The following is a 47,497-nucleotide window of genomic DNA, read 5'->3' as shown; positions in this document are numbered from 1 at the left end:
GCATCAGGGCGCCGAGGGCGAACATCAGGGCCAGGGACAGGAAGAGAAGGACGAAGTGTCCGGCCACGCCGGCGCCGGCGAGCATCCCGCCGCCCTTTCCTGCCCTGGTGGCTGACTGCTTGGCTTCGGCCTTGGCCAACTCCACTTCCTGGCGCATCAGGGTGGACAGGTCCCGGGTCACATCGCCAAGGAGCTCGCCAAGGGAGGCGTTATCGGCCTTTTGATGCGCCTCACTCGGCGCCGGCTCAGGAATCTGACTACTCATCACAACCCGCCAGTCTGGCCATCCGCCCTGCGGTCCCGGGTGAGCGGGTCCCCAGCCATGGGATCGTCCGCCAGGTCGCGGTCGCGGAGGGGATCGTCGGCAACCCGATTGCCCGACCATGGTTCTTCCACCAGCTGCGGGCTGTCCAGGGCGCTGGCAGGACGCACGGGTTCGGCATAACCGCTGCCGGGAGCGCCGCCGTCGTACCCTGCCGTGGTGGTGGCGGGGCCGGGGAGCTGGACCGGAGGGGGCGGGACGGTGCCGCCCGCAGGGGCGTACGACTCGCTGTACTGGTCACCGTACTGGGTGCCGGAGTACTGCCCGGAAAGGCCGGCGCTGGGGCGTGTTGTCGACGAGGCTTCCGGGGCGCCTGCGGTCAGGCCACGGGTGAGGCGGCCGGCCAGGACGCCGGCACCGGCTGCCAGCAGCAGGAAGGTTCCGGGGCGGTTCCGGGCAAAGCGCTGGACTTCGGTCAGAAGGTCCCCAGGTTCCTTGTTCTCAAGCCAGGTGGCCATGGAGGAGGTGCGCTCAGCGGCCTGCCGGATAAGGTCGCTGGCCACGCCCTGCTGGTCCGGGGCGTCAGCCATGCTCTGCAACTGGCCGGAGATGGTGCGGATCCCCTCGGCCGCCTTCTGCTGCTGCGTGCCGGCCTGGCTGCTCAGGCCTGTCTTGGCCTGGTGCAGCAGGTCCTGCGCGCTGTTCTTCGCTTCGGCAGCCACATTGGCAGCCTCACTCTTGGCCGTCTGGGCCACGCCCTGGGCGGAATCCTTTGCCGTGCGGGCTACGTCCGCTGCTTCTTCCTTTGCTGCGTCCTTGCGGGACGCGCTTGACGTGTCACCGGTCTGTGGTGCCCCGGCCGACGGAGTGGCGGCGGCTGGAAAGGTGGCGGCAGTCCGCTCGCCCGGTACTCCCGTTGAGGCCGGGGGAGCCGTGTAGGCGGGATCCTCGGGCCATTGGTTCTCTGTCATCTTCGCTCTCTCTTTCCAAGAAGGCCGGTTGTTGATCAAGAACCAGCAATACTGGCCGTAAAATAATAAGCATGATTACTAATAAAAGGTAAGTACCCTTGCTAAACGAGTTATAACGGTTCCAGGAAACGTCAGCCGGAATGGCGCAGGCCTGCCCGGACATCGAAGTGGAAAGTGGTGGGTAGTTTGGAAACAGCTCCATGGGTTTGGGTGGTAGTGGCCATTGTTGTGCTGGTCCTGATTGTGTTGCTGCTGGCAACCGGACGGCGCCGGAAGGCGATGCAGCAAAAACGCGATGAAGCCCACCGGGAAAAAGCGGCCGAAATCCGCCATGAGGCACAGAATATGGAACTTGATGCCCGGGAACGCGAGGCAAAGGCAGCGCGTGCCCGTGCTGATGCGGAGCAGGCGCAGGTGAATGCCGCACGGCTGAAGCAGGAGGCCGATGCGACGGCCCGGGAAGCCCAGTCACTTCGCGCCGATGTGGCGGACCATACCCGCAAAGCGGATGAAGTGGACCCCGACGTCGGGCGGGATGCTGCCGCGCGGGGGATGGGTTCCCAAGGCGACGCACGTTCTGAGCGGAAAGAGGGTACGCATGCGGACCGCGACCGGACGGACGCTGCCCGCGAGGAAGCAGCGCGCCGGGACGGCGACAACCCGCGGACCGGTATCTAGCCTGGCGACGGCTCCCGTTGGGAGGCCCCCGGGAGGCAACCCGGATCAGGGTTTGCGCGGTTTGAGGACGGGGGAAGGGGTTAGTCCCTTCCCCTTTCCCATGCCCTCCAGGACTTCCTTGACGGCGTCGACCGATGAAGTTCGCGCTTCCCATCCCAGGATGCGGCGTGCCCGGCTGGTGTCCATGACCGGTGCCCCGGCTGCCATGTCCACCCAGCCTGAATCGGTGGGCACGAGCCGCAGCCACCAGGCCAGGCCCACCATCTTGTGGAGCAGTCCCATGGGGATCGGAAGGATCCTGCGCGCACCAACGATGCGCCCCAGTTCCTGGGGTGTGAGGACGGGTTCGGCGGCGATGTTGAATGCCCCGCTGGCCCGCTGGTCGATGACCCGCCAGTATGCCTCCGCCACATCGTCCGCGTGGACCGCCTGGAAGATGAGGTTGTCAGGTGCAGGCAGCAGCGGAACCCGGGGCCGGGCCGGCAGGAGCCGTGGGTATACGGGACCCAGGAAATACCTGCCGACTTCGCTGCCCGCGTCCCGCTGGAAGATCAGGCCCGGCCGGAGCCTCGCCACGGAGATGCCCGGCTCGGCCGCGGCGAAGTCATCCAGCAGTTTCTCCTGTTCGGCTTTGTGCCGGCTGTAATGCGAGCCCGGCATGCCCTCCGCCGGCCATGATTCATCCGTGCGCCTGTCCTTGGGTGCTTTGCTGTAGGCGCCGACGGAGGATGCGCAGACAACCTGTTTGACGCCTGCTGCCTTGGCCGCCGCCAAAACGTTCCTGGTGCCTGTGACATTGGTGCGGTAGAGCTGCTCAAGGTCCCGGTTGGGTTGGATTTGCCATGCCAGGTGGACCACGGCGTCCACCCCGCGCAGCGCTGCCTCCAGCAGTGGCTTGTCCTGCTCCAGGCCGACATCCAAAGCGTGCCACGAAACACCCGAATACGGCTCCCGGGTGGTGTCCGGGAGCCGCCTGCTCATTCCAACCACCTCCAGGCTTCCCGGGTTTTTTGACAGCTGGCCCTGCAAATTCCGCAGCAGTGCTGTCCCTGCGTTTCCACTGGCTCCGGTGATGGCGATGCGCATGAAAAAGGCTCCTCGGCGGGGGTGTGCTGATTCCGCTTATGTGTTGAGCCTATAGCGGGAAGGATTGTTTTATAAGCAACCTTATGATTTCCTACTTCTAAGTCTTGCCGCAGGCTTTCGGAACCAGACTGAGGGAACCAACGACAATGCCCGAATACTTCGCCGCGCTTGCCGTGGATGATACGCCAGTCCACCGGGAACAACCAGAACTCCCGCATCGAAACCCCTCAACCGCCGCCTCCGGACGCCTCCGGGAAACGTTTGAAAACGACCTGGTCCTCAGCTACCTGGACCTCGCGGAAGCCCTTGCCGGCCGGTTCGAGGCACGCGGGCGCGAACGGGCCGACCTGAACCAAGTGGCCTACCTCGGCCTGGTCAAGGCGGCCCGCGGTTTTGACCAGTCCAAGGGTGAAAGTTTCCCCGCCTACGCCGCCCCTACCATTACCGGTGAGCTGAAGAGGTACCTGCGGGACCGCACCTGGGTTGTCCGCCCACCACGGCACATCCAGGACCTCCGGACCAGGCTGTTCCGCGCCGAGCCGGAACTGACTCAGGCACTGGGAAGGAACCCCAGCGTGGAGGAACTGGCCGGAGAGCTGGGGACGGATCCGGCGGAAGTCCAGGAAGCCATCTCGGCATCCAGCAGCATGCACCCGGATTCCCTCGACGCCGTCAACCCCAACTCGGACGCGCCGCCCATCGGAGACGTGCTGGCCTGCCCGGAAACACCACTGGAGCGGCTGGAGGACCTGGCCTGCCTGCGTGAAGCGATGCAGGACCTGGACGCCGCGGACCGGGAGCTTTTATACCGCCGCTATTTCTGCGAGGAGACCCAGGTGCAGTTGGGGAAACGGCTCGGCATGTCCCAAATGCAGGTTTCGCGGCGGCTGGCCCGCGTCCTGGTGGAACTCCAGCGACGGCTTGAAAACAGCTCCCTTCCCGGCGGCACTGCCCAGGACGGCGGTACCCGCACAGCCAGCGGAAGCGCCGCGACAGGCCGGGCAGGCGGCGGCGCAGGATCATTGCGCAGCGTCCGCAGCGGCAGGGGTTCCGGCCTGGCGGCCAACGCCCACCGGATGAGTGCCAAGGCAAGGCCCGTTTAGTCCCTGAAAGCCAGTACGCCCGCCACGGAAACCATCTCCGCGGCAGTGCGGAAGGAGCAGTAGTAACCCCAGAATTTCCTATCTTGCCTGTTCAGCGGCTCGGATCTTTCCGGTCCGAAAGCCGAGAAAAGCCCGCGTCCCTGTTTAGGAGCAGTAGGAGGAGGGAACAGGTTGGATATGGGAAGCTCCGAAACGTCCAAGTTCCGCGCTGTCCTGTTCGACCGGGACGGAACCCTTGTGGTCGATGTGCCCTACAACGGGGACCCAGCACTGGTCCGGCCGATGCCGGGCGCCAAAACCGTGCTGGACAGCCTCCGGGCCGAGGGTATCGCCACCGGTGTCATCAGCAACCAGTCCGGCATCGCGCGGGGCCTGATCACCGAAGCTGATGTGGCGGGCGTGAATGCCAGGGTGGAAGAACTGCTGGGGCCCTTCGACGTGTGGGAAGTGTGCCCGCACTCGGAGCAGGACGGCTGCACCTGCCGGAAGCCGCAGCCCGGGATGATCCACAGCGCCTGCCGGAAGCTGGGCATCGCCGAATCCGAGGCAGCACTCATTGGCGACATCGGGGCCGATGTGCGTGCCGCGGAGGCCGCTGGAGCAACAGGCGTGCTGGTTCCCACCCCGGTGACCCGGGCTGAGGAGGTGGCAGCGGCGCGGCTGGTCGCCCCTGACTTGGCGGGCGCCGTCGGCCTGCTGCAGGCGGCGCCTTGATGGGCCGCGTGCTGGTGGCACGCCTGGACAGCATGGGTGATGTCCTCCTGGCCGGGCCTGCGGTCCGGGCGGTGGCCCACGGCCGGATTCCTGACGGCAGCGGCGCCAACCACGTTGTGATGCTGTGCGGCCGGCAGGGGGAGGCCGCCGCCGCGCTGCTGCCCGGCGCCGCGGAGGTCTACAGCTGGGACAGCCCGTGGATCATGAACCCCGCGCCAAAGATGACCGGTCCCCACGCGGACCGGCTCATCGATTTCGTCCGCAATTCAAGGATCACCGAAGCGGTCATCCTCACTTCCTTCCACCAGTCCCCGCTGCCGCTGGCCCTGCTGCTGAGGCTGGCCGGCGTGGAGCGGATCACCGGGGCGTCCACTGACTACGCCGGTTCGCTGCTGGATGTCCGGCTCAAACCCGGGGAGGATTTCCCGGAGGACCAGCCTGAGGCCGAGCGGGCGCTGGGGATCGCGGAGGCGGCCGGGTTCCGGCTGCCGGCCGGTGACGACGGCAAGCTCCGCTTGGCGTCCATCCCCGATGTTCGGGACCTGGTGGGAACCGAACCTTACGTGGTGGTCCATCCAGGGGCTGCCGTACCGGCCAGGGCGTGGCCGCCGCTGCACCACGCAGCGGCCGTCGAACTCCTGCAAGGCGCGGGTCACCGTGTGGTGGTCACGGGTGGTCCCAACGAGACCTCCCTGACCGCCACGGTGGCCGGTCCCTCGGCGCTGGACCTCGGCGGCCGTACCGACCTTTCCACCCTGGCGGGGGTCATGGCGGGGGCCGACGCGGTCGTCACGGGGAACACGGGCCCCGCCCACCTCGCAGCGGCAGTGGGCACTCCGGTGGCGTGCCTGTTTTCGCCCGTGGTTCCCGCCATCCGTTGGGCGCCATACGGGGTGCCGCTGGAACTCCTGGGTGACCAAAACGCCGCCTGCCGGATGACCCGCGCCCGCGTCTGCCCGGTCCCGGGCCATCCCTGCCTCGACTCCGTCTCACCCGAGGAGGTGGTTGCTGCCGTCGAACGGCTGATCGGCGGAGTTAGCTCCTTCAGCACCCATGTCAGCACCCGTAGAAAGGCCCGTAACAGATGAAAATCCTGCTCTGGCATGTCCACGGTTCCTGGACGGACGCGTTTGTCCGCGGACGTCATGAGTACCTGCTTCCTGTCCTGCCGGAAGGTGGTGCCTGGGGACTTGGCCGTGCCGGCAGGGACTGGCCGCCTTCAGTGCGCGAGGTGGACCTGGCAACGCTCGACGCCGGCGCCGTTGACGCCGTGGTGCTTCAACGCCCCGAAGAAATCGCGGAAGTGGCCCGGTTGCTGGGGCGGACCCCGGGCCGCGACCTGCCGGCGGTGTACGTGGAGCACAACACCCCCAAGGGCAACTTCCCGAATACCTGCCATCCGCTCGCTGACCAGGACAGTATCCCGGTGGTCCACGTGACCCATTTCAACAGGCTGGCCTGGGACAACGGCTCCGCCCCCGTCACCGTCATTGAGCACGGAATCCCGGATCCCGGACACCTTTACACCGGGGAGCTGGCCGAGCTGGGGGTGGTGGTCAACGAGCCGGTGCGGCGCGGCCGGGTGACCGGGACGGATTTGCTGCCGGCCTTTGCCTCGGTGGCACCCCTCCAGGTGTTCGGCATGAAGACGGACGGGCTCGCTGCCGCCACCGGGATAGACGCCTCCAAGCTGACGGCCCGCGGCGACCTGAAGACGCAGGAACTGCACCGGGAACTGGCCCGGTGCCGCGTCTACGTGCACCCCATGCGCTGGACGTCGCTGGGCCTGTCCCTCCTGGAAGCCATGCACCTGGGGATGCCGGTGGTGGCCCTGGCCACCACCGAAGCGCCGCGGGCGGTGCCGCCGGAAGCCGGCGCCGTGTCCGCCGACATTGACGAGCTGCTCCGCTGTGCGCAGCGGCTGGTCGCCAACCCGGATGAAGCCCGACGGCGGGGCACAGCCGCCCGTGAGGCGGCACTGGAACGCTACAACCTGGGCACGTTCCAGGACCGCTGGGATGAACTGCTGGCGGACCTGCGGAGCCAGCCCCGGCACTCCGTCAATGAGCACCCGGACGAGCGGATCCTTGTCCCGGCGCTAGAGAGGAAGACCCCATGAAAATCGCCATGATTTCTGAGCACGCCAGTCCGCTGGCAGCCCTGGGCGGAGTGGACGCGGGCGGACAGAACGTCCACGTTGCCGCGCTGTCCGAGGCGCTCGCCGAGCGGGGCCACCACGTCACCGTCTATACCCGCAGGGATGCAACGGAGCTTCCCGCCAGGGTCCGGGTGGGGCGCCGGCTTGAGGTTGTCCATGTCGATGCCGGACCCGCCCGGCACGTTCCCAAGGATGAGCTGCTGCCCTATATGGGGGAGCTCGCTGACGGGGTGGCCCGGGACTGGGGCCAGCGGCCGCCGGACGTGGTGCACGGGCACTTCTGGATGTCGGGCCTCGCCGCGCTTGACGCTGCGCGCCGGCCCGACGCCGGATACCGCGTCCCGGTGATCCAGACCTTCCACGCCCTCGGCACGGTGAAACGCCGGCACCAGGGCGCAGAGGACACCAGCCCCGCCGAACGCCGCTGGCTCGAGCCCGGGGTGGGGCGCTCTGCGGACCGGATCATTGCCACCTGCTCCGACGAGGTCTTCGAGCTCAAGGCCATGGGTATCACCACGGGCAAGATCTCCATCGCCCCCTGCGGCGTGGACCTGGGCTTCTTCTCCGCTGAGGGACCCGCGGCCGCCCGGAAGCGCCGCTACCGGATCCTCTCGGTGGGGCGGCTGGTGCCGCGCAAGGGTGTCGACCTGGTGATCCGCGCCCTGCCGCACCTGCGCGCCGCGGGATTCGACGACGTCGAGCTCCTCATTGTGGGCGGCGGCGGCGACTCCGGGGTGCTGCACGCGGACCCGGAGGTGCGCCGGCTGCTGGCCCTGGCTGCCGAACTGGGCGTCGAGGACCAGGTGTCGCTGCAGGGGCAGGTGACCCGCGCCGAAATGCCCGGGATCTTCCGCAGCGCTGATGCCGTGGTATGCGCGCCCTGGTACGAGCCGTTCGGCATCGTCCCGTTGGAGGCGATGGCCTGCGGCGTTCCGGTGGTGGCGGCTGCCGTAGGCGGCCTGCGGGACACCGTGGTGGACCACGCCACCGGCCTGCACGTGCCCGCACGGGACCCGGAAGCAATCGCCTCAGCGCTCGCGCTGCTGCTCGGAAACCCGGACCTGCGCACCGAACTCGGCAACGCCGGCCAGGTGCGTGCCCGCACCAGGTACTCGTGGGAACGGGTGGCCGCCGAAACGGAGAAGGCCTACCAGCTCGCCGTGGCGGAGACCCCGGCCGGCGCCATACCCATGGAAGGAGCAGCGCTGTGACTGCTGAATGGTCCCTGAGGGAAGCCGACCTGACAGCGCTGGCCACCGCGCCGGCGCTGCCCGCAGTGCTGCCGGGAGCGGCCTTTGTCGACCCGGACAGTGCCGACGCCGTCCGCAGCCACCTGGACAACGTGGTTCCGGCGCTCGATTCGCTCCGCAGCCAGTCCGGCAGGCTCGCCGCCTGGGGAGTGGAGCTCGCCCAGCGGCTGCTGCGCGGCCAGCGGTTACTCGCAGCCGGCAACGGCGGGTCCGCCGCCGAGGCGCAGCACCTCACCGCCGAACTGGTGGGCAGGTTCGACGGCGAACGCGTCCCGTTCTCCGCCATCTCCCTGCACGCTGAATCCTCCGCGGTCACGGCCATCGCCAACGACTACGGCTATGACGAGGTGTTCGCCCGCCAGGTCCGGGCGCATGCCCGTTCCGGCGATGTGCTGATGCTGCTGTCCACCAGCGGCAAGAGCCCCAACCTGCTGCGCGCCGCGGAGGCGGCAGCACGGCTCAACGTGACCACCTGGGCGCTGACCGGAACAGGACCCAACCCGCTGGCCGACGCCTGCGACGAGGCCGTGATGATCGACGCCCTCAACGCCAATGCGCAGGAAGGGCACCTGATCGCGCTGCACGCCGTGTGCCGGGCCTTCGACCTCGAGGTGGCCCGCCGCAGTCCCACGGTGGGAGGTGGCCGGCCATGAGGATCGTGGTGGTGGGGGACGTCATGCTGGACGTTGACCTCTCAGGTGAGGCGACCCGCCTCAGCCCCGACGCACCGGTTCCCGTGGTGGATGTCTCGGGCATCCGCCGTCGTGCCGGGGGTGCCGGGCTGGTGGCCCGGATGCTGGCCGAGGACGGCTGGCCCGTCACCCTGGTGACGGTCCTTGGCGACGACGACGCCGGGCGGCAGCTGAAGGAGCACCTCGCCGGAGTGCGGCTCGTGGCGGGCCCGAGCGGCTACCCCTCGCCGGTGAAAACCCGGGTGCGGGCAGGCTCGCACCCCCTGGTGCGCTTCGACCAGGGGTGCGAAAAGACCCCCGCACCCGACGTCAACCCCGCCATGCTCAGCGCCGTTGAACAGGCGGGCGTGATCATCGTCGCCGACTACGGGAGGGGAGTGGCCGCCAATCCCCGGCTCCGCGAACTCCTTACCCGGCTGGCCCCGAACGTGCCCGTCATCTGGGATCCCCATCCTTCCGGTCCGGACCCGGTGCCCGGTGTGGCCGTGGCCACGCCCAACCTGTCCGAAGCGGTCAGGGCCGCCCAGGCCCTGGCGCACAAAGGCCCGCAGCCCGCCAAGGACAATGCGGCAGCCGGCGGTGAAGAGGACGGGTCCGGGGACCAGGCCGCAACGGCCGGCCGCATCCTGCTGCACCACTGGCAGAGCAACGCGGTGCTGGTCACCCGGGGCGAGCAGGGCGCCGTCCTGCTGCGCCGCGATGGCCAGGACCCGCTCCCCGTGCCTGCTCCCCGGGTGGAAGCGGGTGATCCGTGCGGGGCGGGGGACCGGCTGGCAGCGGGCCTGGCCGTGCACCTGCTGGCCGGAAGGACCCTGAAGGAGGCTGCCGGCCTGGCGGTGCACGACGCTGCCGATTTCCTCGCTGCCGGAGGAGTAGCGGCTCTTCCGGACCGCGCCACCGGTCCTGCCGCGCCGGAGGAGGAAACAGGCGTGGCCGCGTCGGACCCGCCGGCACGGTCCCTCAAAGCGAAGCGCCGCCCCACCGAACCGCTGCTGCTGGCCAGGACGGTCCGGCAGAACGGCGGGACCGTGGTGGCCACCGGCGGCTGCTTCGACCTGCTGCACGCAGGCCACGTCCGTTCCCTCGCCGCGGCACGCGAGCTGGGGGACTGCCTTATCGTCTGCCTGAACTCGGATGACTCGGTACGCCGGCTCAAGGGCCCGGAACGTCCCATCATCGGCCAGCACGACAGGTCCGAGCTGCTGCTCGCCATGGAGTGCGTGGACGCCGTGCTGGTCTTCGACGAGGACACCCCGGAGGCCGCCCTGGAGCGGCTGCGCCCGGACATCTGGGTCAAGGGCGGCGACTACAAGGGCGCCCGGCTCCCGGAATCAGACCTGGTGGAAAGCTGGGGCGGCCGCTGCCTCACGGTTCCCTACCACCCGGCGCGTTCAACCACGGGACTCGCCAACGCGCTCGCCAAGGTGGGCTGACCGGCCCTGGCAGCGCAGCACGACATCGTATTTCCCATTGAAAGGAACACCATGACCGCAGAATCGCATGCACCCGGCCGCGTCCTCGTTACCGGAGGGGCCTCCGGACTGGGCGCCGCCGTCGTCGAGGCCGTCCTCAACGCGGGTGGCACCCCGGTGGTGCTGGACCGCGACATCAGCAACGTCTCCGGCGTGAAGGCCTTCGAAGTGGACGTCGCCGACCGCCTGGCGGTGGAGGCCGCGGTGCGCGAAGCCGCCGAGACGGTGGGCGGGCTGGACGCGGTGGTCACTGCAGCCGGGATCGACCGCTGCGGCAAGCTGGCCGACGTCGAAGCCACGGAATGGGAAAAGGTCATCGGGGTGAACCTGATGGGCACCGTGTCCGTGGTCCGGGCCGCGCTGCCGTACCTCAAGTCCACCCATGGCCGGGTGGTCACGGTCGCCTCCACGCTTGGCAAGCGCGCTGTAGCTGACGCAACGGCCTACTGCGCCTCCAAGTTCGGCGTGGTGGGCTTCAGCCACGCGCTCGCCGCGGAGACCGGCGGGGAAATCGGCGTCACCACCATGATCCCGGGCGGGATGAAGACCCGCTTCTTCGACGACCGCACCGAACAGTACAAGCCGCAGGACGATTCGCGGCTCAACGATCCGGCGAACGTGGCCCAGGCCATCCTGTTCGCGCTGTCCCAGCCGAAGGGCTGCGAAGTCCGCGAGATGCTGGTCTGCCACGAGGAGGAGGGCTCCTGGCCCTAAGCCCCCAGACCGGCCCTGCATGAACCGACGGGAGGAACCCCATGCCTACAACAGCCACCGAAACCACCATCAGCCAGGACACCGCCAGCGGATCCGGCATCACCATCCGGAATCCGCGCACCGGTGACATCCTGTGGACGGTGCCCGAAGCCGGACCAGGTGCAGTGGACCATGCCGTGGAAGTGGCACGCAGCGCCACCGGCGAATGGGCAGCCACGGCACCGGCAGAACGGGGAGCGGCGCTGCGCGCCGCTGCCCGGGCGCTCGACGCCGCAGCGCAGGAACTGGCCGGTCTCAACGCCAGCGAAACAGGCCGCCCGGTGGAGGAAGCGCTCGCCGGGATCGCGGCAGGCGTTTCCACCCTGGAGCAGTACGCCGAACTCGGCCCGGTGCACCGTGGCCACAGCCTCCGCGGAAACCGGCTCGCCTCCGATTACACGGTGGCTGAACCACGGGGCGTGGCGGTCCTGCTGACGCCCTGGAATGATCCGGTGGCGGTGGCCTGTGGCCTTATCGGCGCAGCCCTGGTCACCGGCAACACCGTGATCCACAAGCCCAGCGAGCGGTGCCCGCGCCTGGGCGAGGCGCTCGGCGAGGTCCTGGCGCCGGCCTTCCCGCCCGGGGTGTTCCTCACGGTCAACGGCGGCGCGGAGGTGGGCGCCCTGTTGTCGCAGGCAGAGGTGGATGTGCTGGCGCACGTGGGCTCCAGCGCCTCGGGCGCCCGGATCGCCCGGGCCGGGGCGCTGACCGGCGCCCACGTGATTAGGGAGAACGGCGGCAACGATCCACTGCTCGTGGACAGCGATGTGGATCCCGCCTGGGCCGCCGGCCAGGCGGCCATCGGCGCCTTCAGCAACAGCGGGCAGATCTGCACAGCGGTGGAACGGATCTACGTCCACAAGGCCATCGCGGAGGAGTTTTGCGCCGCCCTGCAGGCAGAGGCCGCGCAGCGCAACAGCAACGGCACCGTGGCGCCGCTGGTGGACCTGCGTATGCGCGACGAGGTCCACGCCCAGGTTGCCGAGGCCCTGGAACAGGGTGCCCGGGCAGTTGAAGGCGGGACCCTGCCGGACGGGCCGGGGTCCTTCTACCCGGCCACGGTGCTGCTGGACTGCACAGAGGGAATGCAGGTGATGACAGAGGAGACATTCGGCCCGGTTGCCCCGGTGCAGGTGGTGGAGACGTTCGACGACGGCCTGCGCCTGGCATGCAGCGGCAGGTATGGCCTCGCCGCCACAGTCCTGAGCGGCAATATCGCGCACATCCAGCAGGCGGTGGCTGCCCTGCCGGTGGGAACCGTCAAGGTCAATAAGGTGTTCGGCGGCGCCCCGGGTGGTGCCGCACAGCCACGCGGCGAAAGCGGGCACGGGTTCGGTTACGGACCGGAGCTGCTGGACGAGTTCAGCCAGGTGAAGGTGGTGCACATTGCTGCCCCGCCCGCTAGGACCCCAGGAAAGGACCAGCCATGAGCACGTCTCCAGAAGCCGTGGACCTCTCCAGCCAGCGGGCGCTGTCCGAGTGGCTGCCCGGGCGCCTGGCGGCGGAGGAACCCCGCATCCTGGTGGTTGGCGACCTCATGCTGGACGGCTGGTGGAGCGGCACCATTGAGCGGCTTTGCCGCGAGGCGCCCGCCCCGGTGGTGGACATCCAGATCCGGGAGTCCGTTCCCGGCGGCGCAGCCAACACCGCCATGAACCTGGCCGCCCTGGGTGCCCGGGTTTCCGTGGCCGGGATCATCGGCACCGACGACGCCGGCGTGGACCTGCGCAACCAGCTGGTGGCGGCCGGCATCGACGTCCGGCACCTGCACACCCATCCGGACATGGTGACCACCACCAAGACCAGGATCAGCAGCGGCGGGCAGGTGATGCTGCGCCTGGACGACTCAGCCAGGACTGTGCCGGCCGACGCCCTGGCCGCGCTGGCCGCCTCGGTGCGCGCCGCCGTCGAACGCCAGGATGCCGTCCTGGTTTGCGACTACGGGAACGGCGTCCTTGCCGGGCCGGTGCAGGCGGGACTGGTGGAGACGCTGGGGGCCCGGGAGGGCACGGTGCGGCGGCCGCTGGTGGTGGTCGACTCGCACGATCCCCGCCCCTGGGCCCCGCTGCGGCCGGACCTGGTCACACCGAACGCGCAGGAAACGGCGCGGCTCCTGGACGTGCGGCTGCCCGACGGGCAGGAACGCGTGGACGCCGTGGGCGCGCAGGCGGAAGCGCTGCTCGCTGCCACCGGCGCCCGGGCGGTGGTGGTCACCCTGGACCGCGACGGCACGGTGCTGTTAACCTCCGACGGCGTCCGGCACCGCACATGGGCGCGGCCGGCGGCCGAGAAGCAGGCCTCCGGTGCCGGCGACACATTCGTTGCGGCACTCACGCTGGGCCGCTCGGCCGGGCTGCCCCTGACGGCAAGCCTGGACCTGGCGCAGTCCGCAGCCGATGTGGTGGTGCACCAGGCGGGCACGTCGGTCTGCAGCACGGAACAGCTGAGCCGCTACCTGCGAGCCTTCGCGGACACCGCACTGGGCGCCGACGAACTGGAACGGCAGCTCGGGGTGCACCGGGCCCAGGGCCAGCGGATCGTGCTGACCAACGGCTGCTTCGACGTGCTGCACAGCGGGCACACCCGCTACCTCAACCAGGCCAAGCAGCTGGGCGACATCCTGGTAGTGGCCCTCAACAGCGACTCCTCCGTCCGCCGGCTCAAGGGCGCGGGCCGGCCCATCAACGCCGTGGGTGACCGGGCCGCCGTGGTGGCTGCGCTCAGCTGCGTGGACTACGTGACCGTCTTCGACACGCCCACCGCCGAGCCGCTCATCCGGCAACTCCGCCCGGAGGTCTACGCCAAGGGCGGTGACTACACCCCGGAGATGCTGGCGGAGACCCCTGCGGTGGAGGAGTACGGAGGCCGGGTGGCCATCCTGGACTACGTGGCGGAACGCTCCACCACCGCCGTGGTCAACCGGATCCGGGACGGCGAGGGTGCCGCTTCGGCCATCTAGGTGCTTTCCCCCGGGCCCGCGCTGCGCCCGCTTCCGGTGCGGCGCGGCCCCGGTGGTCATTTAGGGTTGAAGCATGACTGAGGCGCGGCACGGGTAATGGCGAAACGCGGAAAGTCAGGGGGCCGGGGCGGCAGGACCGCGGCGGTCACAGCCGAACAGCCCAAGGGGACAAAGCCCGGCGGCCCCGTGGAGGGCGTCTACGACATCGATACCGGCGACTGCGAGCTGATCGCGGACCAGGACAACTCCACCGGCTGGCTCCTGAAGATCAATGGCGTCATGAGCTCGCACATCGACCTCGCCGACCCGCTGTTCCTCGACTTCGAGTACATGCGCTGGATGGCGGCGCTGATCGAGTCGCGCTGGCCGCCGTCGGGCATTGCTTCCGCAGGATCCGCCGCCGCGGCCGGCACCGCTTCCCGGCTGCGCGGGCTGCATTTAGGCGGCGGCGCTTGCTCGCTGGCCCGCTACTTTGCCACCGCCTACCCCGACGCGCGGCAGGTGGTGGTGGAGCTCGACGGGAAGCTGGCCGAATATGTCCGCGGCTGGTTCGACCTTCCCAAGGCGCCGCTGCTGCGCCTGCGGGTGGGGGAAGCCCGCCAGGTGACGGAGACCCTGACCCCGGACACCCGGGACTTCATCATCCGGGACGTCTTTGCCGGCGCCCTGACCCCGCGCCCGCTGACCACCGCCGAGTTCAACCAGCACGTCCGCCGGGTCCTCGCCCCGGGCGGTTTGTATGTGGTGAACTCGGGCGACGGCCCGGACCTCAGGAACGCACGCGAGGACGCCGCCACCATCGCGGCCGCCTTCGCGCACACCGTCATCATCGCCGATCCCGCCATGCTGAAGGGCAGGCGCTACGGGAACATGGTGATGGCGGGCAGCGACGTTCCCTTTGAGGACGATCCACAGCTTGCCCGCAGGCTGCTGGGCGGCGCCGTCCCTGCGCACCTCTGGGACGACGCCCAGGTCCGGGCCTTCGCTGCCGGCGCCCCGGTCCGCCACGACCCGCCGGCCGGTACGGCCCCGCCGGCAGTCTAGCCGCGCCCCAGCAGTGCCTCACGGTGGGCGTCCATTTGGTCCCGCAGCGCCTGCACCACGGCCGCGACGGCGGGGCGGCGCAGTGAGTCCGGCCGCAGGACCATCCAGTAGGGGAGCAGCTCGGCGATTTCGTCCGGCAGCAGCCTCACCAGGTCATCGTGGAGGTCGCCCATGAAACAGGGCAGGAACCCCACGCCCGCGCCGGCCCGCGTGGCCTCCACATGGACGAAGACGTTGGTGGACGTCAGCCCGTCCCGCATGGCGGGGACCAGCCGGCGCGGCGCGTCCAGGTCGTCCACCTGCAGCATCGAGTCCACGAAATACACCAGCGGGTGCTCGTTGAGCTCTGCCACGCTGCCGGGCGTCCCATGATCTGCAAGGTAGGCCCGTGAGGCGTACATGCCCAGCATGTATTCGCCCAGCCGCACGGCTTCGGCGCGGTGCACCTGCGGCTCACCCACCACCACTTCGATGTCCAGCCCCGAACGCTGCTGCAGAGCCCGCCGGGTCATGGTCACCACCTCCACGCTGAGCCCGGGGTGGTCACGGCGGAGCCGGGCCACCGCAGGAGCCGCAATGTAGGCACTGAACCCGTCCGTCGCCGTCATGCGCACGACGCCGGTTATCGGGTCGGGTGCCTTGCCCGCCGGTCCCAGCGTGCCCAGGACGGCCTCCACCTGCTCGGCCACATGCACCGCCTGCTGGCCCAGTTCGGTCAGCTCCCAGCCGCCCGCCGCACGGGCAAGGACGCGGCCGCCCAGCGCCTTCTCCAGCGCAGCGATCCTGCGCGAGACGGTGGTGTGGTTCAGCCCCAAAGCCTGGGCCGCCGTCGTAAATTTAGCCGAGCGGGACACTGCGAGCAGGACCAGGAGGTCATCCGGATTGGCGTTCATATCTGCAATTCTGCACATGGCGGGTGCCGGTTTGGTCATTGTAGCCACATGTTTGTGCAGCAATACTCAGGGTAACCGTCAGTACTGGAGACCGCAGCACGTGTCAGTGTGGACACCAAGGAGAAACAGTGAGCGCAGAGCAACGACCCGCAAACCAGGCAGCCGGGTCCGGCGGTGATTTGAACGGCCGGAAGGCGCTGGTCACGGGCGGCGCCAGCGGAATCGGAGCAGCATGCGTGCGGGAGCTCGCGGCCCACGGCGCCAAGGTGGTGGTGGCCGACGTCGACTCCGCCGGCGCTGCCGCGCTCGCCGATGAGGTGGGCGGCACCTCCTGGGCTGTGGACCTGCTGGACGTGGACCGGCTCGCCACCCTGAGCCTGGACTGCGACATCCTGGTGAACAACGCCGGGATCCAGCGCGTCAGCCCCATCGAGGAGTTCGATCCTGCAGAATTCCGGCGGATCCTCACCCTGATGCTGGAAGCCCCGTTCCTGCTGGTCCGGGCCGCCCTGCCGCACATGTACGCGAACGGGTTCGGCCGCATCATCAATGTGTCCTCCGTGCACGGCCTCCGGGCTTCGCCCTTCAAGAGCGCCTACGTGTCCGCCAAGCATGGACTGGAGGGGCTGAGCAAGGTGACCGCGCTGGAAGGCGGCGAGCACGGCGTGACGTCCAACTGCATCAACCCCGGCTATGTCCGCACTCCGCTGGTGGAGAAGCAGCTGGCGGACCAGGCCGCGGTGCACGGCATTCCCGAGTCCGAAGTCCTGGCCAAGGTGATGCTTACCGAGTCCGCCATCAAGCGCCTGGTGGAGCCGGAGGAGGTGGCATCGCTGGTGGCCTGGCTTGCATCGGCCCGTGCGGGAATGGTCACCGGCGCCAGTTACACCATTGACGGCGGCTGGTCCGCAAAGTAGCCACCCCCTCGAAGTTTTTGTCCAGATATGGCGGGATAAACGGCTGTGAAGTCGCCATACCTGGACAAAAACTCCTGTTGTTGGGGGTTAGTCCAGCCGTTTGAGCTGCCGATGGTCGTAGAAGAACACGCCCTGCGCGGTGTCCACGCCCGCACTCGTTCCCTGCAGGAACACCACCAGCCCCTCGTGCCGGCCCTTGAAGGGATCGTCACCCACCACGGGGTCACCGATCTTGAAGGGCGAACGGGGAGCGAAGGACCTCCGGACCCGGGTCCAGGTGTGCTTTGCTGCCCCGGCCAGGCTGACGGGCCGGCCCAAGCTGCAGGGGTCCCGGACTTCGGCTTTGACCATGCTTACCAACTCCTCGAAAGCGGCACGGGCCGCTCACTGGCGGTGCAGGTCAACCGGAACGCTCCCAGCAGAGGGCGGCCCTCCCATTCCGGCTGGCACCTTACGCCAAAGCTATGCGCTATTCACACCAGTCACACCAGTAACAGGTACTCACGTTCGCTGAAGCGGCTACTTACCTGCCCCTGCTCCGGCTCCGCGCCCGCCGTTGATGATCTCATCGGCGTTGTCGAAGGCCCAGGCAACCAGCGGGACCAGCAGTCCGCTGAGCTCATAGCCCTTTTCGGTGAGACTGTAGTCGACGCGTGGTGGAATGACCGGCTGGGCGTTCCTGCTGACCAGGCCGTCGCGCTCCAGGGTCCTTAGCGTCTGGGCCAGCATCTTTTCGCTGATGCCTTCGGCCCGCCGTCGTAATTCGCTCCACCGCTGCTCTCCTTCGGACAGCGAGAGCAGGATCAGAACGCCCCATTTGCTGGTGATATGGTCCAGCAGCGTCCGGCTGGGGCACCCGGCCGGGAACACGCCGTCGGCAAAGCTTCCGGGCAGCGGGGACGGATGCGTTGTGGCTTCCATGGAGCCAGCTTACCGTGAGGTCAGTACCTTACTTCAAAGTGCGTACTCTCTTTCGGGAAGTTATTCCCCGAGGCCGGGGTTGTGCCCTTCGACAGGCTAAACCAACTGAAAGGACCCATTGTGAGCATCGTCGTAACAGGAGCCACCGGACAACTCGGCCGCCACGTCATCGAGGCACTGCTGGAGCGCAACGTTCCCGCCCAGGACATCGTGGCCGCCGGGCGCTCCGTCGACAAGCTGGCGGACTTCGCGGAGCAGGGCGTCCAGGTCCGGCGGATGGACTATGCGGACGCGGCGTCCGTGGCTGCGGCCCTGCAGGGTGCGCGCAGGGTGCTGCTGGTTTCCGGCAGCGAGGTGGGCCAGCGGGTGGAGCAGCACCGCACGGTGATCAAGGCCGCGAAGGCCGAAGGCGTGGAGCTGCTGGCCTACACCAGCATTGCCAACGCCGATACCACGGGCATGCTGCTGGCCGCCGAGCATAAGGAGACGGAAGCCGTCCTCAGCGGATCGGGCGTCCCGTTCGTCCTGCTGCGCAACGGCTGGTACCTGGAAAACTACACGGGGCAGCTGCCGGGAACCCTCGCGCAGGGTGCGCTCGCCGGCGCCGCGGGCTCCGGCAGGGTCAGCGGTGCCGCCAGGGCTGACTACGCGCACGCGGCCGCGGCCGTCCTGGTTGCTGACGGGCAGGCGGGCAAGGTGTACGAGCTGGGCGGTGACGTAGCTTTCACCATGGCCGACCTGGCCGCCGAGATCACCGCTGCTACCGGCAAGGACATCAGCTACAACGACCTGCCCGCGGAGGATTACGCGGGCCTGCTCGCCGGCGCCGGCGTTCCGGCTGCCTTCGCGGAGATCCTTGCCGACTCGGACCTGGGCATCGCCCGCGGCGACCTGCTGGTCAGCACGGGCGACCTGCGCAGGCTGATTGGACGGCCGACGACGTCCCTCGCCGAGGCGGTGCGGTCCGCGGCCGCCCCAGCCTGACGAACGCTTCGCACTTCCCGGCTCGCTCTCGCACATCCTGCAGGTTTTGGGTCAACCCTCTGTCACCCGGTGAGAGAGGGATCCAAAATACCGTGCATCAAGTGATAGAGCGTCGGGGGGTCAGGACTTGCTGCCCGTGAGGGCGAGGGTGCCGCCCAGCCCAATCATCAGTGCTCCGCCCGTGGCCTCCACGGCGTCCACCCTGTGCGGCGACCGGGCAAACCACTGCCGGGCCGTGCCGGCGGCGATGGCCCAGAGGCTGTCCGAAACCAGGGCGATCAACAGGAATACCGCGCCCAGCAGGCCCAGCTGCAGGGGGATGGCGCCGGAGGGATAGTCCACGAACTGGGGCAGGACGGCAACGAAGAACACCACGGATTTGGGGTTGGTGGCACCCACAATGGCTCCCTGCCCCACCAGCCGCCAAGGCGCCGAGGAGGTGGGGCTCTGGTCAGGCGCGGACGGCCTCCGGTGATGCCGGATTGCCTGCACGCCCAGATAAACGAGGTAGGCGGCCCCGGCAAACTTCACGATGCTGAAGAGAACCACCGACTGCGCCACCACGACCCCCACCCCCAGGGCCACGGCAGCCACCTGGACCAGCTGCCCCGCCGCATTCCCCAGGACGGTGAGGACGCCGCCCTTCCAGCCGAGGGCAAGGGAACGGCCGATCACGAAGAGCACGCTCGGCCCCGGGACGGCAATAAGCACCACCGAGGCGAGCGAAAACGCCAGCAGGTTAGGGAGGGGAACCATGCCTGATTTTAGTCCCGGGACGGCGCTGGCGGCACTGGACGTGCCATACCCGATCAGCCTTCCCGGGCAGGCCGGCCCACGGGCAAGGGGACGTTTCGTCCATGAGGTCGGCCCGGCGTCGTCCGCTGCCCTTCACCCACAAGTGGTAGGCGTTGTCTTTGGTCTCAGACACCCCGGATGCAACAGGGGCGGAAAACAAAATCCCTTCGCCTGTTCTTGCCAACGTCTGGGATACCAGACACCGGACCCCTTGGATTAAGACTTAAAGGTCCTCCGAGGGCGCATCCTAGTGTATGGGATACCGGACAGTACCGGTTTCCTGAAGGAAGGAGTACCGGTGCCAGTGACGGAAACCCAACTGACCCCCGCGCGCGAAGCAAAGGCGGCGTCGAAAGTTCCTGCGGCCGAAAACACGCTGCGCATCCTGAAGCTGCTCGCGTCCCGCCGGGGGCCGATGGCAGCGTCCCAGATCGCCGCGACACTCGGACTGCCACGCTCCAGCGTCTACCACCTGCTGGGGGTCATGGAGGCCAACGGCTTTGTGCTCCACCTGCATGAGGAGCAGCGCTACGGGCTGGGGATCAGCGCGTTCGAGCTCAGTTCCGCCTACTCCCGCCAGGAGCCGCTGTCCCGGCTGGGCCGCCCGCTGATGGCGTCACTCGTGGACGCCATTGGCGAGAGTGCGCACCTGGCCGTGCTGCACGGCCGGGACGTGCTGTACATCGTGGAGGAGCGGGCCAAGAACCGTCCGTCCCTGGTGACCGACGTCGGCGTCCGGCTTCCCAGCCACCTCACCGCCAGCGGGCGCGCCATCCTCGCCGCCCTGCCCAAGTCCCAGGTCCGCGCGCTGTACCCGAACGCGGCTGCGTTCACGGCCCGGCATGAGACCGAGGCGCCCATCATGAAGTACTCCGCGCTGTCCTCCCACCTGGACCGGGTCCGGCAGCGCGGCTACGCCACCGAGCACGGCGAGGTGACGCCGGGGTTCGGGTCCATCGCTGCCGCCGTCACCGATCACTTGGGCTGGCCCACGGCTGCCGTCGCAGTGACCTTCCTCGAGGACAAGCTGGCAGCCGACGAGTGGCCCGCCCTGGCCGCCCGCGTCCAGAAGGTAGCCGACGAACTATCGGTCCGGATCCACGGACGCCCCGGCAAGTAGGCCTGGCCGGGCGATTGGGGAAGAGGCCCCGGGGGGTTGTCTGGAATGCCGGACAGCACCCCCGAAAAACCCCTGTGAACCCCCTTCCCAAAGGGCTTTAGTTGATACAGAAGTTCTTTTCCACCACAGACACACATGAAAAGGAGCCATCATGGCACCCGCCGATTTCACTACCGGTGCCCGCCCGGTCAAAGCTGCCCGCGGCACCGGGCTCACCGCCAAGTCCTGGCAGACCGAAGCGCCGCTGCGCATGCTGATGAACAACCTGGACCCCGAGGTGGCCGAGCGCCCGGATGACCTGGTGGTCTACGGGGGCACCGGCCGTGCTGTCCGTTCCTGGGCCGCGTTTGACGCCATCACCCGGACCCTGGAAACCATGGAAAAGGACGAGACCCTGCTGGTCCAGTCCGGCAAGCCGGTGGGTGTGTTCCGCACCAACGAATGGGCGCCGCGGGTGCTGCTGGCCAACTCCAACCTGGTGGGGGACTGGGCCACGTGGCCGGAGTTCCGCCGGCTCGAGGCCGAGGGCCTGATGATGTACGGCCAGATGACCGCGGGGTCCTGGATTTACATCGGCACGCAGGGAATCCTGCAGGGCACCTTCGAGACCTTCGCCGCGATCGCCCGCAAGCTCACCGGTGACGAGAACGGCACCCTCGCCGGCACCCTCACGCTCACCGGCGGCTGCGGCGGCATGGGCGGCGCCCAGCCCCTGGCTGTCACCCTGAACGAGGGCGCCTGCCTGATTGTCGACGTCGACGAGACCCGCCTGCGCCGCCGCGCCGGCAAGCGCTACCTCGACGAGGTGGAGACGGACCTCGACGCCGCCATCGCCAAGGTGCTTGCGGCCAAGGAAGAGCGCCGCGGCTGGTCCGTGGGCTACGTGGGGAACGCCGCCGAGGTCTTCCCGGAAATCCTCCGCCGCCACAAGGCCGGTGAACTGACCGTGGACATCGTGACCGACCAGACCTCGGCCCACGACCCCCTGTCCTACCTGCCCGAAGGCATCTCTGTGGCCGAGTGGCACCGCGAGGCCGAGGCGGATCCGGAAGGCTTCACCAAGAAGGCCCAGGCCTCGATGGCCCGGCACGTCCAGGCCATGGTGGAGTTCCAGGATGCCGGCGCCGAGGTCTTCGACTACGGCAACTCGATCCGCGACGAGGCCCGCAAGGGCGGCTACGAGCGCGCTTTCGAGTTCCCCGGCTTCGTCCCGGCGTACATCCGGCCGCTGTTCTGCGAGGGCCTGGGCCCGTTCCGCTGGGTGGCGCTGTCCGGCGACCCCGAGGACATCCGCGTCACGGACGAAGCCATCAAGGAACTCTTCCCGGAAAACCAGCACCTGCACCGCTGGATCGACGCCGCCCAGGAACGCGTGGAGTTCGAAGGCCTGCCGGCCCGCATCTGCTGGCTCGGCTACGGCGAACGGCACAAGGCGGGGCTGCTGTTCAACCAGCTCGTCAAGGAAGGCAAGGTCAAGGCCCCCATCGTGATCGGCCGCGACCACCTCGACTCCGGCTCCGTCGCGTCCCCGTACCGCGAAACCGAGGCCATGGCCGACGGCTCCGACGCCATCGCCGACTGGCCCCTGCTCAACGCACTGCTGAACACCGCCTCCGGCGCCACCTGGGTGTCCCTGCACCACGGCGGCGGCGTCGGCATCGGCCGCTCCATCCACGCGGGCCAGGTCTCCGTGGCCGACGGCACCGACCTCGCAGCCCAAAAGCTCGAACGGCTCCTCACCAACGACCCCGGCATGGGAGTCATCCGCCACGCCGACGCCGGCTACGACCGCGCCCTCGACGTCGCCAAGGAACGCGGCGTCCGCATCCCCATGAACGAGAGCAAGTAATCATGATCCCCACGAACTCCCTAACCTCGCAGGCTCGGCCAGGGAACCCTGTCCGCGTGGCCCCAGCCCACGAACCGCTGACCGTCACCCTCGGCTCCAGCGGCGTCACGCCCGAGGATGTGCTCGCCGTCGCGCGCCACAACGCCAACGTGGCCATCGCGCCTGAGGCCCTCGACGCCGTCGCCAAAGTCCGCGCCCACATCGACAGCCTGGCCGCCAGCGACACCCCGGCCTACGGCATCTCCACCGGCTTCGGTGCCCTGGCCAACCGGCACATTCCCGCTGAACTGCGCACCCAGCTGCAGAAGTCCCTGATCCGCAGCCACGCCGCCGGGATGGGGCCGGCGGTGGAACGCGAAGTGGTGCGCGGCATCATGTTCCTGCGTGCCAAGACCCTGGCATCGGGCCGCAGCGGCGTCCGTCCCGTGGTCCTGCAGACCATGGTGGACGTGCTCAACGCCGGCATCACCCCGGTGGTCCGCGAGTTCGGCTCGCTCGGTTGCTCCGGCGACCTCGCCCCGCTCTCGCACTGCGCCCTGGTGCTGATGGGCGAGGGTGAAGCGGAAGGGCCCGACGGCGTCCGTTACGGCGGGCAGGGACAGCGGCCTGTCGCCGAACTGCTTGCAGAGCACGGCATCGAACCCGTCATCCTCGCCGAAAAGGAGGGCCTTGCCCTCGTCAACGGCACCGAGGGCATGCTGGGCATGCTCCTCATGGCCATCGCCGACCTCCGCCAGCTGCTGACGACGGCGGACATCACCGCCGCGCTCAGCGTCGAGGCGCTGCTCGGCACCGACCAGGTGTTCCTGCCGGAGCTGCACGCAGCCCTGCGTCCCCACCCGGGACAGGCCGCCAGTGCGGACAACATGCTGCGCGTGCTTTCCAACTCACCGATCGTGGCCTCGCACCGGGTGGGCGACTCCCGCGTCCAGGATGCGTACTCGCTGCGTTGCGCCCCGCAGGTTGCCGGCGCCGTGCGGGACACGGTGGACCATGCCGAACTCGTGGCCACCCGCGAGCTGGCGGCCGCCATCGACAACCCCGTGGTGCTGCCCGACGGCCAGGTCAGCTCCAACGGCAACTTCCACGGTGCCCCGGTGGCCTACGTCCTGGACTACCTGGCCATCGCTGTGGCAGACCTGAGCTCCATCGCTGAGCGCCGGACGGACCGGATGCTCGATCCCGCCCGCTCACACGGGCTCCCGGCCTTCCTGGCGGCAGATCCTGGAGTGGATTCCGGCCTGATGATCGCCCAGTACACCCAGGCCGGACTGGTGTCGGACAACAAGCGGCTGGCTGTCCCGGCGTCGGTGGACTCCATCCCGAGCTCCGCCATGCAGGAGGACCACGTGTCCATGGGCTGGCATGCGGCCCGCAAGCTGCGGAAGGCCGTGGACAACCTGCGCCGCGTCCTGGCCATTGAGCTGGTCACGTCGGCCCGGGCCCTTGACATCCGCATCCAGCTCTCCGGGGGCGTCCTGACGCCGGGTCCTGCTGGCGCCGCCGTGGTGGCAGCCCTCCGCGACGTGGTGGACGGGCCCGGAACGGACCGCTTCCTTTCTCCGGAACTGGAAACGGCTGACCGGCTGGTGGCGTCGGGTGAGGTGCGCAGGGCGGCCGAATCCGCCGTCGGTTCCCTCGCCTGAGAACGAAGGATCTTCGTCTTCTACTACGCTCCGTGTCCACCTGGCGGGATTTTGGGCGACACAGCCATCAGGGGGCTACAGAGTGTAGTAGAACTGAAGGTGTAGTAAAAGTCACATCAAAGAGGCTGTGGCGCAGAACGTATACAAAGGGGTAGAAGTTCAAATGAAAGCACGTGGGGCAGTCCTATCGAGGCGCAATGCCCATTCCGCCGTGGTATCCGACTGGAAGAGCCTTTCCGTTGGTGACCGCGTCGAGATCATCAAGCATGCGCATGTGGTAGCGGCCGGGGAGGTGGAAGAGGTGTCGCAGAGCGGAAACGTGCTGTGGCTTGTGCCCGCGGGGCCAGCGGAAAAACAGCTCTTCCTAAAGTCCGACGGCGTGCAGGTGCGCCGCGGCTAGCAACCCCTGGAGAAACAGCAAAATCCCCGTACCGCCCAAGGCGATGCGGGGATTTGTGCTTAACCGGCTTATGCCGGAAGGGCCGTTGTCAGGCAGCGAGGGCTTCGTAAGTTTCACCGAAGGGTACCGATTCGTCCAGGGCCACGGTGTAGCGCCCGGGGTGCGGAGGGCTGATCCATTTACCGGCTGCAGCGCGGGATGTCAGATGACTGATCTTTTCACGCGGGGAAGGGCAGTCACAATCCGTGCGTTTGGCGGGAACCTAGGGGCGTCGGACACTATGAAATCCAGCAAAGTGGCACGGATCAAAGGAGACTCAGCATGAAGCTAATGCGCCTGGGCGAGAGCGGGAACGAGCAGCCGGTGGTCCTGGTGACCACGGGCGATGGTGCCGGCCAATACTTCAGCCTTCTCCCGCTGACCCGCGATGTGGACGGTGACTTCCTGGCGTCCGGTGGTGTTGCCCGGGTCCGGGCCGCGCTGGAAGCGGGAGCACTGCCGGCCGTTGACGACGCGCACAACCTGCGCGTGGGGGCCCCGGTAGCCCGGCCGGGAGCGGTGGTGGGTATCGGCATGAACTATGCGGCCCACGCGGCGGAGTCGGGCTCGGCCCCGCCGGAAGTACCGGTCATGTTCCTCAAGCCCAGCAATACAGTCACCGGGCCCTTCGACAAGGCCGCAGTTCCGCCCCTGTCCAACAAATTCGACTGGGAGGTGGAACTGGGCATCGTTATCGGCCGGGAGGCCAGCTACTTGGAAACCACCGCGGAGGCGGCGGCATGCATCGCCGGCTACGTCACGGCGAATGATCTTTCCGAGCGGGAGTACCAGCTCCCCGGCGCGGCGGGCCAGTGGACCAAGGGTAAAACACTGCCGGGGTCCACGCCCCTGGGTCCGTGGCTCGTGCCGGCAGAGGACATCGACGGCGGGAACCTGCCGCTCAGGAGCTGGGTCAACGGCGAGCCGCGCCAGGATTCGGACACGTCGCAACTGATTTTCGACGCACCCACGCTGGTCCATCACTGCAGCCAGTACATGCGCCTGGAGCCCGGGGATGTGATCCTCACCGGGACCCCGGAGGGGGTGGCGCTGAGCGGCCGCTACCCATACCTCCAGCCCGGTGATGTGGTGGAGGCAGAGGTGCAGGGACTGGGCCGCCAGCGCCAGGAGCTGGTCCGCCCCTAGCCCGCCTTCACGGCAAGGACGGGGCAGTCCGCTTCCAGCAGGATCCGCTGTGACACGCTGCCCATGATCAGCTTGCCCACCGGGGTCCGGCGTCGCAGGCCGATCACAATCAGCTCGGCATTGTGCTCCTCCGCGGCATCCAGGACCTCGGCTGCGGCATCGTGTCCACGGACCGGCTGCTTGATCTCATGGTCGATGCCCTGGGTTGCCAGGCGGTCCTCGATGCTCTGGATGTCCGGCTCCTGGGCATAGCGGTTGTCCACCAACGCGTCTCCTTTGGAGGAGTTGATGACCAACAGTCTGGTGTTGCTTTTCCGGGCCTCGGTGATGGCCTGGGTCAGGGCTGCTTCGCCTTCGGGGGTCGGGACGTATCCCACCACGATGGTCATGCTGTCTCCTTGGTTCTGGGAAATGTCGGTAGTTCGGATGTGGCGGTGCGCGGTGCCCGCATGCTACCCGCCATCACCATCACCGGCGGCGTCGCCGCCGTCCGCCCGGTGGGAGCCGTGACTGACGGTTCCGCCAGTCTCCCGCGGTGCGGAGGTAGGCTCGGGTGCCGAACGCAGTGAGGCATCACCGGAGGTAGCCGCTGGGGCACCAACGGCCGCCGGCCGGTTGCGGCGCATCAGCTTGAAGATAAACGGCCACGCCAGGATGAGCGCCACGAGGATGTAGACGACGACGGCGATCGGCTCGCTGAAGAGCCCGGCCGGGTCACCGGCGCTGAGCTGCAGGGTCTTGCGGAGCTGCCCTTCGATGCGCGGGCCGAGGATGACGCCAAGGATCAACGGCAGGACCGGAAGGCCGAAGCGCCGCATCATGAAGCCCAGCGCACCCAGGACCAGCAGGACCACAAGGTCGAACGCCTGCAGGTTCACCGAGTAGGCGCCCAGCGTGGCAAAGAAGAGGATGCCGGCATAGAGGTACGGCCGGGGGAGCTGCAGCAGCTTGGCCCACAGGGGTGCCAGCGGCAGGTTGATCAACAGGAGGAGCAGGTTGCCGATGAACAGGCTGGCGATCAGCGCCCACACCAGGGGACCCTGGCTGGAGAAGAGCTGCGGCCCGGGCTGGATTCCGTAGGTGGTGAAGGCGGCCAGCATGACGGCGGCGGTGGCGTTGGTGGGCAGGCCCAGGGCCAGCAGGGGAGTCAGGGTTCCCGCGGCGGCGGCGTTGTTCGCAGCTTCAGGTCCGGCCACGCCCTCAATGGCGCCCTTGCCGAATTCCTCGGGGTGCTTGGAGAGGCGCTTTTCCGTGACGTAGGACAGGAACGTGGGAATCTCGGCACCGCCGGCGGGCAGGGCGCCGAACGGGAAGCCGAAGGCGGTTCCGCGAAGCCACGGCTTCCAGGAGCGCCGCCAGTCCTTCCGGCCCATCCAAGGCCGGCCCACGGGAATGACGTGCAGGGGATTGCGGCGCAGGTGGGCGGCCACCCAGAGCGCCTCACCGACGGCGAAGATGGCTACGGCCACCACCACGATGTCCAGGCCGTCCGCAAGCAGCGGCTGGCCAAAGGTCAGGCGCCGCTGGCCGGTCACGGAGTCGATGCCTACCAGGCCGATGGCCAGGCCGAGGCCCAGCGAGGCGAAACCGCGCAGGCGGGAGGAGCCCAGGACGGCGGTCACGGCCAGCAGGGCCAGGACCATGATGGCGAAGTAGCTGGGGGCGCCCAGGCTGACGGCGAACTCCACCACGATGGGCGCGAAGACGGCGAGGAGGGCGGTGCCGATGGTGCCGGCAACGAACGAGCCGATGGCCGCCGTCGCAAGTGCCTGCGCCGCGCGGCCTGCCTTGGCCATCTTGTTGCCTTCGATGGCCGTCACCACCGATGACGATTCGCCCGGGGTGTTCAGGAGGATTGAGGTTGTGGAGCCGCCGTACATGCCGCCGTAGTAGATGCCGGCGAACATAATGAAGGCGCTGGTGGGTTCCAGGGCGTAGGTGACCGGAAGCAGCAGCGCCACGGTCATGGCCGGGCCCAGGCCCGGAAGGACGCCGACGGCGGTGCCCAGCAGCACGCCGATCACGGCGTACAGGAAGTTCATGGGGGTCAGGGCGGTGGCGAAACCGTCCATCAGTGAGGACCAGACGTCCATCAGAGGATTCCTTCCAGGAGTCCGGCCGGAAGCGCGATGCCCAGGCCGAGGTAGAAGCCGTAGAAGGTCAGCAGCGAGAGGGCCACGGAGAGGAGCCCGTCCCGGATATAGTGGCGGCTGCCCAATGCCAGGACGCTGCCCCAGAACAGGACAGTCCCGGAGATGACCCAGCCGGCCCAGTCGATGAGCAGGATGTTGAGGATGAACGCGCCTGCCAGGGGAAGGACGGTCTTCCAGTCGGCGGGGTGGCCGAGTTCGATGTCCTCGCCGCCTTCGGCTTCACCCTTGCCGCCGCGCAGGACGTTGACCGCCAGCAGGACGGCGCACACCACCAGCAGCCCGGCCACGATGAACGGGACCGTCTTGGGCCCTACCGGGTCCGACTGGGAATAGGGGACTGACAGGCGGCTGGCGTCAAGGAAGACCAGGACGCCGGCCGCGCCGAGCAGGAGGGCAACCCCCAGCTCGGCGCGGCCTTTCAGGCCGGTTGGCAAGGAGCTCACGCCAGGCCCAGTTTCGTCAGGACGTCCGCCACCCGCTTGTCCTGCTCGGAGAGGAAGGTCTCGAACTCGTCGCCGGTGATGAAGGCATCGGTCCAGCTGTGGGTCTTCAGGGCTTCCTTCCAGCCTTCGCTCTCGTGCATCGTTTCGAGGGCGGCGATCAGGGATGCCTTGTCCTCGTCGCTGATGCCGGGAGGGGCCACGATGCCGCGCCAGTTGGTGAACACCAGGTCGATGTTGGATTCCTTCAGCGTGGGTGCGTCCACGCCTTCGAGCCGCTCTTCGCCACTGGTGGCCAGCACGCGGATCTCGCCGGACTCAATCTGCTGCAGGTACTCACCGGCGCCGGAGGCAGCGAAGCCGAGCTTGTTGCCGAGGATCGCGGGCAGCAGGTCGCCGCCGCCGTCGTAGGAGACAAAGTTGACCTTGGTGGCGTCAATGCCCACCGCGCCGGCCAGCTGCATGGGAAGCAGGTGGTCCGGGCCGCCGGGGGAGGAGCCCCCGCCCACGGAGATGGAGGCGGGGTCTGCCTTCCAGGCGGCCACGAGGTCGTCGATGGTCTTGTACGGGGAGTCCTTGCTGACCATGATGGCGCCGGGCTCTTCGATCAGGCGGGCCAGCGGCGTGGTTTCGGTCAGCTTGGATTCGGACTTGTTGGTGTAGCTGGCGCCAACCACGCCCAGGCCCATGAGCATGGCAAGATCGCCGTTGCCCTTTTCGTTGACAACGCGGGCCAGGCCCACGGTGCCGCCGGCGCCGGCGAGGTTGAAGACCTCGGTGTTGCTGGTGATCTTCTCGTCCTCGAGGACCTTTGCGGCTGCACGGGCTGTGGTGTCGTAACCGCCACCCGGGGTGTTGGGGACCATGATCTGCAGCCCGGTGATGGGCCCGGCGGCAGCGCCGGAGCCTTCCGAACCGGTGGAGCTCTTGCCCGTGGCACCGCAGCCGGTGGCCATCAGGGCGATGCCGGCGGCGACGGCGGCGATTCGCAATGCGCGGATCTGGCGCATGGTGTTCCTCTTCTCTGAAAAACGATCAGCAAGACTGACTGGTGATTCGATGCTAGGTTGCGCCGTGATGCCGGTCACTCTTGTGTACGCAGAGAAAGTTGAGTTCATTAAGTTCACGTTCCATGGGATGCGTGCCAACTCTCCGGCCCCGGCGCCGTGGGTGCGGGTGGGATATAGTTCCCGGTAATTACGGCAGGGACCAGGCCGGCATGGGAATCAAAGGGAAGCAAGCACAGTGACTCGACGAAGAGGGATGTCCCTCGCGGGGCAGTACCTCCTGCTGCAGTTGCTGATCGTGTTGGCGGTCCTGGTGGCCGTAGTGGCCATTTCCCTAGCCCAGTCCGCCGCCTCCTTCGAGCGGGTCGAGGGCCGCCGTGCCCTCTCCGCGGCCGAGGCGCTGGGCAGCAATCCCGCGGTCCGTGAGCTCCTTCCCACCGCAGAACCCCGGGCCGGGGCGGCCCTGCCGGCCGTGGCCGAGTCCGTCCGGACAGTCTCCGGGTCATCCCAGGTGGCGCTGGCGAGGATGGACCGGACGGTGGTGGCGTCCTCGGACCCCGGGCTGCTCGGACAGCCCCTGGAACTGGGCGACAGCCGGGTCCTGGAGGGCCGGGCGTGGACCGGCGTGGTGGCCGGCGGCGGCAGCACCGTCCTCTCCGCCCACGTCCCGGTACTGGACGATGCCGGGAAGATGATCGGGATCGCAGCCATCAGCAGGGACTATCCCACCACTTTGGAGCGGCTGGGCGACGCTGTCCCCAACCTGCTCACCTATGTGGGCGTTGCCAGTGTCCTGGGCGTTGCCGGGTCCTTCCTGCTGTCCCGGCGCGTCAAGCGGCAGACCCTCGGCATGGAGCCGAGCGAGATCACCGGGCTGGTGGAAAACCGTGAGGCTATGCTGCACGGGCTCAAGGAGGGCGTGGTCGCCCTTGACCCGAACGAACGCATCACCGTGGCCAATGACAGCGCCCGGGAGCTGCTGGGCCTGCCGGAGGACTGCGTCGGCAAAAGGCTGAATTCACTCCCGGTGGATCCGGCCCTGAAAGTGGTGCTCACCCGCGACCAGCCGGACCCGGACCAGCTGGTGCTGGTGGGTGAACGGCTGGTGGTCCTGAACCGGGTGCCCATCCGGTCGCGCGGCCGGGAGATTGGTTCCGTCACCACGCTGCGTGACCGGACCGAGCTGTCCTCGCTGGAGCGGGAGCTCGGCGCCACCCGGACCGCCACCGATACGCTGCGCGCCCAGGCCCACGAGTTCGCCAACCAATTGCACGTCATTTCCGGGCTGATCCAGATCGGCGACTACGATTCCGTGGTGCAGTTCGTAAACGGGGCCACCGTGGACCGGACCCGGCTCAACGACGAGGTCACGGCCAGGATCCAGGATCCGGCCCTGGCCGCGCTGCTGATTGCCAAATCCAGCCTGGCCGCGGAACGCAACGTCACCCTCCAGTTGGACCCCGCCTCGGCCCTGGGTCCCGTCAGCGACGAGCTCTCGCGCGACCTCGCCACCGTGGCGGGAAACCTCGTGGACAACGCGTTCGACGCCGTCTCCGGGGTCGGGCAGGCAACCGTCCGGGTGCTGGTGAAGGACAGCGGGGACCAGGTCACCCTCACCGTGCGGGACAACGGGCCCGGCGTTCCGCCGGAAGCCGTAGAGGATATTTTCCGGCAGGGCTTCACCACCAAAGCCTCCGTGCGGGAAGGGGGCCGCGGGTTCGGCCTGGCCCTGTCCCGCGTGGTCTGCCGCCGGTCCGGCGGCGACCTGACGGTGGACAATGACAACGGGGCGGTTTTCACCGCCCGCTTCACACGAGGTGCACATTCATGATTAAGGTCCTGATAGTCGATGACGACTTCATGGTGGCCAAGGTCCACGCCGGGTTCATCCAGCGGACTCCCGGCTTCACTGTGGTGGGTGCCGCGCACACCGGCGCCCAGGCCGTCGTCGAAACCGAACGCCTGCAGCCGGACCTGGTGCTGCTGGACATCCATCTCCCCGACATCAACGGCCTGGACCTCATGCACCGGCTTCGCGAGGCGGCCCCGGAACTTGACGTGCTGGTAATCAGTGCCGCCCGTGAAGTGGAAACGGTGCGGAAGGCGCTGCGCGGCGGCATTGTGCACTACCTCATCAAGCCCTTCTCCCAGACGGACCTCCAGGAGCGCCTGGAGCACTACCGGAGCGCGTACCAGGCCCTCGACTCGGCCAAGGACATCGCCGAGCAGTCGGACGTCAACCGCGTGTTCGGGCTGGACAGGACCGAACGGCCGCTGCCCAAGGGCTGCAGCGTGGAGACCCTGAAACTGGTGGAGGACGCGCTGAAGGAGGCCGACGGCGACCTGTCGGCTGCCGAGGTAGCCGAACAGCTGGGCACGTCCCGGGTCAGCGCCCGCCGCTACCTCGAGTACCTGAATGACGAGGGCCTGCTCGAGGTGCGGCTGAAGTACGGGGTGGGGCGGCCGGAGCGCAGGTACCTGCTGAAGGCCTGACGCTCTCTGTATCCTCAAACCCTTAGCGCTCGCCGCCCGTCGTCGGGCCGGGCAGGAACTCGGAAGGCAGTTCAGCCACCGGAACGATCACCATGTCCTGCACCTTCCAGTCGAAGGCGATGCACGCCTCGCGGGCCTCTTCCAGCTGCTCCAGGCTGGGCATGCCCCCGTGGGCGGGCACCACGAACGATTCCACGTGGAACACATGCCCCTCGTCGCGGATGCGGGACCGGGCCTCCTGCGTCCAGGGTAATCCGCGGAGGTAGGTGTCCAGCCGGCGCGCCAGCGGGTGCGGTGCTTCGTCGTCGTACGTCATGGCCCTTTTGTCCATCAGCGCCGAGACCGCTCCGCGGGTGTTGCGGATGCCGTCATGCAGGATGCTGCCGGAGATGAGGATGGCCGCGGCATAGTCCGCCCACCACAGGCCCAGGCCAATGCCCGCTACCCCGGCCACTGCAGCAACAGCGGTCATCCAGTCGGCCTTGTTCATGTCCGCGTCGGCGTACAGGACCTTGTCGTGCAGCTGTTCGGCGAGTTTCATTTTTGCCCTGCCCAGGAAGACAGGAGGCGCCGCGGTGAGGATCATGACGCCCATCATCAGCCAGCCCAGCCAGATGGTGGTGCCGAAGAGGTTGATGCCGCCGATGGTGGGGTGCTCGGCTGTCAGCAGTCCAAGCGCGGACTCCACCAGCAGGTAGCCGCCCATCACGGTCAGGGCCACGGCGGCAACCAGGTGCGCCACACCGGTGGCCCGGTGGTAGCCATAGGGATGCTTCTCCGACGGCGGTTTGCGGATGGCGTGTGCAGCCACCAGGAAGGAGATGGGCGGCAGAAAGGAGAGCAGGTCCTCGATCCAGGCAGCCTTCATTGCCTGCGAGTTCCCGAGCACCAGGAACACCAGGGTGGTGGTGATCACCAGGAAGCCCATGGTGATCCATTCGGTCCTGATGGCCTTGCGCAAGGCTTCCTGCTGTTCGGGCGGTAGCTCGGTATGGCCGAACCGGACGGACTGGGTGCTGTTGGTCCCGATCATGACCTCCCGCCTTCCAGCAGGAACCGGTCCAGCTCGAGAAGGAAGGCGTTTTCGCCCATAGGGACCAGCATGACGTGCTTGTGCAAGGAACCACGGCTGTCGCGGGACTCCGTGTATGGCCGGGTCAGTCCGGCATGGGTGGACCACGGTGTCTTATCGTCCAGGCCACCGATCACCAGATCCAGTTCTCCGTGCTTGAGCTCATCGGCCAGGACCTGTTCCGTGCCCGTGACCCACTCGATGTCCGCCCTAAGCCGCTCCGCGAACCGCTGAACCAGCTCGGCTTCCTTGCCCTCGACCCTGGCCGCGCCGCCGCCGCTGCCGGCCGGAAGCCGGACCCAGTCCCCGTTGGGGCTGGCGCCCACCCGGAGCGTTCCGCCGCGCACCCGATCCAGTGTCCCTTCCGGGTCTGCCGGATAGCTGCTGCCGCACCCGGCCAGGGCCAGCAGCGCGGCCAGCAGCAGGAAAAGCAATTTGCAGCGCCGCATGGTCAACTCCTTCCAGCTGAAGATCCACCCTCATAATAGACAGCATGCTTATCACTTTGTGGATTTCAGTGGAGGACTGCGTACCGTCAGCGCAAGAGGGTGTCCAGGAGCCGCGCGGCAACCCTTGCGGTCCGCCCGTCCACGTCGATGGCAGGGTTCAGTTCCGCAATGTCGAGGTGCGCGAGTTTGCCGCTGGCAGCCACCTGCCGGCACACGGCGGCGATGACCGGAAGGGGAACGCCGAACGCGGCGGGGGCGCTGACGCCGGGCGCCACGCCGGCGGGGAGCACATCCAGGTCGATGGTCAGGTAGAGGACGTCGATGTCCGCAAGGAAGGACGCCACGAACTCCCGGACGCGGTCCGTCCCGCAGTCCTCGTCCAGCAGGTACTGCACACCCAGGTGCCGGGCGGTGTCGAACAGTGCCCGGGTGTTGTTGGCCTCCGAAATGCCGACGACGGCATACCGGAACTGGCGGCCGGCGGCGGCTTCAGCGCGGGCCATCTGGAGGAACGGCGTGCCGGAGCTGGGAACCGGCTCGTCCCGCAGGTCGAAATGGGCGTCGAGGTTCAGCACACCCAGGCGGGCGCCCTGCTGGACCGCCTGGGATGCACTCATTCCCAGATAGCTGGCGTAAGCGGTCTCGTGGCCCCCGCCGAGGACCGCCGTGAGGTGCCCGGCGTCGAGCAGTTCGGAGACCGCGCTGCCGAGCCGCGCCTGGGCGTCCTCGAGCGCACCCTCGGACACGGCCACGTCGCCTGCGTCCGCCACGGAACGGTCCGAGTGGAAGGCCAGGGGGCCCAGGGCTTTGCGGATTGCGGCAGGTGCGGCTGCGGCGCCGGTCCTGCCCTTGTTGCGGCGCACCCCTTCATCGCTCGCAAAGCCCAGCAGCACTGCGGGCCTGGAGGAGGTTCCGGAATCGCCGGTACCGGTGAAGGGCACCACCGCCTGCCACCAGCGGCGGTGTTCGGGGGCATCGCCGTCGAACCTTCCCGTCCAGGGCTGGGGCGGGACATCGACGGAAGGTTTCACGGAAGCCATGCCTCCAGCTCACCGCATGCCGGAGGCGAAAACCAGCAGCGCCGCCGCGGTGGTGTCTGGAATGCAAGAAAGCGACTCCCGACGCTGCCGGGCCTAAGTGCAGGGGCTATGGTGGAGCAAGCCCTCCCGGGACCGCACTACGTTGCCTGCGCCGGACCGGCGCAACGAACAGGCCGGAGAACAGCACGTGTTTGAAGCCCCCAATATCCTGTTTGCCGCGGCAGGCCTGGCGGTGTTTACCGCCGCTGTGTTGCCCAAACTGCTGCGCAACATGCCGTTTTCGATGCCCATGGTCTTCCTCGGCGCGGGGATGGCGGCCTTTGCCTTGATTCCGACCCTGCCTGACCCTGACCCCCTGGCCCACGGCGACTTTGCCTTGCATCTTTCCGAGCTCTGCGTGATCATCTCGCTGATGGGTGCCGGACTGGCGCTGGACCGGCCACTGGGCCGCAGGAGCTGGTCCACCACCTGGCGGCTGCTGGGAGTGGCCATGCCGCTGTGCATCGTGCTCCTCACAGTGCTCGGGATGGGGTTCCTGGGGCTGGGCCTGGGTGCCGCCCTGCTGGTGGCCTCGAGCCTCGCCCCCACGGACCCTGTCCTCGCGTCGGAGGTCCAGGTGGGTGAACCGGCGGATAACGACGACGATGCCAACCAGGAGGACGAAGTGCGGTTCGGCCTCACCTCCGAAGCCGGCCTTAACGACGGCCTGGCGTTCCCCTTCGTGTACCTGGCCATTGCCATCAGCATCGCCGGTTCAGACCCCGCGGTATGGTTTCCGCAGTGGTTTGGCCTGGACGTGCTGTGGCGGCTGGCCATCGGCCTGCTCCTGGGCTTCCTCACCGGCAAGCTGCTGGCCCGGGTCTTCTTTTCGGCCCGGAAGGAAAGCCTGCGGCTCTCCAACCACTCAGAGGGGTTCGTCGCCCTGGCCGCGACCTTCCTGGCGTACGGGCTGGCCGAGATGGTGGAGGGGTACGGGTTCATCGCCGTGTTCGTCTGCGCCGTCACCATCAGGGCCGCGGAGCACACGCACGGCTACCACCGTGTGCTGCACTCCTACGTGGAGCAGTTGGAACGGCTCCTGACGGTGGTCATCCTGGTCCTGCTCGGTGGTGCCATCGCGCGGGGCCTCCTGGCCGGGATGGGGATGGCGGAGGTGCTGGTGGCGCTGGTGTTCCTGCTGCTGGTCCGCCCGCTGGCCGGCTGGCTGGGACTGATGGGCGGGAAGACCGGCCCGCGGGAACGGATCGCCCTGTCCTTCTTCGGCATCCGGGGCATCGGCTCCCTGTACTACCTCTCCTACGCACTGGGCAAGGGCGAGTTCTCCGACCAGGGGGAGTGGCTCTGGGGCTTCATCGGGCTGGTGGTGGCCATGTCCATCGTCATCCACGGCGCCACCACCTCGCCGCTGATGAACCGGCTGGACCGGCTGCGGGAAAAGAAGGCTCGCGCAGTCTTGGGGGACGAAGGCCTGGCCCCGAACACGCCCGTGTAGGGCTACATTCCCAGGGCTGCCTCGATGGGACCTACGGCGAAGAACAAAAGGAATGCTGCGGCCACGGCCCACATCAGCGGGTGGATGTTCTTCACCCGGCCCTGGACGGTGCGGATCAGCACGTAGGCGATGAAGCCGGCGCCCAGGCCGTTGGCGATGGAGTAGGTGAAGGGCATCAGGGTGAAGGTCAGGAAGGCGGGGATGGCGATGCCCCAGTCCTGCCAGTCGATCTTGCCCACCTGGGACACCATCATGAAGCCCACCACCACCAGCGCCGGTGCCACGGCCTCGAACGGGACCAGGTTGATCAGCGGGGTAAAGAACATGGCCACCAGGAACAGCAGGCCCGTGACAATCGATGCGATGCCTGTCCGGGCGCCCTCGCCGATGCCGGCGCCGGCCTCGACGTAGATTTGGTTGGAGGACACGGACGCGCCGCCGCCAACAATGGCACCCAGCGCATCCACCTGGAGGACGCGGTCCACGTCCGGAATGTTGCCGTGCTCGTCCACGGTGCCTGCTTCATTGGCCAGGCCCACCATGGTGCCCATCGCATCGAAGAAGATGCTGAGCAGGATGACGAAGGCCAGCAGCGTGGCCGCCACGAAGCCCAGGCGTTCGAACGCGCCGAAGGGGTCTGCCTTGCCGATCAGGGAAAGGTCCGGTGCGGCCCACTCCGAGAACGAGGGGGCCACCAGGGACCACCCCTCGGGGTTGTATTCCTTGCCCGGAACCACGCTGGGGCCGATGCGCAGCGTCTGTTCCAGGATGACGGAGATGACCGTGGAGGTGATGATGCCGATCAGGATGGCGCCTTTGACCTTGCGCACCACCAGCGCGATGGTCAGGACCAAACCGAAGACAAACACCGCCGTCGGCCAGCCCAGGAGCTTGCCGTCAAAGCCCAGGCCCACCGGGACGGTTGTTCCGGCCACGTCCGGGATCCGCCGGACAAAGCCCGCGTTTACGAGCCCGATCAGGGCGATGAACAGGCCGATCCCCACCACGATGGCGGTCTTGAGCCCGTCCGGCACGGCCTTGAAGACGGCGGTCCGGAAGCCCGTGAGGACCAGGATCAGCATGGTCACGCCGGACAGGACCACCAGTCCCATCATGTCCGGCCACGTCAGCCCTGGGTTGGTGGCCACGGTGACGGCAACGAAGGCGTTGACGCCCAGGCCGGTGGCAAGTGCGAAGGGATGCTTGGCCCAGGCACCCATCAGGATGGTCAGGATGCCCGCGATGAACGCCGTCACCGCTGCAACCGCCGGGAACCCAAGCGTGGTGCCACTGGAATCGGGGCCCGAGAGGATCAGCGGGTTCAGCACCACGATGTAGCTCATGGCGAAGAAGGTGGCGAAGCCGCCGCGGATTTCGCGGGAGAGGTTGGAACCGCGCTCGGTGATCTTGAAATACCGGTCCAGGGCAGAGCCTTGCTTAAGCATTAGTCCTCCGGGGGAGTATGTGGGGATAACTGCATCCTATGGCGGCGGCGGCGGAAGGCCCGGCAAATTCCCCTAGTCTGTAAGGAAGCCAACACAAGGAGCAGTCCCGCATGCGCCCCATCCGCCGTCCGCTGAGCTTCCTGCTCGGTTTCCTCGTCTTTGCCGCCGCAGTGCTGGGCAGCCTGGCCGGTCCGGCCGCGGCCCACGACGCCGCAGAGTCCAGCAGCCCGGCGCAGGGCGCGTCGGTTCCCGCCCCGCCCGAACAGGTGTCGGTGACGTTTAACAACAACCCCCTGGGCATCGGCGCGTCCTTCTCGGTCAAGGATGCGTCAGGCACCGAATGGGCCGACGGGCCGGTGCAGATCGTTGACAACGTGGCGTCGCAAAAGCTTCGGCCGGGAGGACCGGCAGGGGCATACACGGTTTCATGGCGGGTGGTCAGTTCGGATTCACACCCCATTGAGGGCACCTTCGGCTTTTCCGCGGCCGGCGCTGCGGGAGGGGCTGCACCGGCAGGAAGTCCGACGGCGGCCGCTACAGTTCCGGGAATGGGTACGGCTGAGCCGGGCGCGACGGCGGAACCGTCGGTGCCGGTGAACACCGAACAGCCGTTTCAATGGAGCATTGTGATTTTCGCCGCTGTGGCCGTGGGCCTGCTCGTTGCCCTGGCGTTCATCGCAAAGCGTCGGCTGTCAGTTGGCGAAGATCAGGCGGACGCTGAGTAGCCGGCGCAAGAGATCCAGACGCGAACAGGTTCCGGACGGTCAGCGCGGTCAGCCCCGCTACCAGGACAGCATCGCCAGGGTTCCCGTTGCCGGGGATGCCAGGGTGTCTGGATGGACTTTGGCCGAAATGGCCAGGCCAACGGTCTTGGCCTGGCGCAGGACTTCCTTGGGGGAGGGCGTAATCAGCTCACCGACGCCCACCAGGTAGATACCGATAGCCCGCATGGCCGCAGCCAGGTTCCGCCCCACGGCGATGCCGAACTCGTTGATCATCCGCCGGAGCTGGCCCTGCGCACAGCGGGTCAGGACGATGTGGTCCGCCAGGAGGACACCTGTGGCCGTGTGGACCTCCCACTGCGGGGCGGCCTCGGCGGGAGCGCCGTCCACCATTGTCAGCTGCATTGCACGGGTGCTGTTCCGGACGTCCACCTTGTGGCTGGCGGCATAGTTCCGCAGGTGCCGCAGGATCTCGTTCCGCTCACGGAGGGTGGCGGGGTCCGCCGCATCGCAGCGCTGCAGCGAGGCCGTCGCTGGCTGGGCGGCGCCCAGGACGTCGAGGCCGTCCACCACGATGGAGTCCACCCCGCGCCGGCGCAGCTCGGCCGCCACGGCAAGGCCGGAAAGCCCCGTGCCAATGATCACGGTGGTGGTCTGTTCGGTCCCGGCACTCCCAGGCATGCTTGACACTACAGTTCCCTCCTTCGAAGTTTCGGCTGGTGCCGGCATCCTTGCCGGCGCGCGCGTTCCGTGCCCCCCCAAAGTCCGGCCGCAGCACATTGGAGGGCAGCCCTGGCAGGCGGTGCCTGCGGGCTTCCCGGACCAACAATGTCCTGAAGACTACAGAACATTTCCGGCCAGGGATAGCCCAAAACGCAAACATTCTTCTGCGGGTGAACGCGCTTTCCGAGAGGGTGTGGAAAGGCTGTGGATAACATGTGGATTTCCGCGCTGGTCAGGCTTGCGAAGGCATCGCGGACGGAGAATAGTGAGAAGCGGAGGCGGGTTGTTCCGCCGGCGCGTGCGGCTGCCCGCCGGGTGCGGGAAACGCTCCCCGCTTCTGGCAGAATAGCCGCAGCATCAGGCGGCAGTAGCGCAAGGAGGCGGCCCCATGGGCGCACACGAGTTGCATCCGGATCCGGCCCGGGACGGCGGAGGCACTTCCGCCACGCCCGAGGGAATCGTGGTTGGCGTTGACGGCTCGGACCACGGCCAGTGCGCCTTGGTGTGGGCGGCCCGTGAAGCCCAGCGCCGCCGTCGTCCCCTGCACATCGTTACCGCATACTCAGTGCCCATCTTCGCTGCGTCCGGCTTGGACGGCGGCTATGCCACAGTGGACGACTCCGTGATCCGTGAGGGTGCCGAGGCTGTTGTCCGGCAGGCCCTGCAGAAGGTTTCCCAGTACGACATCGAGGTGACCTCGTCCGTGGAAAACGGGGACGCCTCTGGGGTGCTGCTGGAGATGTCCGAAACTGCCGAACTCCTGGTGTTCGGCACCCGCGGCCGCGGCGGCTTCGTGGGCCGGCTCCTGGGGTCGGTAAGCAGCGCCCTGCCCGCCCACGCCAAGTGCCCCACGGTGACCGTGCCGCTCGTCTGCTCCGACCGGCTCGGCGAAACCACCGAGGACCGGCGCATCAGGGCTGAACAGGCAAAAGCCGGGCATCAACGCGTGGAAAACGTGGTGGTGGTGGGCGTGGACGGGTCCGAACAGGCCCGGGTTGCCGTACTGGAAGCAGCAGACCAGGCTGAGCGGCTGGGGGCCACCCTGCGCGTAGTCTGTGCCGTTCCCCAGTACAGCGGTTCGCTGGCCTGGGTTCCGGCACCGATGGACCGCAAGGCCCTTTTCGCTGACATCCAGGTGACCCTGGACGCCGGTATGGCCTGGCTCCGCAGCCACTACCCGGCCCTTCCCGCCGAATCGCAGTTGCGGGACGGATCACCGGTGGACGTGCTGGTGGAGGAAAGCCGCCACGTGGAGCTGGTGGTGGTGGGAACCCGCGGCCGCGGCGGCTTCACCGGGATGCTGCTGGGTTCCACGTCCGACGGCGTGCTGCACCACGCCAAAGGCCCCGTCATGGTGGTCCCGGACCGGGAAGACCCCCGGCTGGCGGACCGTGCCAGGTTCGGACCCATCCTCGGCGACGCCGCCTGATCCCGTAGCCCCGCCACCAGGGACACACGGACATGCGGCCGCACGCGGAGCCCGAGGGAAGCCTTGCGGCGGACAGTCCCGGACTGGTCCGGGACCTGTCCTCCGTGAACGCCGGCATGCTGGACCTGGCAGGAGGCAAGGCTGCCAACCTGGGCGAACTGATGTCCGCGGGCCTGCCCGTGCCGGACGGCTTTTGCCTCACCACGGAGGCGTACCGCCGGGCCACCGGCACGCCTTCCTCCCTGCTTCCCGGCATCGCCAACGTCCAGGCCGCCCTGAAGGCGGCGCCTGGTGCCGGCCCCTTGGATCCTTCGGAGCTGGCCGATCTTGCTGCGGGTGCCCGCAGCGCCATCCTGGCCGCACCGATCCCCAATGACGTAGCTGCCGCCGTCGAACAGGCCTACCGTGGGCTGGGCCAAAACGCGCCGGTGGCGGTGCGGTCATCTGCCACCGCTGAAGACCTGCCGTTCGCAAGTTTCGCCGGGCAGCAGGACACCTACCTCAATGTGGTAGGCGTCGAGCCAGTGCTGGAAGCGGTGCGGAAGTGCTGGGCGTCGCTGTGGACGGACCGTGCCACCGCATACCGCGCCAGCCTGGGCATTGATCCCACCGGCGTCGCCCTTGCCGTGGTGGTCCAGCGGATGGTGGAGGCAGAGACCGCCGGGGTCATGTTCACCGCCAACCCGCTGACGGGCCGCCGGGGCCACACCGTCATCGATGCCAGCCCCGGCCTGGGCGAGGCAGTAGTGTCCGGGGCGGTAAACCCGGACCACTACGTGGTTGATGCCCTGACAGGCAGGGTCCTGGAGCGGAAACCGGGGGACAAGAAGCTGGCGGTCCGGGCAGTCCCGGGAGGCGGGACCCGGACCATCGAGGCGGCCGGCGCCGCGGCGGGCGAGTGCCTTGCCGACAGCCAGGCCGCCGCGCTGGCACGGCTGGGCCGGCAGGCAGAGCAATACTTCGGAGCGCCGCAGGACATCGAATGGGCCATCGACGGCTCCGGAATCCTGTGGCTGACCCAGTCCAGGCCCATCACCACCCTCTATCCGGTCCCGCAGCGGTCCGAAGCGCACGGCAGCGGTAACGGCACCAGGGTCTACCTCTGCTTCAGCCTTGCGCAGGGCCTGACCCGGCCCATCACACCCATGGGACGGGCGGCATTCCGGCTCATCGCCTCCTCGGTGGCGCAGGCGGCAGGGTTCCACGTTCCCGATCCGCGCCGGGGGCCGTCCCCCTACGCGGAAGCCGGGCAGCGGCTGTACTTCGACCTCACCACCCCGCTGCGAAGCACCGTGGGCCGGCGGATCCTTCCCCGCGTGTTCGACGTCATGGAGGCCCGCTCGGCCGGCCTGCTGAGGCAGCTCTTCGACGATCCGGCATTCTCCGTGACCCGCCGGACGCCGCTGGCGCTGCTCCGCCATGTTGTTCCCGCCGCGGTCCGGGCCAGGGCCCCCGAGTCGGTCCTGCGGGGGATGTTCAGGCCCGCTGCTGCACTCCGTCGCCTGGACCGCTTCACCCGCGAGTTCGAGGCGGCGCTGGAGGCACCGGACGCCGCCGGACCCGCCAGGCGCCTCGAGCACGCCGAAATGCTCCTGCGGACCCGCCTGTTCGCCATCGTTCCCGCCATCCTGCCGCTTCCCGCCCTGGGATTCGCCATGATGGCCGTGGCGGGGAGGGTGCTGGGCGGCACCCGGTGGGACGAACTCCAGCCGGTGCTTCGGGGCCTGCCCAACAACGTGACCACCGAGATGGACTTGGAGCTGTGGCGGCTCGCCGTCGCCATCAGGGACGACGCCGAGTCATACACCGCCCTCACAACCCAGGACCCCTCAGGCCTGGCCAAGGACTTCCAGGCCGGACGTGTCCCCGCCCGGCTTGAGGCCGGCCTCACCAGGTTCCTCGACCGGTACGGCCACCGCGCAGTGGCGGAGATCGACGTCGGGATGCCGCGCTGGTCCGATGACCCCGCCCACATCATCGGTGTCCTGGCCAACTACCTTCGGCTGGAGGACCCGGACCTGGCACCTGACGTGCAGTTCAGCAAGGCGGCCGAGGATGCAAACGCGCAGGTTGCAAGGCTCGTAGCCCGTGCAGGGGCACGCAGCCGCGTGCACGCTATGGTGGTCCGGGCTGCCCTGCGGAGGGCGCGGCTCTTTGCCGGGCTGCGGGAGCTGCCGAAGTACCAGCTGGTCCTGGGCCTCGCGGAGGTCCGCAGGCAGCTGCGGCACGTGGGCAGGGAACTCGCCGAAGCCGGAATCCTTGAACAGCCCGACGACATTTTCTTCCTCGACTTCCACGAAGCGCATCAGGCGCTGCCGGAACAGGCAGGCGGCGGAGCCCTGGACCTGCGGGAGCTGGTGGCGGAGCGGCGGGCCGCTTATGAGTGGGAACTCGGGCGGCGGCGCGTCCCCCGGGTGCTGCTCTCGGACGGCACCGAGCTCGAGGCGCTGCAGCCGGCGGCTGGTGCAGCTTCGAACGGCGCGCTGGCCGGGAGCCCCGCCTCCGCGGGATCCGTGACAGCAGCTGCCCGTGTCATCCTGGATCCCGTGGGCGCACACCTTGAGCCCGGCGAAATCCTGGTGGCCCCGTCCACGGACCCCGGCTGGACCCCGCTGTTCCTCACGGCGGGCGGCCTGGTGATGGAAATGGGCGGCCCCAACTCCCATGGCGCGGTGGTGGCCCGGGAGTATGGCATTCCGGCCGTCGTTGGTGTTCCCGATGCCACGGGCAGGATCACCACCGGGCAGAGGGTTACGGTCGACGGCGGCTCGGGAACCGTGACGCCTGCGTGACCGGTGCCCGTGGTACCAAAACGCCTTCCAGGAAGGGGCTTCCGGCCCGTGTCTACGCGCCTGCGCAGGCGTAATCTTGAGCTATGGGCTCAGACACAGCGGGCTCCGACACCACCGGCTCCGGCAGCTGGCTTCCACGGCGGAATCCGCCGGGTGCCAGGCGTGCCTGGCTGCGCTGGTTGCCTGCCATGACAGTACCTGCAGTGATCGCCGCCGGGGTACTCGCGGGAACTATCCCGGCCCGGGCTGGCGACCCTCTGCCCGAAAAGTCGCCGGCGGAAGTGCTGGCCCTGCTGGCTCAGCACAAGGTCTCCACCTTTTCCGCCACTGTTGAGCAATCGTCAGATTTGGGATTGCCGGAACTGCCCGCTGCCGGGCCCACATCCGGGCCCGCCTCTGCAGGCGGCGCAGCCTCCCTGTTCGAGCTGCTCTCCGGCGAGCACACCGCACGGGTATACATGGACGGCAAGACCAAGGTCCGGGTGCAGGTGGTGGACCGGCTGGCCGAACGGGACATAGTCCGCCGGGACAATGACCTCTGGTTCTATTCCTCCAAGGACAACTCCACGGCGCATCTGACCCTTCCGGCCGTCGCCAGCGACCTGCCGCTACACGTGCCGCCAAACGCCGGACATCAGGACCCGAACTTGCCTCCGGCCGAACCGGCCAACCCGGACGGCGTGCACACGCACACGCCCGCGGACATTGCCGGACATCTCCTGGCCAAGGTGGAGCCAAGCACGGCAGTGTCAGTGGGTGAGGACGTGGACGTGGCAGGGCGCACCGCCTACAACCTGGTGCTTGAACCGCGCACCGATGCCACGCTTGTGGGCAAGGTGGCCATTGCCGTTGATGGGGAAACCGGGCTGCCCCTGTCCGTCCAGGTGACCGCCCGGGGTGCCTCCACGCCGTCGTTCCGTGCCGGCTTCACCAGCCTGTCCCTGGATGTGCCGGACGACTCCCTCTTCACCTTCGTTCCCCCGCCCGGCAGCACCGTCAAGGAACTGCAGTTCCGTGACCCGGCCCGGTGGCCGCTCAGCTTCCGCGCCCCCGGCATGGTCATCACTCCCGAACATCTGGCGGCCCTCCGGCAGCATCAGGCCCGTCCCTCCGTCGCGGGGAAGGGCTGGGAGACGGTTGTTGGCATCCCGGCCGCGGCGGCGGGCGGGACCCTTGCGGACTCCCTGCTGCGGGATCCTCTGCTGTCCCAGGCCGCAGTCGCCGTCCCGGGCGGACGGCTGCTGTCCACCACGCTCCTGAACGTGCTCGTCACCGATGACGGCCGCATCTTCGCCGGCATGGTGCCGGCGGACAGGCTGCAGGCCGCTGCCTCGGCGGCTCCGTGATCCCGCCGGGCGCAAGCGGCCCCGGGACATACAATCTTGCCATTGAGACGCAGGGCCTGACCAAGAACTTTGGCCGGCAGGTTGCCGTGGACGCCGTGGACCTCGCCGTGCCGCCAGGTTCCGTGTTCGGGTTCCTTGGTCCCAACGGATCCGGCAAAACCACTACTATCCGCATGCTGCTGGGACTTGCCGCGGCGTCAGCAGGAACGGTGACCCTGCTGGGAATGGAGATGCCGGGCAGGTTCCGGGACGTGCTGCCATGGGTGGGCGCGCTCGTGGAGGGACCCGCCTTCTACCCGTTCCTGTCCGGTGCAGCGAACCTTGCCCGCCTGGATGCCGCCGGCCGCAGCACCGTGCCCGCCACCCGGAAGGACCGGGTGGACCGTGCCCTTGAACGGGTGGGGCTCTCGCATGCCGCCGGCAAGAAGGTGCACGCCTACTCGCTGGGAATGAAGCAGCGGCTGGGCATCGCCAACGCCCTGCTCGCCCGCCGGGAACTGCTGGTGCTGGACGAGCCCACCAACGGACTGGACCCGCAGGGCACGCGCGAGGTGCGCAACCTGGTCCGTTCGCTGGCCCATGACGGGGCCACGGTCTTTGTCTCCAGCCACCTGCTCGCCGAGGTGGAGCAGATGTGCACGCACGCCGCCATCATGAGCGCCGGCCGCCTCGTGGCGCAGGGACCGCTCGCCGAACTGCGCCGGGCCGGCAGCGCACGGATCCGGCTGCTGACACCCGACGCCGGGCCGGCCAGGTTCGTGCTGGCCGGCCTGGGCCTGGCCGCGGAGGGCGGTGGAGCCCAGCCCGACGGCGAGGTCCTCCTCGCCAGCCTGTCCGCGGCAGCCGACGGCCGACTTCCCGAGGATATTGTGGGGCACCTGGTGGCGGGCGGCGTGCGGGTGCGGGGATTCGCCGTCGAACGCGAAAGCCTGGAAGACCGCTTTGTTGCCCTGACTGGAGAGGGGTTCGACGTTGCCCAGTAGCGTGCCGGCGGAAGTCCCCGGAACAGCCGCACCAGCGGCCCGGGAGGCGCGGGAGTCCGCATTCTCCCTGATGCTCTCGGAGCTGCGGGTCCTGTTCGGCCGCCGCCGAACGTGGGCGCTGCTGCTGGCGCTGGCAGCCATTCCCGTGCTGATCGCCATCGCGGTGCGGGTGTCGTCCGCCGTTCCGCCCGGCCGTGGCCCGGCCTTCTTGGACCGTATCAGCCAGAACGGCCTGTTTGTTGCCTTCACTGCCATGCTGGTCTCGGTGCCGCTGTTCCTGCCGCTCACGGTGGGGGTAGTGGCCGGGGACACCATCGCCGGCGAGGCAAACCTGGGCACCCTCCGGTACCTGCTGGTCGCGCCCGCCGGCCGGGTCCGGCTGCTGCTGGTCAAATACGCAGGGGCGCTCGCGTTCTGCATTGTCGCGCCGCTTGCTGTCGGCCTTGCCGGTGCCGCAATCGGTGCCGCCCTGTTTCCGGTGGGGCCCGTGACACTGCTGTCAGGCGACGTCATCCAGGCGCCCGAAGCCGCCGTCCGCATCCTCCTGATTGCCGCTTACCTGGCCGTCTCGCTGGCGGGGCTTTCCGCCGTCGGGCTCTTCCTGTCCACCCTCACGGTGGTTCCGGTGGGCGCAATGGCGGCCACCGTGGTGGTTTCGGTGGTGTCCCAGGTCCTGGACCAGCTGCCGCAGCTGGAATGGCTGCACCCGTGGCTGTTTAGCCATTACTGGTTCGGGTTCGGCGACATGCTGCGCCAGCCCCTGCTGTGGGACTCGTTCACCAGCAACGCCCTGCTGCAGGGCGGCTACATCGCGGTGTTCGGGGCGCTGGCCTACGGGCGGTTCGTCACCAGGGACATCCTGAGCTGACATCGGGACAGTGCCCGTGCGCCTATGCGTGCTGGTGCGCCTCATGCTCCGAGTGGCTGGCCGGTTCCAGCTGGAAGGTGCAGTGGTCCGTGTCGAAGTGGGAGCCCAGGCAGGTGATGAGCTTGTCCAGCAGCTGGTCTGCGCCACGCGCGTTCAGCACCCCGTCCTCCACCACCACGTGGGCTGAGAACACCGGCACGCCGGAGGTGATGGTCCAGATATGGATGTCATGCACGTCGGTGACGCCTGCCACGGACAGGATATGCTCACGGATCATCTGCACTTCCACGCCCTTGGGGCTGGCTTCCAGCAGGACATCCACCACGTCGCGCAGCAGGGTCCAGGCGCGCGGGAGGATCAGCGCGGCGATCACCACCGAGGCGATGGTGTCCGCGGCGTTGAAGCCGGTCAGCATGATCACCACGGCGGCCGCAATAACGGCGAATGAGCCCAGGAGGTCGCCGAGGACCTCCAGGTAGGCGCCGCGGACGTTGAGGCTTTCATGGTGGGCGCCGTGCAGGATCAACAGGGAGGCGACATTCGCCACCGCGCCAAGGATGGCGGCGAAGAGCATGATGTCTGTGGCCACTTCCGGCGCGGAGCCGATCCGGCGGATGGCCTCGGTGAAGATCACCACGGAGATCACGATCAGGATGAGGGCGTTGGCCAGGGCTGCCAGCACTTCTGCCCGCTGGTATCCGTACGTGCGCTGGTCGCTGGCGGGCCTTCCGGCGATCCACGCTGCGAGGAGGGCGATCGTCACCCCGGCTGCGTCGGAGAGCATGTGCCCGGCGTCAGCCAGCAGGGAGAGCGACCCGGACAGGATGGCACCCACCACCTGGACCAGGACAACGGCAAGCGTAATCACCAGCACGGCCACGAGCCGCTTCCGGTGCTGGCCGGTAGCGGTGATGCCGTGGGTGTGGCTGTGGTGGTGTCCCATGCCTACAAGGCTAGCCCCAGCCCAGCTCGTGCAGCCGGTCATCGGAGATGCCGAAGTGGTGCGCGATCTCATGAACCACGGTTACCGCCACCTCGTGGATCACGTCCTCCCGCGACGAGCAGATTTCCAGGATGGGTTCCCGGAAGATGGTGATCCGGTCCGGCAGGGACCCTGCATCCCACCAGGAGTCGCGTTCGGTCAGCGGGACGCCCTCGTAGATTCCCAGCAGCACGGTGTCAGGATCTTCC

46 protein-coding genes (1 of these 46 only partly in view) are annotated in these 47,497 nt (G+C 68.3%); 28 read left to right on the top strand and 18 right to left on the bottom strand.

Annotation, left to right across the window (positions count from 1 at the left end; genetic code table 11):
- The coding region (locus tag AC5RT3_RS05425; RefSeq protein WP_494123673.1) for a phage holin family protein at nt 1–265 on the bottom strand (265 nt) is incomplete at its 3' end.
- Entirely contained in the window at nt 265–1,233 is a 969-nt protein-coding gene (locus AC5RT3_RS05420; RefSeq protein ID WP_494123672.1) for a hypothetical protein, read from the bottom strand. The genes AC5RT3_RS05420 and AC5RT3_RS05425, both read right to left, overlap by 1 nt.
- Before the next feature lie 186 nt (nt 1,234–1,419).
- Between AC5RT3_RS05420 and AC5RT3_RS05415 the strand changes: the two genes are divergently transcribed.
- Nucleotides 1,420–1,911, top strand: a complete 492-nt coding sequence (locus AC5RT3_RS05415) for a hypothetical protein (RefSeq protein WP_494052195.1) — start codon at nt 1,420–1,422, stop codon at nt 1,909–1,911.
- Nucleotides 1,912–1,956: 45 nt separating this feature from the next.
- On the opposite strand, the gene AC5RT3_RS05410 is transcribed toward AC5RT3_RS05415, so the two are convergent.
- Complete coding sequence (locus tag AC5RT3_RS05410; RefSeq protein ID WP_494123671.1) at nt 1,957–2,997, bottom strand: NAD-dependent epimerase/dehydratase family protein; 1,041 nt, start codon at nt 2,995–2,997, stop codon at nt 1,957–1,959.
- A 146-nt stretch (nt 2,998–3,143) separates the two neighbouring features.
- Here AC5RT3_RS05410 and AC5RT3_RS05405 point away from each other — a divergent pair, with 146 nt between their 5' ends.
- From AC5RT3_RS05405 to AC5RT3_RS05355, 11 genes are all read left to right on the top strand, one after another.
- On the top strand, nt 3,144–4,100 hold the full coding sequence (locus tag AC5RT3_RS05405) for a sigma-70 family RNA polymerase sigma factor (protein WP_494123670.1): 957 nt from the start codon (nt 3,144–3,146) through the stop codon (nt 4,098–4,100).
- 177 nt (nt 4,101–4,277) lie between these two features.
- A complete protein-coding gene (locus AC5RT3_RS05400) occupies nt 4,278–4,814 on the top strand; it encodes a D-glycero-alpha-D-manno-heptose-1,7-bisphosphate 7-phosphatase (RefSeq protein ID WP_494123669.1) in 537 nt (178 codons plus the stop codon).
- Complete coding sequence (locus tag AC5RT3_RS05395) at nt 4,814–5,902, top strand: glycosyltransferase family 9 protein (protein ID WP_494052191.1); 1,089 nt, start codon at nt 4,814–4,816, stop codon at nt 5,900–5,902. The genes AC5RT3_RS05400 and AC5RT3_RS05395 overlap by 1 nt, the downstream gene beginning before the upstream one ends.
- Complete coding sequence (locus AC5RT3_RS05390; RefSeq protein WP_494052190.1) at nt 5,899–6,933, top strand: glycosyltransferase; 1,035 nt, start codon at nt 5,899–5,901, stop codon at nt 6,931–6,933. Before AC5RT3_RS05395 ends, AC5RT3_RS05390 begins: the two co-directional genes overlap by 4 nt.
- Nucleotides 6,930–8,183 carry a glycosyltransferase gene (locus tag AC5RT3_RS05385; RefSeq protein ID WP_494052189.1) on the top strand — a complete coding sequence of 418 codons (1,254 nt, stop codon included), beginning with the start codon at nt 6,930–6,932 and terminating at the stop codon, nt 8,181–8,183. Before AC5RT3_RS05390 ends, AC5RT3_RS05385 begins: the two co-directional genes overlap by 4 nt.
- Nucleotides 8,180–8,875, top strand: coding sequence for a D-sedoheptulose-7-phosphate isomerase (locus AC5RT3_RS05380; protein ID WP_494010954.1), 696 nt, complete (start codon nt 8,180–8,182; stop codon nt 8,873–8,875). Before AC5RT3_RS05385 ends, AC5RT3_RS05380 begins: the two co-directional genes overlap by 4 nt.
- Nucleotides 8,872–10,347: a PfkB family carbohydrate kinase gene (locus AC5RT3_RS05375; protein ID WP_494123668.1), complete on the top strand. Its 1,476-nt coding sequence runs from the start codon at nt 8,872–8,874 to the stop codon at nt 10,345–10,347. The genes AC5RT3_RS05380 and AC5RT3_RS05375 overlap by 4 nt, the downstream gene beginning before the upstream one ends.
- 51 nt (nt 10,348–10,398) lie before the next feature.
- Nucleotides 10,399–11,100 (top strand): SDR family oxidoreductase, encoded by a 702-nt coding sequence (locus tag AC5RT3_RS05370; RefSeq protein ID WP_494052187.1) that lies wholly within the window; start codon nt 10,399–10,401, stop codon nt 11,098–11,100.
- A 41-nt stretch (nt 11,101–11,141) separates the two neighbouring features.
- A complete protein-coding gene (locus AC5RT3_RS05365; RefSeq protein WP_494123667.1) occupies nt 11,142–12,569 on the top strand; it encodes an aldehyde dehydrogenase family protein in 1,428 nt (475 codons plus the stop codon).
- Nucleotides 12,566–14,098 (top strand): D-glycero-beta-D-manno-heptose 1-phosphate adenylyltransferase, encoded by a 1,533-nt coding sequence (gene rfaE2, locus AC5RT3_RS05360; protein WP_494123666.1) that lies wholly within the window; start codon nt 12,566–12,568, stop codon nt 14,096–14,098. The genes AC5RT3_RS05365 and rfaE2 overlap by 4 nt, the downstream gene beginning before the upstream one ends.
- 96 nt (nt 14,099–14,194) lie before the next feature.
- On the top strand, nt 14,195–15,142 hold the full coding sequence (locus AC5RT3_RS05355; RefSeq protein ID WP_494052184.1) for a spermidine synthase: 948 nt from the start codon (nt 14,195–14,197) through the stop codon (nt 15,140–15,142).
- Here AC5RT3_RS05355 and AC5RT3_RS05350 read toward each other — a convergent pair.
- Complete coding sequence (locus AC5RT3_RS05350) at nt 15,139–16,035, bottom strand: LysR family transcriptional regulator (RefSeq protein ID WP_494052183.1); 897 nt, start codon at nt 16,033–16,035, stop codon at nt 15,139–15,141. The genes AC5RT3_RS05355 and AC5RT3_RS05350 overlap by 4 nt on opposite strands.
- A 128-nt stretch (nt 16,036–16,163) precedes the next feature.
- Here AC5RT3_RS05350 and AC5RT3_RS05345 point away from each other — a divergent pair, with 128 nt between their 5' ends.
- On the top strand, nt 16,164–16,952 hold the full coding sequence (locus AC5RT3_RS05345; RefSeq protein WP_494052182.1) for a 3-hydroxybutyrate dehydrogenase: 789 nt from the start codon (nt 16,164–16,166) through the stop codon (nt 16,950–16,952).
- An 87-nt stretch (nt 16,953–17,039) separates the two neighbouring features.
- Here the strand turns inward: AC5RT3_RS05345 and AC5RT3_RS05340 are convergent, their stop codons facing one another.
- Both AC5RT3_RS05340 and AC5RT3_RS05335 read right to left on the bottom strand, forming a co-directional pair.
- Nucleotides 17,040–17,303, bottom strand: a complete 264-nt coding sequence (locus AC5RT3_RS05340; RefSeq protein WP_494123665.1) for a hypothetical protein — start codon at nt 17,301–17,303, stop codon at nt 17,040–17,042.
- Between the two features lie 168 nt (nt 17,304–17,471).
- On the bottom strand, nt 17,472–17,873 hold the full coding sequence (locus AC5RT3_RS05335) for a winged helix-turn-helix transcriptional regulator (RefSeq protein ID WP_494123664.1): 402 nt from the start codon (nt 17,871–17,873) through the stop codon (nt 17,472–17,474).
- 120 nt (nt 17,874–17,993) lie between these two features.
- On the opposite strand from AC5RT3_RS05335, the gene AC5RT3_RS05330 reads away from it, so the two are divergent.
- Nucleotides 17,994–18,857: an NmrA family NAD(P)-binding protein gene (locus AC5RT3_RS05330; RefSeq protein WP_494123663.1), complete on the top strand. Its 864-nt coding sequence runs from the start codon at nt 17,994–17,996 to the stop codon at nt 18,855–18,857.
- A 120-nt stretch (nt 18,858–18,977) separates the two neighbouring features.
- Here AC5RT3_RS05330 and AC5RT3_RS05325 read toward each other — a convergent pair whose 3' ends face one another.
- A complete protein-coding gene (locus tag AC5RT3_RS05325) occupies nt 18,978–19,613 on the bottom strand; it encodes a LysE family translocator (RefSeq protein ID WP_494123662.1) in 636 nt (211 codons plus the stop codon).
- Nucleotides 19,614–19,950: 337 nt separating this feature from the next.
- On the opposite strand from AC5RT3_RS05325, the gene AC5RT3_RS05320 reads away from it, so the two are divergent.
- From AC5RT3_RS05320 to AC5RT3_RS05300, 5 genes are all read left to right on the top strand, one after another.
- Complete coding sequence (locus AC5RT3_RS05320; protein ID WP_494052177.1) at nt 19,951–20,772, top strand: IclR family transcriptional regulator; 822 nt, start codon at nt 19,951–19,953, stop codon at nt 20,770–20,772.
- A gap of 151 nt (nt 20,773–20,923) precedes the next feature.
- Nucleotides 20,924–22,621, top strand: a complete 1,698-nt coding sequence (hutU, locus tag AC5RT3_RS05315) for a urocanate hydratase (protein ID WP_494123661.1) — start codon at nt 20,924–20,926, stop codon at nt 22,619–22,621.
- Between the two features lie 2 nt (nt 22,622–22,623).
- Entirely contained in the window at nt 22,624–24,267 is a 1,644-nt protein-coding gene (gene hutH / locus AC5RT3_RS05310; RefSeq protein WP_494123660.1) for a histidine ammonia-lyase, read from the top strand.
- A gap of 163 nt (nt 24,268–24,430) precedes the next feature.
- On the top strand, nt 24,431–24,667 hold the full coding sequence (locus tag AC5RT3_RS05305; protein ID WP_035752228.1) for a hypothetical protein: 237 nt from the start codon (nt 24,431–24,433) through the stop codon (nt 24,665–24,667).
- A gap of 321 nt (nt 24,668–24,988) precedes the next feature.
- On the top strand, nt 24,989–25,852 hold the full coding sequence (locus AC5RT3_RS05300; RefSeq protein WP_494052174.1) for a fumarylacetoacetate hydrolase family protein: 864 nt from the start codon (nt 24,989–24,991) through the stop codon (nt 25,850–25,852).
- Here AC5RT3_RS05300 and AC5RT3_RS05295 read toward each other — a convergent pair.
- From AC5RT3_RS05295 to AC5RT3_RS05280, 4 genes are all read right to left on the bottom strand, one after another.
- Nucleotides 25,849–26,241 (bottom strand): universal stress protein, encoded by a 393-nt coding sequence (locus tag AC5RT3_RS05295; protein WP_494052173.1) that lies wholly within the window; start codon nt 26,239–26,241, stop codon nt 25,849–25,851. The two genes, AC5RT3_RS05300 and AC5RT3_RS05295, sit on opposite strands and share 4 nt — an antisense overlap.
- Before the next feature lie 63 nt (nt 26,242–26,304).
- Complete coding sequence (locus AC5RT3_RS05290) at nt 26,305–27,945, bottom strand: tripartite tricarboxylate transporter permease (RefSeq protein ID WP_494052172.1); 1,641 nt, start codon at nt 27,943–27,945, stop codon at nt 26,305–26,307.
- A complete protein-coding gene (locus AC5RT3_RS05285; RefSeq protein WP_494010936.1) occupies nt 27,945–28,448 on the bottom strand; it encodes a tripartite tricarboxylate transporter TctB family protein in 504 nt (167 codons plus the stop codon). Before AC5RT3_RS05285 ends, AC5RT3_RS05290 begins: the two co-directional genes overlap by 1 nt.
- Complete coding sequence (locus AC5RT3_RS05280) at nt 28,445–29,455, bottom strand: Bug family tripartite tricarboxylate transporter substrate binding protein (protein WP_494052171.1); 1,011 nt, start codon at nt 29,453–29,455, stop codon at nt 28,445–28,447. The genes AC5RT3_RS05285 and AC5RT3_RS05280 overlap by 4 nt, the downstream gene beginning before the upstream one ends.
- A gap of 253 nt (nt 29,456–29,708) precedes the next feature.
- Here AC5RT3_RS05280 and AC5RT3_RS05275 point away from each other — a divergent pair, with 253 nt between their 5' ends.
- Complete coding sequence (locus AC5RT3_RS05275; protein ID WP_494123678.1) at nt 29,709–31,283, top strand: sensor histidine kinase; 1,575 nt, start codon at nt 29,709–29,711, stop codon at nt 31,281–31,283.
- Nucleotides 31,280–31,945 carry a response regulator gene (locus tag AC5RT3_RS05270; protein WP_494052170.1) on the top strand — a complete coding sequence of 222 codons (666 nt, stop codon included), beginning with the start codon at nt 31,280–31,282 and terminating at the stop codon, nt 31,943–31,945. Before AC5RT3_RS05275 ends, AC5RT3_RS05270 begins: the two co-directional genes overlap by 4 nt.
- A 22-nt stretch (nt 31,946–31,967) precedes the next feature.
- Here the strand turns inward: AC5RT3_RS05270 and AC5RT3_RS05265 are convergent, their stop codons facing one another.
- The 3 genes from AC5RT3_RS05265 to hutG all read right to left on the bottom strand — a co-directional run bounded on the left by AC5RT3_RS05265 (nt 31,968) and on the right by hutG (nt 34,506).
- The gene (locus AC5RT3_RS05265) at nt 31,968–32,978 is read right to left on the bottom strand and encodes a cation diffusion facilitator family transporter (protein WP_494123659.1); all 1,011 of its coding nucleotides are present in this window, start codon (nt 32,976–32,978) and stop codon (nt 31,968–31,970) included.
- On the bottom strand, nt 32,975–33,466 hold the full coding sequence (locus AC5RT3_RS05260) for a type 2 periplasmic-binding domain-containing protein (RefSeq protein WP_494052168.1): 492 nt from the start codon (nt 33,464–33,466) through the stop codon (nt 32,975–32,977). The genes AC5RT3_RS05265 and AC5RT3_RS05260 overlap by 4 nt, the downstream gene beginning before the upstream one ends.
- An 86-nt stretch (nt 33,467–33,552) precedes the next feature.
- On the bottom strand, nt 33,553–34,506 hold the full coding sequence (gene hutG / locus AC5RT3_RS05255) for a formimidoylglutamase (protein WP_494052167.1): 954 nt from the start codon (nt 34,504–34,506) through the stop codon (nt 33,553–33,555).
- 187 nt (nt 34,507–34,693) lie between these two features.
- On the opposite strand from hutG, the gene AC5RT3_RS05250 reads away from it, so the two are divergent.
- On the top strand, nt 34,694–35,998 hold the full coding sequence (locus tag AC5RT3_RS05250; protein ID WP_494123658.1) for a cation:proton antiporter: 1,305 nt from the start codon (nt 34,694–34,696) through the stop codon (nt 35,996–35,998).
- 2 nt (nt 35,999–36,000) lie between these two features.
- Here AC5RT3_RS05250 and AC5RT3_RS05245 read toward each other — a convergent pair whose 3' ends face one another.
- On the bottom strand, nt 36,001–37,443 hold the full coding sequence (locus tag AC5RT3_RS05245) for an NCS2 family permease (protein ID WP_494052165.1): 1,443 nt from the start codon (nt 37,441–37,443) through the stop codon (nt 36,001–36,003).
- 110 nt (nt 37,444–37,553) lie between these two features.
- Here AC5RT3_RS05245 and AC5RT3_RS05240 point away from each other — a divergent pair, with 110 nt between their 5' ends.
- A complete protein-coding gene (locus AC5RT3_RS05240) occupies nt 37,554–38,168 on the top strand; it encodes a copper resistance CopC family protein (RefSeq protein ID WP_494123657.1) in 615 nt (204 codons plus the stop codon).
- Nucleotides 38,169–38,225: 57 nt separating this feature from the next.
- On the opposite strand, the gene AC5RT3_RS05235 is transcribed toward AC5RT3_RS05240, so the two are convergent.
- Complete coding sequence (locus tag AC5RT3_RS05235) at nt 38,226–38,846, bottom strand: NAD(P)-binding protein (protein ID WP_494052205.1); 621 nt, start codon at nt 38,844–38,846, stop codon at nt 38,226–38,228.
- A gap of 430 nt (nt 38,847–39,276) precedes the next feature.
- On the opposite strand from AC5RT3_RS05235, the gene AC5RT3_RS05230 reads away from it, so the two are divergent.
- The 5 genes from AC5RT3_RS05230 (at nt 39,277) to AC5RT3_RS05210 (ending at nt 46,306) form a co-directional block, all read left to right on the top strand.
- Complete coding sequence (locus AC5RT3_RS05230; RefSeq protein WP_494052163.1) at nt 39,277–40,317, top strand: universal stress protein; 1,041 nt, start codon at nt 39,277–39,279, stop codon at nt 40,315–40,317.
- 32 nt (nt 40,318–40,349) lie between these two features.
- Nucleotides 40,350–43,109, top strand: coding sequence for a PEP/pyruvate-binding domain-containing protein (locus AC5RT3_RS05225; protein WP_494123656.1), 2,760 nt, complete (start codon nt 40,350–40,352; stop codon nt 43,107–43,109).
- Nucleotides 43,110–43,192: 83 nt separating this feature from the next.
- Entirely contained in the window at nt 43,193–44,455 is a 1,263-nt protein-coding gene (locus tag AC5RT3_RS05220; protein WP_494123655.1) for a LolA family protein, read from the top strand.
- Nucleotides 44,452–45,438 carry an ABC transporter ATP-binding protein gene (locus AC5RT3_RS05215; RefSeq protein ID WP_494052160.1) on the top strand — a complete coding sequence of 329 codons (987 nt, stop codon included), beginning with the start codon at nt 44,452–44,454 and terminating at the stop codon, nt 45,436–45,438. The genes AC5RT3_RS05220 and AC5RT3_RS05215 overlap by 4 nt, the downstream gene beginning before the upstream one ends.
- A gap of 70 nt (nt 45,439–45,508) precedes the next feature.
- Entirely contained in the window at nt 45,509–46,306 is a 798-nt protein-coding gene (locus AC5RT3_RS05210) for an ABC transporter permease (protein WP_494052204.1), read from the top strand.
- Between the two features lie 22 nt (nt 46,307–46,328).
- Here the strand turns inward: AC5RT3_RS05210 and AC5RT3_RS05205 are convergent, their stop codons facing one another.
- Both AC5RT3_RS05205 and AC5RT3_RS05200 read right to left on the bottom strand, forming a co-directional pair.
- A complete protein-coding gene (locus AC5RT3_RS05205) occupies nt 46,329–47,249 on the bottom strand; it encodes a cation diffusion facilitator family transporter (RefSeq protein ID WP_494123654.1) in 921 nt (306 codons plus the stop codon).
- Nucleotides 47,250–47,259: 10 nt separating this feature from the next.
- Nucleotides 47,260–47,497: the 3' portion of a metallopeptidase family protein gene (locus tag AC5RT3_RS05200; RefSeq protein ID WP_494010922.1), read on the bottom strand. Its footprint extends 191 nt past the window's final position; 238 of the gene's 429 nt are visible here — the last part of the coding sequence; the start codon falls outside the window, past its right edge; its stop codon occupies nt 47,260–47,262.

The sequence above is a fragment of the Arthrobacter sp. Y3221159 genome (genome assembly GCF_059089885.1).
This window is presented reverse-complemented; position numbering and strand designations above follow the sequence as displayed.

Coding starts and splice junctions, on each gene's coding strand:
- AC5RT3_RS05365 (WP_494123667.1), top strand. CDS start 11,142: ATGCCTACAACAGCCACCGAAACCACCATCAGCCAGGACACCGCCAGC.
- AC5RT3_RS05335 (WP_494123664.1), bottom strand. CDS start 17,873: ATGGAAGCCACAACGCATCCGTCCCCGCTGCCCGGAAGCTTTGCCGAC.
- AC5RT3_RS05260 (WP_494052168.1), bottom strand. CDS start 33,466: ATGCGGCGCTGCAAATTGCTTTTCCTGCTGCTGGCCGCGCTGCTGGCC.
- hutG (WP_494052167.1), bottom strand. CDS start 34,506: ATGGCTTCCGTGAAACCTTCCGTCGATGTCCCGCCCCAGCCCTGGACG.
- AC5RT3_RS05230 (WP_494052163.1), top strand. CDS start 39,277: ATGGGCGCACACGAGTTGCATCCGGATCCGGCCCGGGACGGCGGAGGC.
- AC5RT3_RS05220 (WP_494123655.1), top strand. CDS start 43,193: ATGGGCTCAGACACAGCGGGCTCCGACACCACCGGCTCCGGCAGCTGG.
- AC5RT3_RS05405 (WP_494123670.1), top strand. CDS start 3,144: ATGCCCGAATACTTCGCCGCGCTTGCCGTGGATGATACGCCAGTCCAC.
- AC5RT3_RS05240 (WP_494123657.1), top strand. CDS start 37,554: ATGCGCCCCATCCGCCGTCCGCTGAGCTTCCTGCTCGGTTTCCTCGTC.
- AC5RT3_RS05300 (WP_494052174.1), top strand. CDS start 24,989: ATGAAGCTAATGCGCCTGGGCGAGAGCGGGAACGAGCAGCCGGTGGTC.
- AC5RT3_RS05290 (WP_494052172.1), bottom strand. CDS start 27,945: ATGGACGTCTGGTCCTCACTGATGGACGGTTTCGCCACCGCCCTGACC.
- AC5RT3_RS05275 (WP_494123678.1), top strand. CDS start 29,709: ATGTCCCTCGCGGGGCAGTACCTCCTGCTGCAGTTGCTGATCGTGTTG.
- hutH (WP_494123660.1), top strand. CDS start 22,624: ATGATCCCCACGAACTCCCTAACCTCGCAGGCTCGGCCAGGGAACCCT.
- hutU (WP_494123661.1), top strand. CDS start 20,924: ATGGCACCCGCCGATTTCACTACCGGTGCCCGCCCGGTCAAAGCTGCC.
- AC5RT3_RS05400 (WP_494123669.1), top strand. CDS start 4,278: ATGGGAAGCTCCGAAACGTCCAAGTTCCGCGCTGTCCTGTTCGACCGG.
- AC5RT3_RS05420 (WP_494123672.1), bottom strand. CDS start 1,233: ATGACAGAGAACCAATGGCCCGAGGATCCCGCCTACACGGCTCCCCCG.
- AC5RT3_RS05325 (WP_494123662.1), bottom strand. CDS start 19,613: ATGGTTCCCCTCCCTAACCTGCTGGCGTTTTCGCTCGCCTCGGTGGTG.
- AC5RT3_RS05265 (WP_494123659.1), bottom strand. CDS start 32,978: ATGATCGGGACCAACAGCACCCAGTCCGTCCGGTTCGGCCATACCGAG.
- AC5RT3_RS05395 (WP_494052191.1), top strand. CDS start 4,814: ATGGGCCGCGTGCTGGTGGCACGCCTGGACAGCATGGGTGATGTCCTC.
- AC5RT3_RS05205 (WP_494123654.1), bottom strand. CDS start 47,249: ATGGGACACCACCACAGCCACACCCACGGCATCACCGCTACCGGCCAG.
- AC5RT3_RS05385 (WP_494052189.1), top strand. CDS start 6,930: ATGAAAATCGCCATGATTTCTGAGCACGCCAGTCCGCTGGCAGCCCTG.
- AC5RT3_RS05245 (WP_494052165.1), bottom strand. CDS start 37,443: ATGCTTAAGCAAGGCTCTGCCCTGGACCGGTATTTCAAGATCACCGAG.
- AC5RT3_RS05350 (WP_494052183.1), bottom strand. CDS start 16,035: ATGAACGCCAATCCGGATGACCTCCTGGTCCTGCTCGCAGTGTCCCGC.
- AC5RT3_RS05270 (WP_494052170.1), top strand. CDS start 31,280: ATGATTAAGGTCCTGATAGTCGATGACGACTTCATGGTGGCCAAGGTC.
- AC5RT3_RS05305 (WP_035752228.1), top strand. CDS start 24,431: ATGAAAGCACGTGGGGCAGTCCTATCGAGGCGCAATGCCCATTCCGCC.
- AC5RT3_RS05225 (WP_494123656.1), top strand. CDS start 40,350: ATGCGGCCGCACGCGGAGCCCGAGGGAAGCCTTGCGGCGGACAGTCCC.
- AC5RT3_RS05295 (WP_494052173.1), bottom strand. CDS start 26,241: ATGACCATCGTGGTGGGATACGTCCCGACCCCCGAAGGCGAAGCAGCC.
- AC5RT3_RS05375 (WP_494123668.1), top strand. CDS start 8,872: ATGAGGATCGTGGTGGTGGGGGACGTCATGCTGGACGTTGACCTCTCA.
- AC5RT3_RS05355 (WP_494052184.1), top strand. CDS start 14,195: ATGGCGAAACGCGGAAAGTCAGGGGGCCGGGGCGGCAGGACCGCGGCG.
- AC5RT3_RS05410 (WP_494123671.1), bottom strand. CDS start 2,997: ATGCGCATCGCCATCACCGGAGCCAGTGGAAACGCAGGGACAGCACTG.
- AC5RT3_RS05370 (WP_494052187.1), top strand. CDS start 10,399: ATGACCGCAGAATCGCATGCACCCGGCCGCGTCCTCGTTACCGGAGGG.
- AC5RT3_RS05340 (WP_494123665.1), bottom strand. CDS start 17,303: ATGGTCAAAGCCGAAGTCCGGGACCCCTGCAGCTTGGGCCGGCCCGTC.
- AC5RT3_RS05280 (WP_494052171.1), bottom strand. CDS start 29,455: ATGCGCCAGATCCGCGCATTGCGAATCGCCGCCGTCGCCGCCGGCATC.
- AC5RT3_RS05210 (WP_494052204.1), top strand. CDS start 45,509: ATGCTCTCGGAGCTGCGGGTCCTGTTCGGCCGCCGCCGAACGTGGGCG.
- AC5RT3_RS05390 (WP_494052190.1), top strand. CDS start 5,899: ATGAAAATCCTGCTCTGGCATGTCCACGGTTCCTGGACGGACGCGTTT.
- rfaE2 (WP_494123666.1), top strand. CDS start 12,566: ATGAGCACGTCTCCAGAAGCCGTGGACCTCTCCAGCCAGCGGGCGCTG.
- AC5RT3_RS05235 (WP_494052205.1), bottom strand. CDS start 38,846: ATGCCTGGGAGTGCCGGGACCGAACAGACCACCACCGTGATCATTGGC.